Genomic DNA, 57,671 nt, shown 5'->3' with positions numbered 1-57,671 from the left:
GATCATGCGCGATAACCAGCAAGGCGGCGTCTTGAACAAAGTGCTGGAAATCGGCACTGGCTGCGGATATCAAGCGGCAGTGTTGTCGCTGGTGGCCAAGGAGGTGTATTCGATCGAACGTATCAAGCCGTTGCATGAGCTGGCGCGTAACAACTTGCGGCCGCTGCGGATTGCCAACGTCCGTTTGCATTACGGAGATGGTATGCTTGGGCTGCCGCAGGTAGCGCCTTTCGACGGTATCATTCTGGCGGCAGCGGGACTTGAAGTGCCGCAAGCGTTACTGGATCAGATGACGATCGGCGGCCGCTTGGTGGCGCCGGTCGGTTCCCGTCATCAAGTACTGCAGCTTATCCAGCGAATCAGTAAATTTGATTGGACCAGCACCACACTGGAAGACTGTCATTTTGTGCCTTTGCGTGCCGGTACAGTTTGAAGATTGCCGGCTGGTGCGGCAGCGGGTGAAAATATTGACGAATAAATTGACGAACAATCAGCGACTGGGTCGCCACACTAATTTTAATGTAATGAGAATGAAGAAAACTCGCTTTATAGCTTTAGGGGTAATGATCGGTACGCTGGCGGCATGTACCACTCCGCGTACTCCCGCTCCGGTCGTCGAGCGCCGTTCCGGCGGTAATGTCGCCACCACCGGCACGGCCACGCCTGATACGCCGCGTGCGGCCGACGGACGTGGTTCTTACACCGTCAAGCAAGGCGATACCTTGTACCGGATCGCGCTTGAATTCGGTCAGAGTTATCGTGACATTGTGGCTTGGAACAAGCTGGATAACGCCAATGACATCAAGGTGGGCCAGGTGCTGCGAGTACAGCCGCCGGATGGCAATTCCGGATCGGCTGGCGGCGCTCAGACAGGTAGTGTGGCGACGGGTTCCGGAGTCGAAGTAAGGTCGCTGACTGCTTCGCCATCGACGCCTGCGGGTGGTGGTGGCAATGTTGCCAACAAGAGCGGGCCGCGTGGCGACAAGAGGCCTTATTCCGATGCCGCGTTGGCGGAGTTACAAAAACCGGATGCTGTTTCATCCCCGGATATGCCGAAAACTGTGGCCGTGCCCGCTGTAGTGGCGCCGGCAGTTGCGGCTGCCGGTACGGCAACCCCGCCAGCGGCATCATCATCGGGCGATGAGGATAAGGTGGACTGGATGTGGCCGGCGGAAGGCAAGCAGGTTGGCGCTTTCGACCAGGGCAAAAAGGGTATCGATATTGCTGGCAAGTCAGGGCAATCTGTGGTGGCGGCTGCTGGCGGCAAGGTCATGTATGCAGGTAGCGGTATCCGTGGCTATGGTAATTTGGTTATCATCAAACATACTAATAACTTGTTGTCCGCTTACGCGCATAATAAGACCATTCTGGTGAAGGAAGGCCAGACGGTAAGCAAGGGCCAGAAAATTGCCGAGATGGGAAATTCGGACAGCGACGTGGTCAAGTTGCACTTCGAAATTCGCCAGCAAGGCAAGCCTGTCGATCCATCGAAATTCCTACCAAATCGCTAAATGAGCAAACGGCCGGCAGATCATCAAGACGAAGAGCATGAGGTCTCATCGGAGCAACTGGCCGATGATGGGCGTGATGACGACGATGTTGATACTGTCGCCGTGGAGCAGGATATCGACGACGAGGTAGTGGTCGACGGCGTTGTCGTCGTGGTTGATGGCGTCGAGGAGCTGAAGAAGGTTTTGGCGGCAGAGCTATCGACCGACACTACTCAGCACTATCTGAACCAGATTGGCACCCGGCCGTTGTTGACCGTAGCCGAAGAGGTTCATTTCGCTACTCTGGCGAAGCAGGGCAATTTCGAAGCCCGGCAGAAAATGATCGAGCACAACCTGCGGCTGGTGGTGTCGATTGCCAAACACTATATCAATCGAGGCGTGGCCTTGCTCGATCTGATCGAGGAGGGCAATCTCGGCCTGATGCGGGCTATCGACAAGTTCGAACCCGAGCGCGGTTTCCGTTTTTCTACCTACGCCACTTGGTGGATACGCCAAAGCATCGAGCGCGCCATCATGAACCAGGCGCGCACGGTACGCTTACCGGTGCACATGGTGCGCGAGCTGAATCAGATCCTGCGCGCCAAATATCATCTGGAAGCGCAGCATCACGACGGTAAGGATGCAAGTGCTGAAGATATCGCGCATCTGGTCGACCGGCCTGTGGAAGACGTGCAAGACGTGCTAGCGTTGTCGGAACACGCGGCTTCGCTGGATGCGCCGCTAGACCAGGATCCCCTGGCTAGTTTGATGGATCTGTTGCCTAGTGCGACCGAAGAAAACCCCGATTCCCGGGCTGAACAGCAGGAAACTTCAATTCTTGTGCGAGTCTGGCTGGAAAAGCTGACCGACAAGCAGCGCAATGTCATCATGCGTCGCTTTGGCCTGGATAATGACGACCCGTCTACCCTTGAAGAGCTGGCTGCGGAAATCGGCGTCACGCGCGAACGGGTGCGGCAGATTCAGCAAGAAGCCTTGCTTAAGTTAAAGCGCTTGCTGGGCGCCAAGGGCGTTGGCAAGGATTCCTTCCTTTGACGTAAGGTATTGTGGCCTAGGGCAGTTTTTTCTGGTTCCTGCTCCAGTCAGCTGATTGTCCCGATCATCCTGATCAGGCTGGGCGCTCATCTGATCGCGCTACGCTATTCCGAGCAACATATCCTTGCATGGCGCTATAATCTCCGGCTATTTTCTTTTCATCCCAAGTTGCCCGCGCCGGGCGGCACATGACTGCGTTTCTTATGCAACAAGACACTATCGATATCAAATCCCTCGACATGGATGCGCGTGGGATCGGCCATTTGCAAAATGAAGACGGTACGCAAGGCAAGGTAATCTTTGTCGAAGGCGCTTTGCCGGGCGAGCGCGTCAGCTTCCAGTCGTATCGAAAGAAAGCCAAGTGGGAAGCCGCCACCATGACTGCCTTGCATAAGGAGTCAGTGATGCGCGTCAAGCCGCAATGCGCTGTATTCGGCATTTGCGGCGGCTGCGCCATGCAGCATCTGGAGCCGTCAGCGCAGGTCGCCATCAAGCAGCGTGTTTTGGAAGACAACCTGTGGCATATCGGTAAGGTCAAGGCGGAATCTATGTTGCGGCCGATCTACGGACCGACCTGGGGTTATCGCTATCGTGCCCGTATTTCGGTGCGCAATGTGCCTAAAAAGGGTGGCGTGCTGGTCGGCTTTCATGAGCGGAAATCCTCCTTCATCACCGACATGAAGCAATGCGAAATACTTCCGGCGAATGTTTCGGCGATGCTGGTGCCGTTGCGCCAGCTGATTGCATCCCTGACCTTGATTGAAGATATTCCGCAGATTGAACTGGCGGTAGGCGAGGGCGCGCAAGGCAAGGTTACTGTGCTGGTGTTGCGCATCATGGCGCCCTTAGCTGGCGACGATGATGCCAAACTGAAGGCTTTCGCAGATCAATACAAGGTGCATTGGTGGCTGCAGACAGGCGGCCCAGACACTGCCTTACCGTTTTATCCGGCGCAGGATGAGCTGTACTATACCTTGCCCGAATTTGGCGTGCGGATGCCGTTCAAGCCGACCGATTTCACGCAGGTGAATCACCAGATCAACCGTGTGCTGGTGGCGCGCGCCTTGCGTTTGCTGGATGTGCAACCGCAAGACCGCGTGGCCGATCTGTTTTGCGGACTGGGAAATTTTACTTTGCCGCTGGCGACGCAGGCACGCGAAGTGGTAGGTATCGAAGGCAGCCAGGCTTTGATCAACCGTGCTGGCGAGAACGCCGCTGTGAATCAATTGGCCGGCAAGACAACGTTTTATTGCCGCAATTTGTTTGAGGCGACGGCCGAAGATTTCATCGCTTTGGGCAAGTTTGACCGCATGCTGATAGATCCACCGCGCGACGGCGCAGTTGCCGTGTGCGAGGCGATCGTTGGGTTGGCGGCCATCGACAAGAGCTTCATGCCACGGCGGATTGTCTACGTGTCATGCAATCCATCAACATTGGCGCGCGATGCCGGTTTGCTGATTGCGGGGGGCTATCGTCTGAGTCAGGCTGGCGTGGTGAACATGTTTCCGCATACCGCGCACGTGGAATCGATCGCGGTGTTCGATTTGGCTTGAATTTCCTGGTCATAAATAAAAACCGGCTCGAAGCCGGTTTTTTTATATCTATCTTAATGCGCTTAATTCCGGTTGCCGCCGAAAATTCCCAGCAGGGAGAGCAGATTGACGAAAATGTTGTAGACATCAAGGTACAGGCTCAACGTAGCTGAAATGTAGTTTGTTTCGCCGCCGTTGATGATGCGTTGCACGTCATACAGGATGTAAGCCGAGAAAATCGCAATTGCGATGACCGATACTGCCAAATAAAGCGCAGGGATTTGCAGGAAAACATTAGCCAGTGATGCTAGCAACAGAACGACTACGCCCGCAAACAGCCACTTCCCCATATTCGAGAAGTCACGCTTGCTGACGGTGGCGATACTTGCCATAACGACAAAAACACTGGCGGTGCCGCCGAAAGCCATCATGATCAGCGTTGCGCCATTGGAATATCCAACCAGCGTATGGCCGATCAGGCGTGACAGCATCAAGCCCATGAAGAATGTAAAGCCGAGCAGCAGCAGTACGCCCCAGCCGGTGTTCTTGGTCTTTTCAATTGCATAAAAGAAACCGAACGCCACGGCCATGAATGCCATGAAGCCGATCAGTGGACTGTTCCTGAAGAATGTGAAATCCATCTGGACCCCAAGCCAGGCGCCGGCAATCGTTGGCAGCATGGACAGCGCCAGCAGCCAGTAGGTATTGCGTAGCACGCGATGCTGCACGCTGAGCGCAGTACTGCCTGGTGAGTAGGTGGGTTGCAGATTTGGGTTCATTGAGGACTCCTTTGGAAATTGCAAAAGTATTAAACTGTTGCGATCATAGCACTTGCTAGCGACATCTTTACATCAGACAGCAAACCGGCAAAGTGGTTCTCTATGGGTTTTGAATCGCTTTTCTGGCGGTTTATACTGGTTTTATAGGACGAACACCTTGCGTTTTGGCTGGTTTTGACGATTCTATACGGGTGTTTCGTGTTAAAATCAAAGGTTGATTGAACTATTGGCCAGTCACTCATTTAATTCTTTTATAAAACACTTTAACCCTTTCTTTTTATTGGAGTTTTTCAGATGGCAATTGAACGCACCCTGTCGATTATCAAACCAGACGCAGTTGCAAAGAACGTAATCGGCCAAATCTACACCCGTTTTGAAAACGCTGGCTTGAAGATCGTTGCTGCCCGCATGACCCAGCTGTCGCGCGCAGAAGCAGAAGGCTTCTACGCTGTTCACAGCGAGCGTCCTTTCTTCAAGGATCTGGTTGATTTCATGATCTCCGGACCAGTCATGATCCAAGCCCTGGAAGGCGAGAACGCCGTATTGAAGCACCGCGACCTGATGGGCGCAACCGATCCTAAGAAAGCGGAAAAAGGCACTATCCGTGCTGATTTCGCTGACTCGATCGATGCGAACGCAGTGCACGGTTCGGACGCAGTTGAAGCCGGTAAAGTTGAAATCGCTTACTTCTTCCCAGCCCTGACTGCTTAATTGTTGTTGCAGGGTGAGCGCGGCTTGCTGCGCCGCCCTGAGTATTATTTAAAATTGGAAATGCCATGACTGCTCTCACCAACCTGCTGGATCTGGATCCCGCACAACTGACCGCCTATTGCGGCGAGTTGGGTGAGAAGCCGTTTCGCGCCAAACAATTACTGCGCTGGATACACCAATTCGGCGCACACGATTTCGATGCAATGACCGATCTGGCGAAGTCATTGCGTGACAAGCTGGCGACCCGGGCGATTATCGCTGCTCCTGCCGTGATCAGCGATCACACCTCTACCGATGGTACCCGCAAATGGTTGCTCGATGTCGGTCAGGGCAATGCAGTGGAGACGGTGTTTATCCCTGAAGAAAACCGCGGCACCCTGTGCATTTCGACGCAGGCCGGTTGTGCGGTGAATTGCCGTTTTTGCTCCACCGGCAAGCAAGGTTTCAGCCGCAATCTGACCGTTGGTGAAATCATCGGCCAGCTGTGGATGGCTGAATTCGAGCTGCGCAAATCCAAGGGTGTAGAACCCGGCCACAAAGGCGAGCGCCAGATCACCAACGTGGTGATGATGGGCATGGGTGAGCCTTTGCTGAACTATGAGCCGACGGTGACTGCGCTGAAGCTGATGCTGGACGATAACGCGTATGGCCTGTCGCGTCGCCGCGTGACGCTGTCGACCAGCGGCGTGGCACCGATGATCGACAAGTTGTCGCAAGACTGTGCGGTAGCGATGGCGGTGTCCTTGCACGCCTCCAACGATACCTTGCGCGATGGCTTGGTGCCGCTAAACAAAAAATATCCACTGCGCGATTTGATGGCTGCCTGCAAGCGCTATCTGGAGTTCGCGCCACGCGATTTCATTACCTTTGAATATTGCATGCTGGACGATGTCAATGATACCGATGCCCATGCGCGCGAATTGATCGCGCTGGTGCAAGGTCATGCCGGCGGTCCTGTAGTGCCGTGCAAATTCAATTTGATCCCGTTCAATCCATTCCCTGAGTCTGGTCTTAAGCGCTCGAACAATCCGCGTATCAAGGCCTTTGCCCAGATTCTAATGGACGCCGGCATCGTCACCACAGTGCGCAAGACGCGCGGCGACGATATCGATGCCGCTTGCGGTCAGCTGGCTGGTGAAGTGCAAGACCGCACACGTGTGCAAGAGCGCATGCAGAAAATGACCGAATATCAGCAGAAATTCGGAAAGAATTTTGGCCGCATCATCGAGGTGTCTGAGTGACAGATAAAGTGAGCAGCAAACTAGGTAAATGGAGTGGCCGTGTCGTGTTTGCTGCGACGGCCTTGTCGTTATTGGCTGGTTTGAGCGGTTGCGCCAATACGCCGCTCAGCAGTGACCAGGAAGTCGGCTCCAGCCGTGAATTGGCGACCAGCTCCGATCAGACCGACGCGCAGCGCCGCGCCGCTATCCGTTTGCAGCTGGCAGTCGGCTATTACGAGCGGCGTCAGTTGGAGGTCGCGCTAGACGAGATCAAGCAAGCGCTGGCTGCGTATCCTGAAATGGGGGATGCCTACAGCGTTCGTGGTTTGATCTATATGGATATGGGTGAGAACCGGCTGGCCGACGAAAATTTCCAGCGGGCGCTGCGTTTGGATCCAGCCAATCCGGATTTCGCCAATAATTATGGCTGGTTTTTATGTCAGAACGGCCGCGCCAAGGAATCGATAGTCCATTTTCAGACTGCCCTGAAAAGCCGAAACTATCAGTCGCCGGCAAAAGCCCTGACCAACGCTGGCGTTTGCAGTCTCAAGATGAATGATACGGCGGCGGCGGAGCGTTATCTGCTGCAAGCTTTCCAGTTTGACTCCAGCAACCCGCTGACTAATGCCAAGCTGGCGCAACTGGCGTATGACCGTAACGATTATGAGCGCGCCCGGTTTTATATCGGACTCGTATTAAAAGTAGATGTGCAAAATGCGGAAGCATTATGGACTGCAATCAAAGTGGAGCGAAAGTTGGGTGACACAGCTGCTGAAACAAGTTTGGTGACGCAATTACGCCGTCGTTTTGCCGACTCGCCGGAATTCGCAGCTTATCAGCGCGGAGCATTCAATGAGTGAGCCGGAACAGTTGCGGTCGGAAAGTGCCAATGAAGGCCACAATCCGGATAATCTTGCTGCGCAAACCCCTGCAAGCACCAGCCCGGGTACACTGGGTGCGCAACTAGCCGACAGGCGCGAGCAGCTTGGCTGGTCGGTGTCGGAGGTGGCCAGCCACTTGAAGCTGGCACCGCGCCAGATCGAGGCAATGGAAGCGGATAATTACGCAGCCTTGCCAACCATGGTCATGACGCGCGGTTTTATCCGTTCCTATGCAAAATTGCTGGGCCTGGATGTGACAGCCTCGCTGGCTGCCATTTCGCCTGCGGTTGCGGCGCAACCGGTCAGGGCTGCGACGCAAGGACAGTTGTCGACGCCTTTTTCGGAATCCCGTTTCAGCTTGATGGGACGTACTAAATTTGCCTATAAGTGGCTGGTGGTGCTGGCAGTGCTGCTGTTGCTGCTGGCGGTGGCAATACGGTTTGACGTGGTGCCGGGCGTGCAAAATGCACTGCACTCGTTGACAGAAAAAACTGCGGCGTCGGCTACTTCGGCGGCTAGCGACGAAGGTGGCGCGACTGCTTCTGCAAGTGCCGACGCCGCCGATAAAGAGGAGAATGCCGCGTTGACGGCAACACCGACGCCGGCTCCAGCCCCCGCTACGGCGGCAAATGGCGCGGCGGTATCCGAAGTGGGCGTGAACGCCGGGGCAACGCCAGTTGCGCCAACTGCCAGTCCGACTGCGGTCAGTGGTGGTGAATTGAGTCTGAACTTCCGGCAAGATTCATGGGTCGATGTCAAGCGCGCTGATAACACCGTGCTGATTTCGCGTCTGGTGAAAGCCGGTAGCACGGAAACGATCGACATGTCACAGCCGATCAGCATCATCATCGGTAATATTGCCGGCGTTGACGCGACATTGCGCGGCGCGCCGCTGGACTTGAAGGCCGGCTCCAAGACTAATGTCGCCAGACTGAACCTGAAGTAAGCTTGAAAGAGAGACGTTCATGAATCTACCGATCGGCTCAGGCCCCAGCGCGCGACGTCTTAGCCGCGGTGCGGTAATCAGTTACGGCGAACGCAAGATCATGGTTGGCGGCGGTGCACCGGTGGTGGTGCAGTCGATGACCAATACCGATACTGCAGACGCCATCGGGACCGCAATCCAGATCAAAGACCTGGCACGTGCAGGTTCCGAGCTGGTGCGAATCACGGTGAATAATCCGGAAGCGGCCGCAGCGGTGCCGGCGATTCGCGAGCAGCTGGATAAAATGGGCATAGATGTGCCGCTGGTGGGAGATTTCCACTACAACGGCCACACCTTGCTGAACGATTACCCGGAGTGCGCTCAGGCACTGTCGAAATACCGGATCAATCCGGGCAACGTCGGCAAGGGCGCCAAGCGTGATACCCAGTATGCGCAAATGATCGAGGTCGCCTGCAAGTATGACAAACCGGTGCGGATTGGCGTCAATTGGGGCAGTCTCGACCAAGCGCTGCTGGCGCGTATCATGGATGAGAATGCCGCACGTAGCCAGCCATGGCCGGCGCAAGCTGTCATGTATGAAGCGCTGGTGACCTCTGCGATCGAAAATGCCCAACGGGCTGAAGAGCTGGGACTCGCCGCCGACCGGATTATCCTATCGTGCAAGGTGTCCGGCGTGCAGGATTTGATCGCAGTGTATCGCGAACTCGCGCAGCGTTGCGATTATCCATTGCATCTGGGGTTGACCGAAGCCGGCATGGGCAGCAAAGGCATAGTTGCCTCCACTGCGGCCTTGTCGGTGCTGCTGCAGGAAGGTATTGGCGACACCATTCGCATTTCGCTAACACCGGAACCCGGTGGCGATCGTACGCGGGAAGTGATCGTCGGCCAGGAAATTCTGCAAACCATGGGCTTGCGTAAATTCGCGCCGATGGTGATTGCCTGTCCGGGTTGTGGCCGTACCACGTCGACAGTATTCCAGGATCTTGCGGACAAGATCCAGACCTATTTGCGCGACCAGATGCCGGTCTGGAAAAAAGCTTATCCCGGCGTCGAAGGTATGAACGTCGCCGTGATGGGGTGCATCGTGAATGGCCCTGGCGAGTCGAAGCATGCCAATATCGGCATCAGTTTGCCGGGCACCGGCGAATCGCCGGCGGCGCCAGTGTTCATCGATGGCGAGAAAAAGCTGACGCTGCGCGGCGAGCGCATCGCCGAAGAGTTTCAGGCGGTGGTGCTGGATTACGTAAAAAGCCATTACGGCCAGCAAGCAGCCTGATCCGAATAAAATTAGTCCCACTATTAATCTTCATTGGTGCGTTGAAAAGAATGTCAGAAAATAAGAAAGCCGGAAAAATCGTCGGCGTAAAAGGTATGAACGATATCCTGCCGGCCGATGCGGCCCTATGGGAATTGTTTGAAAACACGGTTGAGTCGGTGCTGAAGAGCTACGGTTTTCAAAAAATCCGTACGCCTATTGTCGAGCCGACCGCCTTGTTTGCGCGTGGCCTCGGTGCGGTTACCGATATCGTCGAAAAGGAAATGTATTCGTTCACCGATTCGATGAACGGCGACAATCTGACCCTGCGCCCGGAAAGCACCGCCGGCGTAGTGCGTGCAGCGATCGAGCATAACCTGACGTACGACGGTCCGAAACGACTCTGGTATAACGGTCCGATGTTCCGTCACGAGCGGCCGCAGCGCGGACGCTACCGCCAGTTCCACCAGGTGGGCGCCGAAGCCTTAGGCTTTACCGGTCCTGATATCGATGCTGAACTGATCATGATGTGCCAGCGGCTCTGGGATGACCTCGGCTTGCAAGACGTCAAGCTGCAACTGAATTCGATTGGGGATGCGGAAGAGCGCAACCGTCACCGCACCGATCTGATTGCTTATTTCGAACAACATCAGGATTTGCTCGATGCTGACGCTCAACGCCGTCTGCATACCAATCCGCTGCGTATCCTGGACACCAAGAATCCAGCCATGCAGGGGATGGTCAATGCTGCGCCGCAGCTGCTGTCCTACCTGGGTGCGGAGTCGCTGGCGCACTTCGAAGGCGTGCAAAAGATCCTGAATCACAACAATATTCCGTTCACCATCAATCCGCGCCTGGTGCGCGGCATGGATTACTACAACCGTACCGTATTTGAGTGGGTCACAGATCAGCTCGGTTCGCAAGGGACAGTTTGTGGCGGTGGCCGTTACGACCCGCTGGTGGAAATGTTCGGCGGCAAGCCGACGCCAGCCTGCGGTTTTGCGATGGGTGTCGAGAGGCTGCTGGAATTGATGCGCGCCAATGGCGAACAGGCCGAACGTAACGAATGTGACGTTTACCTGGTGCATCAGGGCGAAGCTGCGCAATTGCAATCGTTTGTGCTTGCGGAACGTTTGCGTAATGCCGGTTTGGATGTTGTGCTACATTGCGCTTCGTCAAATGCCGGTGGCAGCTTCAAGTCGCAGATGAAGCGGGCTGACGCCAGCGGTGCGGCATACGCCATCATCATCGGCGATGATGAGGTAGCCAATCATACTGCTACCGTCAAAACCCTGCGCGCCGATAGCGATGCCGGGCATGATCATGCGACCGATGGCGAAAAAGCTGGTTCTGGCAATCAAAGTGTCGTACCTTTCGATGCGGTAAGCGATTATCTGGTTGACCAGATCGTCGGCTCCGGTGATGACCATGGACACGATCATGGCGATCATGTGCATTATCACCACTGAAGTCTGTGCCGCGCTCATCATTATCATCAACACTAAAAACTAAAAATCATATGGCATTCGATCTCGACGAACAGGAACAACTGGCAACGCTTAAGGATTGGTGGAGCAAATACGGCAATCTGACCACTTGGGTACTGATTGTCGCCTTGGCAGCTTATGCTGGCTGGTCCGGCTGGAATTATTATCAGCGTAGCCAGGCAATCCAGGCGTCACAGCTCTACGACGAACAGCAAAAGGCGGTGACGGCGAAAGACAGCGCCAAGGTACAGCGTGCAGCTGCCGACATCCAGCAGAAATTCGGTCGTACCGCCTACGCCGCAATGGCAGCGATGTCTGCTGCTAAAGTTGCATTCGACGCCAATGATTTGAACGCCGCCAAGGAACAGCTGCAATGGGTTGTCGATCACGGCCAGGATGACGATTACAAGGCGCTGGCTAGAATTCGTCTGGCAGGCATTTTGCTGGATCAGAAGGCTTATGACGACGGTTTGAAAGTGCTGGCGGCTGACCTGCCGCCGCCTTTCGCTAGCGCTGCCGCCGATCGCAAAGGCGATATCCTGGTGGCGCAAAACAAGCTGGACGAGGCGCGCGCCGCTTACCAGTTGGCCTTGGACAAGATGGATAGCAAGAATCCTGGCAAACAACTGATCCAATTGAAACTGGATGCGATTGGCGGAGCTCCAGCCAAGGCCGCAGCCTGATAATCCAAGAACATCCGAAAAAGGAAGAATATGCGCGTTATGACTATGCGAATGACTATGCGAGCGGTGAAGGTAGCCTCTGTCTGTGCCGGCGCTCTGCTGGTATTGGGTGGCTGCTCCTTGTTCAAGGGCAAAGCGCCAAGTAACCCGCCGGCACCTTTGGTCGAGTTCACGCAAAGCCTCAAAGTGCATCCAGCCTGGACGCTGTCCTTGGGCAAGGCTGATATTTTCACATTCACGCCGGCGGTTAGCGGCGACAGCGTGTATGCAGCCGCGGCTGACGGCACCGTGGCCCGCGTCAATGCAGCTACCGGAACGGTTAACTGGAAGATCAGCGCAGGCACCCATTTGACCAGCGGCGTAGGCACTGACGGTACGACTGTCGCGGTCGCTGGCGAAAAAGGCGTATTGCTGGCGTTTGACGCAGAGGGCAAGAAGCGCTGGCAGGCACAGACTACGAGCGAAATCCTGTCGGCGCCGGCAGTTGGCCAGGGGCTGGTCATCGTCCGTAGCCAGGACAATCGTATCGCCGCATTCGATGCTGAAACCGGTGAGCGCCGCTGGACCGTGCTGCGCACCTTGCCGCCGTTGACCTTGCGGTCGGCGCCTGGCATCCTGATTGTTCCTCAGGCAACATTCTTGTCATTGCCAGGCGGTCGCTTGTCGGCATTGAACCTGACTAATGGTGGCCCATGGTGGGAGATGGCGATCGGCGATCCGCGCGGCACGACTGAGTTGGAGCGGGTGGCGGATGCTTCCGGCATGCCGGTTATCGTCGGTCGTGAAGTCTGCGCCGTAGCTTATCAAGGCCGGGTCGGCTGTTTCGACGCCGGTAGCGGCCAGGCGCACTGGGTCAAGCCGTTTTCCAGCGATGTCGGTGTCGGCAGCGATGGCAAAAATGTCTATGCAGCAGATGAGCGCGGCGCAGTATCCGCGTTCACTCTCGACGGCGGTGCGGTAGTATGGCAAAACAAGCAGTTGGCCAATCGTGTGCTGACTACTCCGGTAGTATTGGGCAATACAGTCGTGGTCGGCGATTTTGAAGGGTATATTCACTTCTTGTCGCGTGAAGACGGCGCACTGAAAGCACGGATTCGTGTAGATAGCAGCCCGGTCCTGCCGAATCCGGTAGTGGCTGGCTCTAATGTGATTTTTCAAACCAAAGCAGGAACATTGATCGCTATTGCGACAGAGTAAGATTTTAATGAAGCCAGTAATTGCACTTGTAGGACGTCCCAATGTCGGCAAATCGACCTTGTTTAATCGCCTGACGCGTTCACGCGATGCCTTGGTCGCCGATTTGCCCGGCTTGACGCGCGATCGCCACTACGGCGAGGGGCGGGTTGGTGAGCGGCCATTCCTGGTGATCGATACAGGCGGTTTCGAGCCGGTTGCCAAAGAAGGCATCATGCATGAAATGGCCAAGCAAACCAAGCAGGCGGTGGCTGAAGCCGACATCGTGATTTTCATCGTCGACGGCCGTCAGGGCCTGACTCCGCACGACAAGACCATCACCGACTTTTTGCGTAAATCGGGCCGCTCCGTGATGCTGGTGGTGAACAAGTCCGAAGGCATGAAATACACCTCGGTCACCGCTGAATTCTATGAGCTGGGCATGGGCGATCCTTACGTGATCTCTGCCGCCCACGGTGACGGCGTCGCCGATCTGGTGGAAGAATCGCTGAACCTGGCATTCGCGCAGCGTCCACCAGAAGAGGAAGAGCCTGAAAGCAAGGATCGCGGCATCAAGATCGCTATCGTCGGCCGCCCGAACGTCGGTAAGTCAACGTTGGTGAATACCTTGCTGGGTGAAGAGCGCGTGATTGCGTTCGATATGCCGGGCACTACTCGCGATTCGATCGAGATTCCATTCGAGCGTGAGGGCAAGAAATATACCCTGATCGACACCGCCGGTATTCGCCGTCGCGGCAAGGTGTTTGAGGCTATCGAGAAATTTTCGGTGGTCAAAACTTTGCAGTCGATTTCAGAAGCTAACGTGGTTTTGCTGCTGCTCGATGCGCAGCAGGATATCTCCGAACAGGACGCCCACATCGCAGGCTTCGTGCTGGAGTCTGGTCGTGCGCTGGTGGTTGGCGTCAACAAGTGGGACGGTCTCACTAGCGACCGTCGCGACGAAATCAAGATGGACATGGACCGTAAGCTGAACTTCCTGTCGTTCGCCAAATTCCATTTTATTTCGGCATTGAAATCGACCGGCATCACGCCGTTGATGAAATCCATCGATTCCGCTTATGCTGCAGCGATGTCCAACCTGACTACGCCAAAGCTGACGCGTGCCCTGATCGAAGCAGTAGAGCACCAGCAGCCGCGGCGTAAGGGTTCGATTCGGCCGAAGCTGCGTTATGCCCACCAGGGCGGTATGAATCCACCTATCGTCGTCATCCACGGCAATGCCTTGGAATCGATCGAAGATAACTATAAACGTTATCTGGAAAAACATTTCCGCGAAACTTTTTCACTGGTTGGGACTCCATTACGTATCGAATTCAGATCGAGTAGAAACCCTTACGCGCGCCAGGAAAAATAATTTTTTAAAAATACTTTTTTCTAAGCAGTAAATCTGAAAATCGTTTACATTCGTAAAACACCCACCGAGTCATTCACTTAGAATCGTTTTGGTTCTATATGCGTTTTTGCATTTTGACTTCTAATCACAACAACACAGTGGAGTAGCCATGAGTAATAAAGGGCAATTGTTACAAGACCCGTTTTTGAACGCCTTGCGCAAAGAACATGTTCCGGTTTCGATCTATCTGGTCAACGGCATCAAACTTCAAGGCCATATCGAATCCTTCGATCAATACGTCGTTTTACTGCGTAATACCGTTACCCAAATGGTATACAAACACGCCATCTCAACCGTAGTTCCTGCTCGCGCTGTCAATCTGAATCTTGAATCTGAAGCAGAGTAATTATTTGCTGCCCGCTTTATTTGACATCGGGGCAACCTCACGATTGTTCCTATGCGCGCAGCGCTAGTCGGTGTGGACTTCGGCAAAGGTGACTTTGCTGCGAGTCTGGAAGAGCTTTCCCTGTTGGCCAAGTCCGCAGGTGCGTTGCCGCTTGTCACCATTACAGGCAAGCGCAGCAGCCCGGACGCCGCCTTGTTTGTCGGCTCTGGCAAGGCTCAGGAAATCGCCGATGCCGTGTTTGATGATGAACTTGAAATCGTCATCTTCAATCACGCCTTGTCGCCGGCCCAACAACGTAATCTTGAGCGTGTACTCAAAGTCAGAGTGCTGGATCGTACCAGCCTCATCCTCGATATCTTTGCCCAAAGAGCCAAAAGCCATGAAGGTAAAGTGCAGGTTGAGCTTGCGCAATTGCAGCATCTGGCGACGCGTCTGATACGCGGCTGGACGCACTTGGAACGTCAAAAGGGGGGTATCGGGCTACGCGGCCCAGGTGAAACCCAGCTAGAAACTGACCGCCGCCTGCTCGGCGACCGCGTCAAGGCCTTGCGGGCCCGGCTTGACAAGTTGCATAAGCAGCATGCCACGCAAAGGCGTGCTCGCGGCCGTAGCGCAACGATTTCGATTTCGCTGGTGGGCTATACCAATGCAGGCAAGTCAACCTTGTTCAATGCTTTGGCCAAGGCTGGCGTGTATGCGGCGGATCAATTGTTCGCTACGCTAGATACCACATCCAGGCGTGTGTATCTGGGGGAGGCGGGGAGTGTGGTGATTTCCGATACGGTCGGTTTCATCCGTGAATTGCCGCATCAACTGGTGGCTGCATTTCGGGCTACCCTGGAAGAAACCATCCATGCTGATCTGCTATTGCATGTGGTTGATGCGGCAAGTCCGGCGCGCATGGAGCAAATCGAGCAAGTGAATCTTGTGCTGAAAGAAATTGGCGCCGATCACATTCCTCAGATACTGGTGTGGAACAAGATAGATGTAGCGGAGCTGGAGCCTTCGGTCGAGCGTGATGAGTATGATAAAATTCAGCGAGTTTTCATTAGCGCGCAAAAGGGTATCGGTCTGGATTTATTGCGTCAGGCCATTACAGAATTTGTGACTCAGAATCCTACCGCGCCAGCCTATTCAGTCATTCCTGCCGCGGATCTTGAGAGTAACCAGATATAACAGGTATGAAGTGTTTTTAAACAAATTCTTACATGTTTCCCAGTTGCAATTTCTAGTTTGGTTCTGTTAAAAGAAAGTTGTAGCAAATTCTCGAGTTCTCAAGGTCTCAAGTTTTATTAAGCGCCTCTAACGAGCATTCCAACCTATTTGTTTTATTTACTTAAAGATAACGATCGAATGCTTGGTACCTTATTCAAAAAGCTTGGCTTGAAATTTTCGCTGAACGACCCGCAATGGGGCCGTAATTCGCAAAATGACAACAAGCAAAACAATGATGGCAAAAAGCCAAATAACGGCCCTCCGGATCTGGATAAGCTGTGGCAAGACTTCAATCAGCGGCTGACTCGTCTGCTCGGTAATAAAAACGGCGGGGGCGGCGACTCCAATGGTGGCGGCTTCAATCCTGGTATGAAAGGTGCCGGTGTCGGCGTCGGTGCAATTGCCGTAGTAGTGGCGTTGCTGTGGCTGGCGAGCGGTTTCTTTACCGTGCAGGAAGGCCAGACCGGCGTTGTGATGACATTCGGCAAATACAGCCATTCGACCACGCCAGGTTTCAACTGGCGCTGGCCTTATCCGATTCAAAGCCACGAAATCGTCAACGTTTCGCAGGTGCGTACGGTGGAAATCGGCTATCGTGCCAGCGCTAAGAACAAGCAGCCTAAAGAAGCCCTGATGCTGACCGATGATGAAAACATCATCGATATCCAGTTCGCCGTGCAATATACGCTGAAGAGCGCATCCGACTGGGTTTTCAACGTGCGCGATCCGGAAGAAACCGTGCGCCAGGTTGCTGAAACCGCGATTCGCGAAGTGGTCGGCAAGAGCAAGATGGATTTCGTGCTGTATGAAGGCCGTGAAAAAGTGGCGCTCGATACACAGCAACTGATGCAGCAGATTCTGGATCGTTACAAGGTCGGCGTGCAAATCACCAACGTCACCATGCAAGGCGTACAGCCGCCTGAGCAAGTGCAGGCTGCATTCGACGATGCCGTTAAGGCTAGCCAGGACCGCGAGCGTCAGAAGAATGAAGGCCAGGCTTACGCTAACGACGTGATTCCGAAAGCCCGTGGCGCTGCATCGCGCTTGCTGCAGGAAGCGGAAGCCTATAGCGCGCGCGTAACAGCGAATGCCGAAGGTGATGCCTCGCGTTTCAAGCAGGTTCTGACCGAGTACCAGAAGGCTCCTGCCGTGACGAGAGACCGGATGTACCTGGATACCATGCAACAGATTTTTGCGAATACGACAAAAGTGATGGTTGATGCTAAAAGCGGGAGTAATTTATTGTATTTGCCATTGGATAAACTGATTTCACAGTCCGTTTCAGGCGCTGCAGCCGGTGCCGGTTCGGGCAACGCAAGCAGCAGTGCCACGCTGCCGTCGACTGTCATGAAAGACGGCGCCAGCACTGTAGAACAGCGGCCGCAGCCTGATGATCGTTCGCGCGATAGCCGCGACTCCCGCGATCGGGAGGGCAGATAATGAATCGTCTTATTACGTTGCTGATAGCTATTTTTGCTGCCCTCTGGCTCCTGTTTTCAACCATTTTTGTGGTTGATCAGCGCCAGTACGCGATCTTGTTTGCCTTTGGTGAGGTGAAGCAGGTAATCAGTGAGCCAGGCTTGCATTTCAAATTGCCGCCTCCGTTCCAGAATGTGTTGTTCCTGGATAAACGGATCCTGACGATTGATCCGCCTGACACCGACCGTTTCATCACCGCAGAAAAGATGAACATTCTGATCGATGCCTTCACCAAATGGCGAATTGTCGATCCGAAATTGTATTTCGTCAGCTTCGGTGGCGATGAAAAACGCGCGCAGGATCGTATGTCGCAAATCGTCAAGGCAGCGTTGAACGATGAAATCACCAAGCGCACGGTGCGTGAAGTGATCTCTGGCCAACGCGGCAAGGTAATGGATTCGATTCGCAGCAAGGTGGCGGAAGAAGCCAAGCAGATCGGCGTCGATATCATCGATGTACGCCTGAAGCGGGTTGACTATGTCGATCAGATCAACGCCTCGGTGTACGACCGCATGAAGTCGGAGCGTTTGCGGGTTGCCAATGAGTTGCGTTCCACCGGTTCTGCCGATTCTGAAAAGATCCGTGCGGATGCGGACAAGCAGCGTACGGTGATCCTGGCGGAAGCTTATCGCGATGCCGAGAAGATGCGCGGTGAGGGCGATGCCAAGGCTTCGCAGATTTATGCCCAGGCATTCGGTCAGAACCCGGAGTTCTACAAGTTCTATCGCAGCCTCGAAGCGTATCGCGCCAGCTTCAAGACGCGCCAGGACTTGATGGTGATCGATCCAAATTCGGAATTTTTTAAATATTTCCGTAGTCCGGCCGGTGGTGGAGCGGTAGCGCCGGCAAAAAAATAAACCTGCTGGTGCGAGGATGAAGTAGTCTCGGAATGGCGTCTCGCTTGAGGCGCCATTCCTTATTTTCGACAGCCGCAAGTTAATTCTTCGTCCATGAAAAGCACGAAAGAAACATAAAGGAAGTCTTGTGACTTTCTTTCGTGCTTTTCGTGTTTTTCATGGATAAATACGTAATATCAATGAATAATATCGAAGCACCGATCTTCGGATCCGCGAAAATCGCTGAAAAGTAACCTTCCAAAGACTCATTTTCCTATGCCAAATTGGCTTCTCCCTGAAAATATCGCCGATGTCCTGCCATCCGAGGCGCGCAAGATTGAAGATTTGCGCCGTCTGATACTGGATAATTTCCGTTTGTACGGCTATGAGCTAGTCATGCCGCCGATGCTGGAATATCTGGAATCCTTGCTAGCCGGCGCCGGCCTAGATACCGATCTGCGCACCTTCAAGCTGGTTGACCAGTTGTCGGGCCGCACCCTCGGCATTCGTGCTGACATGACCACTCAGGTAGCGCGTATCGACGCCCATTTGCTGAATCGCGAATCGGTGACCCGCTTGTGTTACGTCGGCAGCGTCTTGCATACCCGTCAGATTGGCTTGCATGCAACGCGCGAACCACTACAGATCGGCGCTGAAATCTATGGTCATCTCGGTCTCGAAGCTGATGCGGAAATCCAGGAGCTAGCCTTGGCGACCCTGGCTTTGGCTGGTATTTCGCAAGTACGCTTGGATTTGTGTCATGTCGGTATCTTGCGCACGATTATCGGCGGCGATGAAGCCGCCAAAGTGAATGAGATCGCTCTGGTAGCGTTGCTGGAAGCCAAGGATTTGCCCGGTTTGCGCACGATTAGCGTGAATTACAAGCCGGAAACCCGGGCTGCCTTGCTGGCATTGCCAGGTTTGTATGGCGACGCCAGCGTCCTGCAAGAAGCGCGGCAGAAGCTGCCTGCCTCGCCAGCTATCGCCAAAGCGCTTGACGAACTGGAAACCCTGGCCGAAGCTGCCGGGAAAGATTATGTAACCGTCGATTTAGCCGATTTACGCGGGTATCATTACGAAAGTGGTTTGATTTTCGCCGCCTACGTACCCGGTCTGCCGAACGCGATATTGCGCGGCGGACGCTATGACGTTGGCGCTGCATTCGGCCGTTCGCGGCCGGCGACCGGTTTCTCGATGGATTTGCGAGAGCTGGCAAGACTGATTCCGGTAGCAATCCGCAAGCGTGCGATTCATGCGCCTTGGGGAATTGAAGCAGGTTTGAAGGAAAAGATCGTTGAATTGCGCAAGGCTGGGGAAGTTGTGATCCAGAGTCTGCCCGGCCATGAAAACGATCAAGACGAATTCGATTGCGACCGTGCGGTTGTACTCGAAAATGGAAACTGGATTATCAAAAATTTGGACTAAGTGATGTTACAGAAAAGCACCGCAAAAAACGTCGTTGTGATTGGCACCCAATGGGGCGACGAAGGAAAAGGCAAGATCGTTGACTGGCTGACCGACCACGCACAAGCAGTTGTGCGTTTTCAAGGCGGCCATAACGCTGGCCATACATTGGTCATCGGCGGTCACAAGACGGCGTTGCAACTGATCCCGTCCGGCATCATGCGCCCGGGCGTCGCTTGCTACATCGGCAACGGCGTAGTGTTGTCGGTGCCTGATTTGCTGCGCGAGATCGATAAATTGCAGGCGGCCGGCGTTGAAGTCGCGTCGCGTCTGAAGATCTCGGAAGCTTGCCCGATCATTCTGCCTTACCACACTGCACTTGATGCGGCGCGGGAAGCGGCGCGCGGTGATGCCAAGATCGGCACCACCGGCAAGGGTATCGGCCCTGCCTATGAAGATAAGGTAGCCCGTCGCGCGATTCGCGTGGCCGACCTGCTCAACGAAGAGCGCTTTGCTGAAAAGCTGAAAGCTAATCTCGAATATCACAATTACGTGCTGACCAATTACCTGAAGGCGCCTGCTGTCGATTATCAGAAGACGCTGGACGATGCGCTGGCAACCGTAGAACGCCTGCGGCCTATGGTGGCCGATGTGTCGAGCGACTTGTATGCTGCCTATAACAACGGCGCCAGCCTGCTGTTCGAAGGTGCACAGGGTAGCCTGCTGGACGTCGATCACGGTACTTACCCGTTTGTCACGTCGAGTAACTGCGTGGCAGGCAATGCCGCCGCAGGCAGTGGTGTCGGCCCGAACATGCTGCACTACATCCTCGGCATCACCAAGGCTTACACCACGCGTGTCGGTTCTGGCCCGTTCCCATCCGAACTGCCAACCGACCAAGGCGTCGGTAAGCATTTGGCCAGTGTTGGCCACGAGTTCGGCACTGTGACCGGTCGTGCCCGTCGTTGCGGCTGGTTCGATGCAGCGCTGTTGAAGCGTTCGGTGCAGATCAATGGCGTCTCCGGCATGTGCCTGACCAAACTGGATGTGCTGGATGGCCTGGAAACGCTGAAACTGTGTACCGGCTACACGCTCAACGGCAAGACCGTGGATATTTTCCCGGTCGGCGCTGAAGAAGCCGCACTGTGCCAGCCAATCTATGAAGAAATGCCGGGCTGGAGCGAGTCGACAGTCGGCGCCAAATCCATGGATGCCTTGCCGGCGACTGCCCGTGCCTACATCAAACGAATCGAAGAACTGGTAGGCGTGCCTATCGATATGGTATCGACCGGTCCTGATCGTGAAGAAACCATCGTTTTGCGTCACCCATTTAAATAAAAACAATATGAATAAATCAGATGATCAGCACCTATGGGTCTCCTGGGATGAATATCACAGCGTAATCGAAAAACTGGTCCTCAATGTCCATGCTTCCGGCTGGCAGTTTGACCAGGTGCTTTGCCTGGCGCGCGGCGGCTTGCGCCCGGGCGACGTGTTTTCGCGTATTTTCGATGTGCCGCTGGCGATCCTGTCGACCAGCTCATACCGTGAAGAGGCCGGCACGGTGCGCAGCGAACTGGATATTGGCAAGCACATCACCATGAGCCGTGGCGCCTTGTCTGGCCGGGTCCTGGTAGTGGACGACCTGGTCGATTCCGGCGTCACGCTGGATAAGGTGTTGCACCACCTGAAGGAAAACTATGCACCGGTGACCGAGGTCAAGTCTGCGGTAATCTGGTGGAAAGCCTGCTCGTCGCTGAAGCCGGATTACTACGTCGATTACCTGCCGACCAATCCTTGGATTCACCAGCCATTCGAAGAGTACGATAGCCTGCGTCCGCACCAGCTTGAAGCCTGGAGCAGAAAAGGCGTATCGCGCTAAGCCAGTCTTGGATGTCAGGAATTGCCAGAACTGACAGAACTGTTTAAAAGCCTCGTTGAAATTCAACGGGGCTTTTTTTATGCTTGCTGCATAATCGTGATGCCCGGATAGCAAAGCGGCGTGACAATATAAGGGGATATATCTATGAGCAGCATTGGGAGCACTATTGGCAGTGGCGACAATAGCAACACTGCGGCGTTCAAGCAGCATCCACAAACCTGGCGTGCGGTTATTTCATCCTCCATCGGTAACGCGCTCGAATGGTTCGATGTCCTGATCTACAGCGCTATGGCGGTCACCATCGCCAAGTTGTTTTTTCCTACAGAAAATCAGACCGTTTCACTATTGATCACCTTTGCCACGTTCGGCGTGTCGTTTTTCATGCGTCCGCTGGGAGCGGTTGTGATTGGCGCTTATTCTGACCGCGCCGGCCGTAAAGCGGCATTGACGCTCTCCATTTTGCTGATGATGATCGGCACCTTGCTGATTGCGATCATGCCGACCTACGCGCAAATCGGGTTGCTGGCGCCGGCCGGCATCGTCGTGGCGCGCTTGCTGCAAGGTTTTTCCGCTGGTGGCGAGTTCGGCAGCTCGACCGCATTCCTGGTGGAACATGCGCCGCATCGGCGCGGCTTTTTCTCCAGCTGGCAGGTCGCCAGCCAAGGCATGAGCATTGTATTGGCGGCAGTCTTTGGCGCGATCCTGTCGTCGCAGCTCTCCACCGCTCAACTTGAGTCCTGGGGCTGGCGCTTGCCGTTCTTCTTTGGCATGCTGATCGGGCCAGCCGGTTACTATATCCGCCGCAACCTGGAAGAGTCGCCTGAATTTGCGCAAGCCGACGCCACCCGCACGCCATTGCGCGACATCATGCGCGACCAGAAGCTGCGTTTGCTGATCGGGGCCGGCAGCGTCATCATGGCGACTGTCTCGGTTTATCTGGTGGTCTACATGCCGACTTATGCAGTGAAGCAGCTGGGTATGACATCGACTGCGTCCTTTAGCGCTACCATCCTGGCGGGGGTGATCATGCTGCTGTTTTCGCCACTGGTGGGACAGCTTTCCGATAAATACGGCCGCACGCCGTTCATGTTGGGCAGCAGTGTGTTGTTCGTCTTGCTGACCTATCCGCTGTTTTCGTGGCTGTCCTTCAACCCCAGTTTTTTCAATCTGCTGCTGGTGCAGGGCGTGATCGGTTTGCTGATGACCATGTATTTCGCCTCAATGCCGGCGCTGCTGTCTGATATTTTCCCGGTCCAGACGCGTGGCACCGGCATGTCTCTGAGCTACAACATTGCAGTGATGATTTTCGGCGGTTTCGCCGGCATGACGATCACTTGGCTGATTGCGGTGACCGACAACAAGCTGGCTGTTACTTTCTATGTGATCGGCGGCGCTTTGCTGAGCGTGATCGCTACGCTCGCCGCACGTTACAAGCTGCGCATACGTTAAATGTTTTAGCGGATAGCGTGGCAGGCGAGGTGGCATGTCTGCCATGCAAAAAAAATTCGATTAAAAAAATAAACGAAAAATTGTTTCTAAATTGGCCGTTTCATGTCTACAATAAGAGAAAGCGAGATTGGAAGCACCATCATAAATAGAGATTAAATGGAGAAGAGACATGATTAATGTTGCGGTATTCGGCGCCGGTCGTATTGGCAAAATCCACGCGGGCAATCTGGTGCTGCAGCCAGGCGCCAACTTGAAATACGTCAGCGATGTGAATGTGCAGGCGGCGCAAGAACTGGCGACGCAGCATGGAGCACAAGTGACCGATATCGACAGCGCGCTGGCCGATCCGAGTATTGGCGCAGTGCTGATCGCCTCCAGCACAGATACCCATGCCGAACTTATCTTGCGCGCCGCCGCTGCCGGTAAAGCGATTTTTTGTGAAAAGCCGGTCGACCTTACGCTGGAGCGCGCCAAGGCCTGCGCCAGCGCGGTTGCCGCAGCCGGGGTGACTTGCATGATCGGCTTCCAGCGCCGTTTCGACCCGACTTTCGATGCCCTCAAGACGCGCCTTGCCGCCGGCGAGATAGGCGATCCGGAAATGCTGATCGTCACCAGCCGCGACCCAGGCGCGCCGCCGGTATCGTATATCAAGAGCTCGGGTGGCATTTTCAAGGACATGCTGATCCACGATTTCGATATTTTCCGCTGGATACTGGACGATGAAGCCGTCAGCATCTCGGCCACCGGCAGCTGCCTCACTGATCCCGCAATTGCCGACGCCGGCGATATCGATTGCGCTGCTGTCACCATCCGCAGCCGCCGAGGCCGCCTGTGCCAGATCAATACCAGCCGTCGCGCCGCATACGGTTACGATCAGCGCTTCGAAGTGTTGGGCAGCAAAGGCATGCTGCAAGCTGGAAATCACAAGCCGACCGAAGTGGTCGTCTCCAGCGGACTGAGTGTCAGCGGCGATAAGCCGGAGCATTTTTTCCTGGAGCGCTATCGCGCCGCCTATGCCCGCGAGATCGCCCATTTCTTTGATGCCGTGGTGAATAAAGTTGCGGTCCGCACTACGATACAAGATGGCGTCAAAGCGTTGGAACTGGCCGAGGCGGCAACGCTGTCCTGGCGTGAAAACCGCACAATCGAGTTGGCAAAATGAGCAACTCCTCACACCACGCACCCATATTGAAGGTTGGTATCGTCGGCCTGGGCAGGTTAGGGCGGCGTCATGCCGAAAACCTCATGTCGCGGGTTCCTGGCGCAACGCTGGTGGCTGCCTGCAGTCCGCTATCGAGCGAACTGGAATGGGCGCGCGACACATTGCAAGTGCCACATCTCTATGAGGATTACACCGCCTTGCTGGCGCATGACGGGCTAGATGCGGTGTTCCTCGTGACGCCGACCTCTTTGCATCCGCAGCAAATCATCCAGGCGCTGCAGGCCGGCAAGCACGTGTTTTGTGAAAAGCCCTTGTCGCTGGACCTGGAGGATTGCCGCCGCGTCAGCGCTGAAGCTGCTCGCCATCCGCAGTTGCAGGTGATGATCGGTTTTGTGCGGCGCTTCGACGCCAGTTATCAGGACGCATATAGAAAAATCCAGCACGGAGCGATCGGCTCGCCCTTCATGGTGTATTCGCAAACCTGTGACCAATATGATCCGGACGGCTTTTTCGTCAAATTCGCCGCGACCAGCGGCGGCATATTTCTCGATTGCAGCGTGCACGATATTGACCTTGCGCGCTGGTTGCTAGGCAATCCGCAGCCGGTCAGGGTCTATGCCAGCGGCACCCGGGCCATCCATCAAGATCTGGCGCAGTTCCAGGATGTGGACAACGGCGTCGCCATCTGTGAGTTCGAGAACGGCAAGATAGCGACCTTCTATGCTTCGCGCACTATGACGCATGGCCACGACACGATGACGGAAATTACCGGCACGGCAGGGCGCCTGACGGTGGGCAGCAATCCGCGCAAGAATCGCCTGGAAATTGCAGACGCGCATGGCGTCCGCAACGAGTGCGTGCCTAGTTTCTTCGAACGTTTTGAAGATGCTTTCCTGACTGAAGTCAGTGCTTTCGTTGAGGCGGTGCGGCAGCGGCGCAAACTTGAGTTGACCCTGGCCGACGCTACCGAGGCGACACGGATCGGCATCGCCTTGCGTGAATCCCTGTTGTCAAAGCAGCCGGTATTGCTGTAATTGCGATTGCTCCACTTCTTCTTGCTTCATGAGGTGAGAAGAAGTGGATAAAGTATTGAAAGTATTGTGTTTTGTTGCTTCTTATTCATCGTAGCCTTCAATTGCGCCAGTTTCTTCAACGTTAAGCTCCAACCGATAAGCCAGGGCAATAAACAATGCCTGGCATAGGCACATGGCATTGGTCAGCGAACGGAACGCAAACGCGCTGCCTTCTTTCACTGTCAACAGCACTGATGCATGTCTGGCCAACGGGCTCAATTGGCTATCTGTGATTACTAGCGACTTGGCTTGATGGTGGTGGGCCAGCCTGACGCAGGCCTGGGTTTCCTTGCCGTAAGGGGTGAAACTGATGGCGATCACCACATCATTCTTGCCGATGCTGCGGATCTGTTCGCGGATCATTCCACCCAGGCCGGACAGCATGTGTACCCGTTTATTTGTGTGTTGCAAGGCGTACACGATATAGCTGGCGATCGGGAAAGAACGGCGCACCCCGATCACATAGATATTTTCAGCCTTTTGCAACAGTTTGACCGCTGCATCGAATTGCACATCGTCCATGCCGTTCAATAATTCGTCCAGGCCGCTACGGCTGGCGGCGATGAATTCGCGCGCCATGGAACCGCCTGTGAGCGGCGTGGGCTTGGCGTCGATCAGCTTGCGGATTCGCTGCTGATAGTTTTGAGATGGAATCGCCTGCGCCGTATAGGCATCGCGAAAAACCGCCTGCATTTCGCTAAAGCCGCTGAAACCGAATTGTTTGGCAAAACGCACAATGGCGGACGGTTGTACCTCGCAATGCTCGGCAATGTCGCTGATCCGCTCCAGCATCAGGCTGCTGCGATGCTGTTCCACATAGGTGGCGATAATTTTCAATTGCCGCGAAAGCGTCGCGTACTGGTCGGCTATCTGCAGCATCAATTGATCGACAGTCGGAGTGTCTGCCATGGGGTACTTTCTTTATAGGTATCGTGAGGCAATTATAAAGATATTTCATCTTTTGCACGTAGCAAGTGAAAATAAAATTCTAAATTAAATTTAATTGAAAAAATTGTTGCATATTGAATCCGCTTGTTCTATTGTTTATTACCGATGAAGAAATCGGGTTCGGGTGATCGGGCAAAGATCGACCCAAAGAGCTGCAAATAAAACAACAGCGAAAACAACAATGGAGATGACTATGCAACGACTCAGAAGCAAGGGGCGGGTTAATATAACCAAGGCCCTGATGGTGGCGGCATTGGCGGTGGGCTTTGGCGCAATGAGCAGTAGTTACGCAGCGAATGAAAAATTTGTCCTGATCAGCCACGCACCCGATTCCGACTCCTGGTGGAACACCATCAAGAACGCCATCAAACAAGCCGGCGAAGATTTCAATGTCAGCGTCGATTACCGCAACCCGCCCAATGGCGACCTGGCCGACATGTCGCGCCTGGTTGAGCAAGCCGCGGCCCGTCATTACGATGGAGTCATCGTCAGCATTGCCGATTTCAGCGTGCTGAAAAAATCGGTGGAAAGCGTCACCGCCAAGAAAATCCCGCTAGTTACCATCAATTCCGGCACCCAGAAACAAAGTGAAGAGTTGGGCGCCATCATGCATGTCGGCCAACCGGAATACGATGCAGGCCATGGCGCCGGTGAAAAGGCCAAGGCGGCCGGCATCAAGTCTTTCCTGTGTGTGAATCACTATGCCACCAACCCGTCTTCTTTCGAGCGTTGCCGCGGTTTCGCCGACGCCATCGGCGTCGATTACAAAAAGGCTACGCTTGATGCCGGCCAAGATCCAACCGGCATCGAGAGCAAGGTCAGCGCTTATCTGCGTAACAACCCGGGTACCCAGGCAGTACTGGCGCTGGGACCGGATTCGGCTGCGCCAAGCTTGCGTGCGCTACAAAAGATGGGCTTGAAGGGCAAGACCTGGTTCGCCACTTTCGATCTTTCCGACGAAATCGCTAAGGGCATCAAGGATGGTTCGGTCCAGTTCGCGATTGACCAGCAGCCCTACCTGCAAGGCTATATCCCGGTTGCTGTACTGGCTATCATGGCGCAAGACAAAATCACCGACGTCGCCGCCATTCAGGCCAAGCTGAAAGCCAATCCGAAGTTCCAGGCGCGGCTGGCGGAATACGGCCTGGCGCCGATCTACGGGCCACGCCACATTAGTTCAGGCCCCGGTTACATTACCAAAGATAATCTCGATAAAGTGTTGAAATACGCTGGCCAATATCGCTAATCAATATCGCTAATCAATATCTCTTATTCATCGCGTTTGGTTGATTGATAGCATTTCCTTGCCTGATCACCCCGCCCGGCGCGGGTGGTCGGCAAGCCAAGATCCTTGGGGGGGCGGCTCTCCCGGGCGCAGTCGCGCCGGCTGAATTTCGCCTTGAGTTTCGCGTTACCCCATCAAAGCTGCCAGTCTGAGGTTTGACTACTGGCCAATACAAGCAGGAGATACAGTCATGAATTCAAGCAGTGCGCACGCTGACAAGCTAAGTGCCGATGGCAGCGGCCCGGCGCAGCAAAACGTTGCCCCGAAAGACGAGCGGGTCCGTAAGGAAGGTTCTTTGAAGCGCTTCCTGGGACGGCCCGAATTTGCTTCGCTGGCAGGCGCTATCCTGGTGTTTATCGTATTCGGCATCGCTGCCGGCGACTCTGGCATGTTTAACCTGGACGGCGTCATCAACTGGATGCAGGTCGCGGCCTATCTCGGCCTGATCTCGATCGGCGCCTGCGTGCTGATGATCGCCGGCGAATTCGATCTGTCGATTGGCTCCATGATCGGCTTCGCCGGCATGATGGTGGCGATTCCTACCGTCTATTTTCACTGGCCGTTCTGGCTGGCGGTAATGTTCGCCTTTGCCGGTTCGATGGCGCTGGGCTGGCTGAATGGTTATCTGGTGGTCAAGACCCGGTTGCCGTCCTTCATCGTCACGCTGGCATTCATGTTCATTTTGCGCGGCTTGACATTGGCGCTGTCGATCATGTTCGCCAACCGCACGATCGTCAGCGGCGTTGGCGATCTGGCGGCACAGGACTGGCTCGGCAGCTGGCTGTTTACAGGCAACCTCGGCAGCGGCCTGTTCCACTGGATGGCGGCCCAAGGCTGGATCGCTACTGCCGCCAACGGCCAGCCATTGGTGGGCGGTATTCCTAAGGTGATTGTCTGGTGGTTGGTGCTGGCGCTGGGCGCAAGCTTCGTCCTGGCGCGGACGCGGTTCGGCAACTGGATCTTTGCCGTCGGCGGCGACGCCAACGCCGCCAAGAACGTCGGCGTACCGGTCAAGCGCGTCAAGACCTCGCTGTTTGTATTCACGGCCTTTTGCGCTTGCCTGTTCGCCGTGCTGCAGGTCGCCGATGTCGGCTCCGCAGCGGCGGATCGCGGCTTGCAAAAGGAGTTTGAAGCCATCATTGCAGCGGTGATTGGCGGCGCCTTGCTGACAGGGGGCTACGGCTCGGTGATCGGCGCCTGCTTCGGCGCGCTGATTTTCGGTGTGGTGCAGATCGGGATTACCTACACCAATCTCAATTCTGACTGGTTCCGTGTGTTCCTCGGCGTGATGCTGCTGGTGGCCGTGCTGTTTAATAATTATGTCCGTCGCCGTGTGACGGAAGCGAGGTAATCATGGATGACACTATTCTTGCTCTGGAAAACGTCAGCAAATACTTTGGTTCGGTGATCGCTTTGCAAAATGTCACATTGCGCCTGAAAAAGGGCGAGGTGCATTGTCTGCTGGGTGATAACGGCGCCGGGAAATCAACCTTGATCAAGACGCTGGCCGGGGTGCACAAACCGTCGGAAGGCGAGTATCTGGTCGATGGCAAGCCGGTTTCTTTCAATTCTCCGAAGGAGGCGCTGGATGTCGGCGTCGCCACTGTCTACCAGGACTTGGCGCTGGTGCCTTTGCTGTCGGTGGCGCGTAATTTCTTCATGGGGCGCGAGCCGACCAAGAAGGTGTTCGGCATCACTGTCATGGATATCAACTACGCGGCGGAGACTGCGCGCGCCAAACTGGCCGAAATGGGCATCATGGTGCGCGACCCGCATCACGCTATCGGCACCATGTCTGGCGGCGAAAAGCAATGCCTGGCGATTGCCCGTGCGATTCACTTCGGTGCCAGGGTATTGATTCTCGATGAGCCGACTGCGGCGCTCGGCGTCAAGCAATCGTTCAATGTGCTGAAACTGATCCACAAGGCGCGCGAGCGCGGCATATCGGTGATCTTCATCACCCACAATGTGCATCACGCCTATCCGATCGGCGATTCCTTCACCTTGCTCAATCGCGGCAAGTCGATGGGGACGTTCACCAAAGACAATGTCACCAAGGATGAAGTGCTGGACATGATGGCTGGCGGTGCAGAAATGCAAACGCTGATGAACCAGTTAGAAGGCATTCAGGTTTAAAGGAAATACTCATGCTACAAACTAACAATATCTTTGCCGCAGGCCGCAAGCTTGACGTCATTTGCATCGGCCGTCTTGCGGTGGACCTGTATGCGCAGCAAATCGGCGCGCCGTTGGCCGATGTCACCAGCTTTGCCAAGTATCTGGGCGGCTCTTCAGCCAATATCGCGTTTGGCTGCGCCCGGCTTGGTTTGAAGTCGGCGATGCTGGCGCGGGTCGGCAATGAACACAATGGCCAGTTCCTGACTGCGGCGCTGGCGGCGGAAGGCTGTGACGTCAGCCAGATCAAGATCGATCCGGAGCGGCTGACTGCGCTGGTGATGCTGGGACTGAAGGATAAAGATACTTTCCCGCTGATTTTCTATCGTGATAATTGCGCCGACATGGCCTTGTCTGAAGATGACATCAGCGAGGCATTTATCGCCTCTAGCAAGGCGCTGCTGATTACCGGCACCCATTTCTCCACCGAACAGGTGCATCGTAGCTGCAACCTGGCGCTGGACTATGCGCGTCGTAACAATGTCCGCACGGTTCTGGATATCGATTACCGGCCAGTATTGTGGGGGTTGACGCAAAAGGGCGACGGCGAAACCCGCTTTATAGCCAATGGCAGCGTCACCGCACATCTGCAATCGATCCTGGCAAAGTTCGATCTGGTAGTTGGTACGGAAGAAGAGTTCATGATCGCCGGCGGTGGTAAGGACATTATCGCTTCGCTACAAGCTGTGCGCGCAATCACCCAGGCGACGTTGGTGGTTAAACGCGGGCCGTTGGGCTGCGCCGTGATCCATGGCACGATCCCGGCCTCGCTGGACGAAGGTTTCAATTACAAAGGCGTGCAAGTCGAGGTGTTGAACGTGCTTGGCGCCGGGGATGCCTTCCTTTCCGGATTTTTGAAAGGCTGGCTGAATAACGAAGATGACGAAAGCTGCTGCCGCTACGCCAATGCCTGCGGTGCGCTGGTGGTATCGCGCCATGCATGTGCGCCAGCCATGCCGACGCCGGTCGAGCTGGCTTATTTCCTGGAACACGCTGAGTGCATGCAAAGGCCTGATCAGGATGCGCATCTGCAGCGCTTGCACAGGGTCACTGTGCCGCGCAAGAACTGGGATGAAGTCAATGTGTTTGCATTTGACCATCGCAACCAGTTCTTTGAGCTGGCGCGCGAATCCGGTGTCAGCGAAGCGCGTTTGCCACAGCTTAAACAGCTGCTGGCGCAAGCCGTGGCAGCCACCGAACAAGCGCTGGGTTTGCAAGGGAAAATCGGCATATTGTCAGATGACCGTTATGGCCAGGATGCACTGAACGCCGCCACTGGACGCGGCTGGTGGGTCGGCCATGCCGTAGAGTTGCCGCTCTCTAATCCGCTCGAATTCGACTACGGCCGTTCGATAGGTTCGCATCTGCTGAGCTGGCCCAAGGAGCATGTGGTCAAGTGCCTGGTGCAGTTCCATCCGGACGACGCGGTTGAGAAGCGCCTGGAGCAGGAAGCGCAAATCCGCGCCTTGTATAACGCGGTGCAAGTCAGCGGGCATGAATTACTGCTGGAAATCATTCCACCAAAGGATTTGCCGAAAGCCGATGATACGGTGCTACGGGGCCTCAAGCGCTTGTACAACCTGGGCATTTATCCGGAATGGTGGAAGCTGGAGTCGATGTCGGAACAACAATGGGCCGCGGTTGACCGCTTGATTGCCGAACGCGATCCATATTGCCGTGGCGTGGTGCTGCTTGGACTGGCCGCACCGGTAGACGAACTGGCGGCGGGTTTTCGTGCTTCGCGCCATAGCACGACTTGCCGTGGGTTCATGGTCGGCCGCACGATTTTTCACGAGCCGTCAAAACTCTGGTTGCAAGGCCAGATTGACGACGCCACCTTGATTCAGCAGGCAAGAGCCACGTTTGAACAGCTGATCGGTGTCTGGCGTGCAAGCCGCGCTGAAAACCATCAGGAGCGCGCAGCATGAGTGCATCCGGGAAAACCATACGCCTGACCATGGCGCAAGCGCTGGTGCGTTATCTGGCTGCCTTGCGGGTGGATCCTCCGGAGGGAGAGGTTGCGCTGTTTGGCGGGGTCTTTTCTATTTTCGGCCATGGCAATGTGGCTGGATTGGGCGAGGCCCTGTATCAATATCGGGAGCAGTTGCCAACCTATCGGGCGCATAACGAACAAGCCATGGCGCATGCAGCGATTGCCTACGCCAAAACCCATATGCGGCGACGCATGATGGCGGTGACCAGTTCGATTGGGCCGGGCGCCACCAATCTGCTGACCGCGGCTGCGCTGGCGCATGTCAATCGCTTGCCGGTACTGCTGCTGCCGGGCGATATCTTTGTTTCGCGGCGGCCCGACCCGGTGTTGCAACAGGTAGAGAATTTCCAGGATGGCGGCGTGTCGGCCAATGATGCGTTCAAGCCGCTGTCCCGGTATTTCGACCGTATCTATTATCCGGAGCAGTTGCTGACCGCATTGCCGCGAGCGATACAGGTGCTGGCCGATGCTGCCCAATGCGGACCTGTGACCTTGGCTTTGCCGCAAGACGTGCAAACCATGGCCTATGATTATCCGGTGGCGTTCTTTGCGCCGCAAATCGTCAAATTCCGTGCCCAAGGGCCTGCGGTGGATGAGTTGCAAGCTGCTTTGGAATTGCTGAGGAGCGCAAAGCAACCTCTGATCGTCGCTGGCGGCGGCGTACTGTATGGCGAAGCGACCGAGGCCCTGCGTTGTTTCGCCGAAAAACATGCAGTGCCGGTGGCTGAAACTCAGGCGGGGAAAAGTGCCTTGGCCTGGCGTCATCCGCTGCAACTGGGGGCGCTTGGCGTGACCGGCTCGCCGGCAGCCAATGCGTTGGCTGCCAAGGCGGATGTGGTGATTGCGGTGGGAACCCGGCTGCAAGACTTTACGACCGGCTCGCATTCCCTATTCGGCCAAGCCAAACTGCTCAGCATCAATGTCAACGCAATTGACGCCATGAAGTGGCAAGCGACGCCGATGCTATCCGACGCCAAGCTGGGTTTGTCTGCTTTGTCGCAAGGCTTGCAAGACTGGCGCTCCAGCGCAGCTTGGCACACACTGGCGCTGGAGCAGGCCAATATCTGGCGGAGCACAGTCGACTGGATCACCAGCCAGCGCGAAGTCAGTGCCCCCGCGTTGCCCTATGACGGTGAGGTGATTGGCGCGGTACAGCGCTCCAGTATCGATTCGACCGTGCACGACATTGTGGTCTGCGCAGCGGGCACCTTGCCGGCCGAGCTGCATAAATTATGGCGCACCTCGACGCCGGGCGGTTATCACGTCGAATATGGTTATTCCTGCATGGGTTACGAGATTGCCGGAGGCCTTGGCGTCAAGCTGGCGCAGCCGGACCGCGATGTGATCGTGATGGTAGGCGATGGCAGCTACCTGATGATGAATTCGGAAATAGCCACTTCGGTCATGCTGGACCGCAAGCTGATCATCGTGGTGCTGGACAATCGCGGCTATGGCTGTATCAACCGTTTGCAGCAAGCCTGCGGTGGCGCGCCGTTCAACAATATGCTAGAAGATTGTCTGCAAGGACCGCTGGGCGCGCCCGCGATAGATTTTGCCGCCCACGCAAGATCGTTGGGCGCGCTGGCTGAAAACGTCAAGACGATCTCCCAGCTGGAGGCCGCCATGCAAAGGGCGCGTGCGGCGGATCGCACCTATCTGGTATGTATCGATACCGATCCGACGCGCACCACTGAAGAAGGCGGTTGCTGGTGGGAGGTCGCGGTGCCGGAAGTGTCGCAGCGTGAGCAGGTAAAGGCGGCGAGGGCAGAGTACGAGCAGGCCCGGCAACAGCAAAAAGTGTAGAAGTCAGCTTTTGAATCAGCGAGAGAACATGATGACAAAACCATTTAATGTAAAAATCGGCATCAACCCGATTTCCTGGATGAACGATGACTTGCCGTCACTGGGGGGCGAGACGCCGCTGGAAACCGCCTTATCGGAAGGTGCGCAGATCGGCTACCGGGGCTTCGAGCTGGGCAATAAATTTCCGAAAGAGCCTGCGGCGTTGGCCGCGGTATTGGGAAAATATAACCTGGACTGCGTCTCTGGCTGGTATTCCGGCCGGCTGGCTACCGGGACGTTGGAAGATGAAATTGCTGCCGTCGGTCCGCATCTGCGGTTGTTGGCTGAAAACGGCGCCAAGGTGATGGTCTACGGCGAAGTGGCCAACGCGATCCAGGGGCGGCCGGATCCGCTATACAAGCGCCCGCGCTTTCTCAACGATCAGGAATGGCGGCAATATGCCGACAAGCTGACTGCGTTTGCACGCTTTACCCTGTCGCATGGCGTGCGCTTGTCTTACCATCATCACATGGGGGCATATGTCGAGACGCCAGCCGATGTCGACCGTCTGATGGCGCTGACCGGCGACGAGGTCGGCTTGCTGTTCGATAGCGGCCACATCACGTTTGCCGGCGGCGATCCGCTGGCGGTGCTGGAAAAACACATCAAGCGCGTATCGCATGTGCATTGCAAGGATGTGCGGCCGGCAGTGGTCAGGATGGCGCGCAACGGCAATTGGAGTTTTTTGCAGGCCGTGATCAACGGCGCCTTTACGGTGCCGGGTGACGGCGCGATCAATTTCGGCGGCTTGCTGCGTTTGCTGTATCAACATGATTATGAAGGCTGGCTGGTGGTGGAAGCCGAGCAAGATCCTGCTGTGGCGCCCAGCTACCAATATGCCGACATGGGTTATCGGCATCTGGCCACCCTGGTGCGCGAGATTGAGGCCAGCGCTGACCTGCATCAGGAGGCAACATGAGATTGCTAGTCAAGGGACAGCCGCAAGGACGGGAAATTGTCAGCGTCACGCCACAATCGGCGAACTGGAATTTTGTTGGCTTTGCCGCCTACAGGCTGGCGGCGGAAGAGCGAATACGTTTTGACAGCGCTGAGCGCGAGGTGTGTATCGTGGTGTTGCGCGGAGTCGTCAGTGTGCAGGCGGGCGACGATGTCTGGAAGGAAATCGGCGAGCGCGACAGCGTGTTTGAAGAAATGTCACCTTATTCAGTTTATGTGCCGCACCATCATGCGGTCACCATCAGCGCGCATAAGGAAGCCGAAATTGCCCTCTGCAGCGCGCCGGGAAATGGCGACCTGAGCGGAAGGCTGATCGAGCCGGGCATGACCAGGCGTTCGATACGCGGGCAGGGTAGCAATACGCGTTATGTCTGCGATATCTTGCCGCAAACCGAACCGGCCGATCACTTGCTGGTGGTGGAGGTGGTGACGCCTGGTGGTCATTCGTCCAGCTATCCGCCACACAAGCACGATACCGATAACCTGCCGCAAGAGAGCTTCCTCGAAGAGACCTATTATCATCGCCTGAATCCGCCGCAAGGCTTTGCTTTCCAGCGCGTGTACACCGATGACCGTTCGCTGGACGAAGCAATGGCGGTGGAGAACCACGATGTCGTCATGGTGCCGCGGGGTTATCATCCAGTCGTGGCACCGCATGGCTATGACAACTACTACCTGAACGTAATGGCAGGTCCTAAGCGGGAGTGGTATTTCAAGAACGATCCGGCGCATGAGTGGATGCTGCAGCGCTGATTTCTTGTTTTATGATGGAATGCGACAGCAGAGCAAGGCTCGCGGCGATTAGATCAAATAATTCGACTCTGACCCCAATTATTCAATTGTTTTATTGCTGAACTCAAATAAAGTTGCAAACTTTGATTGACCAAAGCTATCGTGTTGCCTTATTATTCTGTCTTCGCGATTGCAGCAAGCCTTACTGGGCTTCGCATTACGGCCCACGTGGCGGAATTGGTAGACGCGCATGGTTCAGGTCCATGTGCCGCAAGGTGTGGGGGTTCGAGTCCCTCCGTGGGCACCAGGAAACTGGTGTGAGAAGTGTAGAGAAACCGCATAAACATCATTGTTTATGCGGTTTTTTTGTTTTCCGGAGCCGTTTCGTGCACTGGGTGAGGAAGCTGATACGCTGGAGCGCCGTGGCATGCATGCACCTCCTGCTGGAGCGATTGCTACGAGAACGCGAACAAGCGCAACCCTGAGCGTATTGGCATGACGAATCGGGGTGAGGCGACATAGCCCGGTATGGGGCCGCCCAAATCTATTACGTTGTAGTGGGAAAAACCACCAGCTGGTAGTTTTGCTCCTTGCAGCTGAACGGTTTCAGCGCCGTCATTTTCAAGCCCTGCACATGCGCTGCCAGCGAATGCGGATTGCGATCGTCGATAAATGCTGCGCCGAGATCGTAGTCCGCACAGGTATGCGCCTTCACGGCGGCAAACAGCTTTTGCAAAACCCCTTGGCCGCGCCATTGTTTGCCGATACACACCGGGCCATACACAAACACGCGTTGTTGCAGCAGCGTCTTGCCATCAAACTGCTGATTGGCAAAGGTAGCCAGCATGGCGTCTACCACTGGATGGCGCGGCTGCATTGCAAGCGGCACCATGCAAACAAAGCCCGCCAACTGGTCACCATCCATGGCCACCAGGATTCCCAGCGCCTGATTGATCGCAGCAAATTGCTGCTCATCCATGTCGGAGACCACAAAACCTTGCAGTTTTTCGGCATCGCTCAGTTGTCCCGGCGTATTTTCCAGTTGCAGCTTGACGATCTTGGGGTAATCACTGATAGCGGCTTGGCGTATTTGCATAAGATTACCCTTCAGATTGTCAGGCGCGGGCTGGCGCTGCCGGGCAGCCGCGCCAGTTTGACTCGGCCGGAATCGATTCGCCTTTCATTACCAGGGTCAAGGCGCCCAGTTTAGCGTTATCGCCCACTGTGGCGCCATACAGCACGAAGCTGCGCGGTCCCATGTAGACGCGGCTGCCGATAGTGACGTGGTCGATTTTCATGACCCGGTCTTCGAACAGATGGGTCTGCGGGCAAGCCTGGGCATTCAGTTCGCTGTAGTCGCCGATGCTGACGCAATCGAATTCGGTAATGTCGGTCGTGTTCATGTAGACCCCACGGCCGATACGGCAGCCAAGCAGGTTGAACGCCAACGGCAGCCATGGCGTACCGCGTAGATAATTCATGAAATTCGGTATCGCAATCCCTTCATACAGATTGGTGACGCCTTCCGACAGCCAGACGAATGGCGTCCACATCGGCACGCTGCGTTTTTTGTAGCGTCCCAGCAGCAGCCATTTGAGCCCTGCGATAAAGATAAAGGTGCCGATGCCGTAGGACAGGCCGGCAGTGGTCAGCAAAGAGATGACTTCGCCCCATTGGCCGGCGCCGGCCAGCGGCATCAGGTTCAGCACCACGGTATAGCCGACCGCGATCACGATCGCATGCGGCGAGACGATGCGGAAACCCTCGACCAGGGAGCGTCCCAGACGTCGTCTGCGGGAAGGACGGAATGTCAGGTGTTCCGGGAAACCGCTGGTTTCTTCGCGCGCCGGTAAGTTGATAGGCGGCGAACCGAGCCAGGTATCGCCCGGCTGCATCTTGCCGTTGTCCGGTACCCGCGAGTGGACGCCGATCAGAACGTTTTCCGGCAAGATGGTGCCATCGGGTACGTAAGCGCCGTTGCCGACAAAACTGCGGCGTGAAATCACGGTGGGTTTCATGGTGATCCAGCCGCCGTCGATCTGTTCGTCGCCCAGCAGGACGGCATCGGCGATAAATGTGTCGTCGCCAAGGGTCAGCATGTCCGGCACCACGCCGAGCGCGGTCGAGATCTCGGCGTGACGGCCGATTTTTGCGCCCAGCAGACGATACCAGAGCGGCGCGTACACTGTTGCATAGACGCCGTGCAACACACTCAGGCTCGATTCCTGGATCTGGTTGACCAGCCATTTGCTGCAGTACACATTGCTGCGTACCGGCCAGCTGCCGGCTCGCATGCGCGGCAGCAGGCTCCAGCGGATGCCGGCCGAGAGCAGGGCGGTGCAGACAATCAGGATAGCGGTCGCCGGAAACGCCAGCACAAAATATTTGGTCAACTGGAATGCCACCGTATTACTTTGCAGCCAAGGGTATTTATCGGTGTCGTCCAGCCAGTCGATCAGGATGAAGCTGGGGAAGACCGGCATGAAGAACAAGGTGGTGATCAACAGCGCGCCGAACAGGAAAAACGCCGATTCGCTCATTTGGCGACGCCGCGAAACCGGCGGCCGTGCTGGTTTAGTCACCGGATCAAAAGCACCGATGTCACGCGCCGGCGAACCGGTCCAGATGCGGTTGGCTGGGACTGCCTGGCCTTCGCTCAGGGCAGTCTGGCCTTCCAGATGGCCGAAGGCGCCGACCCGCGTATTGCCTTCCAATACCACGTAGGAGCCGACACAGCTTTCGCGTTCCAGCACGATGGTGCCGAGCAGCAGCTCGCCATGTTCGACCCGGGCGTTTTCGAAGTTGACGGCATTGCCGACACTGACGCCGTCTTCGATCACCAGCAAGTCGTGGGCTCGCAAGGTCATGGAGCCGATGATGACTTCCGCGCCGATCTTCGCGCCCAGAGCTCTCAGCCACCAGCTATATATTGACGAGCCGCTCAGCAGATAGGCCGGCGCTGCTTCAATCAGCCGGTCCGTCAGCCACCAGCGGTAGTAGGTCAGGCCCCAGAGCGGATAGCGGCCGGGTTTCAGGCGTCCTGCGATCAGCCATTTGGCGGCGATCGCGATACCGAATTCGAATAAGGTCGCCAGCAGGAAGACGCCGACCGAGACCACAATTGCAAGTGCGATGGAATCGCCCGGGTCGCCGGTGAAGAAGTGATAGGTAAAGAACGGCGCCAGCCATTGCATCATGCGCATCGCCACCAGCCATGGCACGGCAGCGGCCTGCGCCGCGCCACATATCCAGCGTTTCCAGTCCGACGGCGCGCTCCAGCTGGTATCGACGCCGATGCTGGCGGCCGGCGGCTCCGCCAGCACCTGGGCGATACGGCCAATGGTGCGGTTCATGTAGATGTCGCGCACCGTCACATGGGCGAAAGCCGGATCGGCGCGCAAGGCGGAGGCGAGTTTGGCTGCGAACAACGAATGGCCGCCGAGGTCGTTAAAGAAATCGGCGCTGCGTTGGATCGGCTGGCCCGGGAATAATTTGTTCAATGCCGCGAACAACGCTACTTCAGCAGGCGTTTCTGCATTATCCGAACCGACGCCTGCGCTTCCTGCAAGCGGTGCCGCCAAAGGCCGTGCTTTAAGTGCCTTGCGGTCGATCTTGCCAGATGTCAGGCGCGGCATTTCCGTCATGGGTTCAAAGAAGCCGGGGACCATGTAGGGCGGCAAGCGTTCGCCGAGGGCAGTGCGCAAGGCCGCTGGCGCTACTTCAGCGCCGCTTTCCGGCACGATGAATGCGATCAGCTGGTCGATGCCGTCTTCCTGGCGCAGCACCACAGCTACGGTGCCGACGCCGGGCTGGCGTGCCAGGACTTCCTCGATTTCGCCCAGTTCGACCCGGAAGCCGCGAATCTTTACCTGGTCGTCAGTGCGGCCCAGGCACTGGACCCGGCCATCGGTTTCGATCCGCGCCAGGTCGCCGGTGCGGTACAAACGGCGATCATGGGCGCCGCTTGACCACGGGTTGGGCAGGAATTTTTCTGCAGTCAGCTCGGGGCGCCCCAGATAGCCTTCAGCGACGCCGGGGCCGGTGATGCACAATTCGCCGACTTCACCGCGCGGCAGCAGGATCAAGCCTTTTTCTACGGCAGGATTGATGACCAGCAGGCCGTAATTGGGCAAGGGCCGGCCAATCGTCACCGGTTCGTTGGCGCGTAGTTCTGCCAGGCTGGCCGATACGGTGGCTTCGGTCGGGCCGTAGGTGTTGAAGATATGCCGGCCCGCTTCAGGTTTGGCCCACCGGCTGACCAGCGATTCCGGGCACATTTCACCGCCCAGATTAATAATGCGCAAGCTCGGTACATCCTGATTGAACAGGGCCAGTAAGGTCGGCACTGCATGCAATACGGTGACGCCGTTGGCGCTCAGCGCCAGTGGCAGGGCTTCAGGGTCTGACGCCACTTCCTTCGGTGCGATCCAGAGCGTCGCACCCACCAGATAGCTGATCCAGATTTCTTCGAACGACATGTCGAAGGCAACCGAAAACCCCTGGTAGACACGATCGCGGTCGCTGACGCCGAGCACTGAATTCTCACTGCGCAAGAAATGGCAGATGGCGCCTTGGGTAATGGCGATGCCTTTCGGCTTGCCGGTGGAGCCCGAGGTATAGATCACATAAGCCGGATCGCTGCGCTGTACATTTTGACGGCGCAATAACGGCGCGGCGGATGGCGTCAGCAGCAGCTCGGCGGTCCATACGCTGCAACTGAGATTTTCCAGGCGCGGTGCAAACTGTTCGCAACTGACGATTCCCGGCGAATTGGCGTCTTCCAGGCAGACGGCGATACGCTCGACCGGCGTATCGGCATCCAGCGGCAGCCAGGCGGCGCCGGCTTTGGCGATGCCGGCTTGCATGACCAGCAGATCGATGCCGCGCGGTAACCACAGTCCGACGATCTGGCCGGGGAGGACGCCGGCGCCGATCAGAGCGGAAGCCACAAGGTTCGCGCGTTGGTCGAGTTCTTGATAGGTCAGCTTGCGTTCGCCGAATATAAGGGCGGTCTGCTGCGGCAGGCGTGCGGCAGTTGCCTCCAGCAGATCGGCCAGTACTTCATCGCGTATCAGTTCGGCTTGCGCAGCCCCATGCAAGATGTCGGGGTGGGTAGAAAAACTGTTGGCGGCCACACTATCGACGAGTAAAGACTGGGTCATGGGGAAATCAGGGGAAAGATGGCAAACCGCTGATGGTAGCACGGAGCATATAGGTAACGTTCAGACAATTTTGCGCTAGCCGGCAGGTTTTTTCCAGCCACGGTTTGTACCTGTTTTGTAGCCGTTTTTGGCGGCCGGTACATAAGGACACTGCAGGACACCTCAGGACACCCGGCTCATGTTTGACGCATTTCACGATAGCGCAGGATGAACTTGCTAAAAGGAAACTATTGGTCGTATGATGAGGTATTCGTACCAAGGTTTCAAGTAGTTTCTTTTTTTGCACTACCTCCAATTCCGCTAAAGCTTTCTGACGGTGTAACTGTTACAGCGAGGTCTTGTGATGCAGCGATTGAAGAAATTTTTGACGTTGGATGGCGGCTTGCGCTGGATTAAGGTGATTTTGCCTTTTCTGGCCATCGTCGCCCTGATGGTGGGATTACTGGCGTTCAGCATGAATATCCTGTCTTCCGTGCGGGCTTTTGTCGGCGGCGAGAGCCTCTGGTCGAAGGCGCAGAAGGAAGCGGTATTCCATCTGAATCAATATGCCGTCACGCAGAGCGACGCCGATTACCAGAAAGTCCTGAAGGCGCTTGCGGTGCCGATGGGCGATCAGCGTGCCCGCGATGAACTGGATAAGCCAAATCCGGACATGGAGGTGGTGCGTCAGGGTTTCCTGGCGGGTGGTAATCATCCCGACGATATCGACGGCATCATCAGCCTGTACCGCAATTTCAAGAATTTCAGCCTGCTCGCCGAACCGGTGGCGAATTGGAAGATTGGCGACGGCTTGATCCAGCAGTTGAGCCTTGAGGCCAGCCGCTTGCACACGGCGATTGCCGCCGGTAATCCTGATCCGGTGGCGATGATCGCCAGTATTGCCCGGATCCGCGAGATAGATGCCCGTTTGACGCCGTTGGAATTGCGCTTTTCCGCCAGCTTGGGTGAGTCTTCGCGCAGCGTCCAGCGTTTGCTGTTGTTTGCAACGCTGGCGATTGCTATTGCGTTGATGATTTTTGGCAGCTGGATTTCCCGTTTCATCTTGATCAAGAGCGATCAGTTTAAGGAGGCGTTGAAGATTAGCGAGGAACGATTGCAGTTGGCCATGCTGGGTAGCAACGACGGTTTGTGGGACTGGGATATCCAGGCCGACAATATTTACTATTCGCCGCGCCTGAAGGAATTGCTGGGCTACACCCTGGAAGACGACGAGCCGACGCCGTTGCAATTCCTTAACTGTATCTACCCCTCGGACCTGGACGCGGTGCGCGCCAAGCTGACTTCGCATTTGCACGATAACTCACCGTGCGACATTGAATTCCGTGTGGTCACCAAATCGGGAGAGTTGCGGTGGGTACGCTCTTGCGCGCAGTCCACCAGCAATTCAGCCGGCAAGCCGGTGCGCATGGCCGGTTCATTTACCGACATTACCGCTCGCAAGCGGTCCGAAGAGCAGTTATATGCAGCCAAGGAACGCGCCCAGGTGACGCTGGAGTCGATTGGCGAAGCCGTGATCACGCTGAGCACCGACGGCCTGGTCGAATATCTGAACCCCACTGCGGAAATACTCACCCGGTGGACGTTGGCGTCGGCGCGCGGCCTGCCGCTGGAAAAAATCCTGAATGTGGTGGGGGAAGCATCCGGTAACAGGGTGCCGGACTTGATTCACCAGATTCTCGATAACAGCATGCCGGTTGATAACGCTTCCAATCTGTTACTGGTCTGCGACGACGGCAGCGAGGTTGCTGTCAATCTGTCGGCCGAGCCTATCCGCAACCTGAGCGGCGAGACCATCGGCACCGTGCTGGTACTGCATGACGTCAGCAAGGACAGGGAATATGCGGCGCAACTTTCCTACCAAGCTAGCCACGATGAACTTACAGGCCTGATCAACCGGCGCGAGTTCGAGCGGCGCTTGACCGTGGCGATGATTACCTCGCGCGACCAGCAGCGCCAGCACGCGGTGCTGTATCTGGATCTCGATCAGTTCAAGGTGGTCAACGACACGTGCGGCCATGCCGCCGGCGACGAGCTCATCCGACAGGTAAGCGTGTTGCTGAAGCAGCGTTTGCGCGATACCGACACCATCGCTCGCCTGGGCGGCGACGAATTCGGCGTGCTGCTGGAAAATTGCCCGGTTGAGCATTCGCTACGAATTGCTGAGGGATTGCGGCAAACGGTCGCCGATTTTCAGTTTGTCTGGTCTAACAAACCGTTCTCTATCGGCGTCAGCATCGGCTTGATCAACATGGCCGGGGAAATGCATACTCTGGGCCAGATCATGAGTGCGGTCGATGCTGCCTGTTACCTGGCCAAGGAAAAGGGCCGCAACCGGGTGCATGAGTACCGCCTGGACGACAGCGAGCTGTCGATACGGCATGGAGAGATGGAATGGATCACCCGTATCAACGAAGCCCTCACTCATGAACGATTCTGCCTGTTCTCGCAAGAAATCGTGGCCTTGGGCCAAAAAACCAGCCACGGTGTGCATTTTGAGATCTTGCTGCGGATGCTGGACAAGGATGACAACCTGGTGTTGCCGATGGTCTTCATTCCTGCCGCAGAACGTTATAACCTGATGCCAGCCATCGACCGCTGGGTAGTCGCCACCGTGTTCGCCACCCTCGCCAAGATGAAAAAACAAGGGCGGGGGCTGGATATACAAACTTGCGCCATCAATCTTTCAGGCACCAGCATAGGCGACAATAACTTCCTGCATTTCGTGCAGGAGCAGCAAGTGAAATTTGGCATCACACCTGAAATCATCTGCTTTGAAATTACCGAAACTAGCGCCATTGCCAATTTTGCCAAGGCCGCGCACTTTATCCAGGAACTGAGAAGCATGGGTTATCGCTTTGCACTGGATGACTTTGGCGCCGGCATGTCGTCGTTTGCCTACCTGAAAAACCTGCCTGTCGACTTCATCAAGATCGACGGCGGTTTCGTAAAAGACATGCTGAACAGTCCGACCGACTATGCGATGGTGGAGGCGATCAACAAGATCGGCCATCTGATGGGCAAGCAAACGATTGCCGAATTTGCCGTCAATGAGCGGATTATCGGTACGCTGACCGAAATCGGCGTCGATTTTGCCCAAGGTTACGGCATCGGCCGGCCCGAGGCCTTTGGCCTCGGTGCCGATAAGAGTCTGCTCAACACCGGTTGGTAGCAGAGAGTGAGATTCAGGCCAGAGCCGCTTTCAGCATGTTGCGAAACGTACGTGGCGTGCATTTGTTGATGACTACCTGCGGGGTGCCATGCCAATCGGCGAAACGTTGCAGAGTTGCGGCCAGTTCGGTGGCGAGCCTTTGGGTCTGGCGCGTATCGGCTTCCAGGTACAGCGCCTTGACCTCGAAGATGCCTTCGCTGCGATGGGCTTTGGCATCAAGCCGCCCGGCTAGCGCGCCGCGATGCAGGATCGGCAGCGTGAAATAACCGTAGCTGCGCTTGGCCGCGGGTGTATAGCACTCCAGCCGGTAATCGAAATTAAACAGTTCCAGCGCGCGCTTGCGGTCCCATACCAGCGGATCGAAAGGCGAGAGCAGGCTGGTGGTGGTTGGCTTCAGCTGGCCCGCAGCGGCGGCCAGGGCTAATTCCCGATGCGCCGGATGTATATAAACCGGCTGCTGCCAGCCTTCCACGCTAGCCCGAAGCAAGCTGCCATCTGCCACCAGGGTTTCCGGATCCGGGTTAGGACGGCTCTTGGCGGTGCGGAAATAATCCCCCATCCAGTTGGCTTTGGCCAAGCCCAGTGCTTGCACGGCCTTGAGCAGCAGAGTGCGCTGGGTATCGTCGTTGGAGGGCATGCGGGCATCGTCCCAGTCCGGCAAGATACGTTCGGCCAGGTCGTAAATCCGATGAAAGTTGTGGCGCTTGGCGATCATCAGCCTGCCGGCGGTGAACAAGACTTCGAGCGAACGCTTCTCCGGTTTCCATTCCCACCAGCCGCCGCCTTTGCCGTCGGTGCGCTTGAAATCCGCCGAGCGCACCGGCCCGTTGTCGCGGATGTGTTCCAGCAGCTTCTCAATAGTGGCGCGATGTTCATGCATCCATTTGGCCGAATACTTCCAGCCCATGGAGCCGGGATCGATCATGCGGTGCCGGAACAGGCCGTAATCCTCTATCGGCAGGAAACTGGCTTCATGCGCCCAGTATTCGAACAATTGACGTTCTTCCAGCAACTCTTCCAGCCAGCTCTGCGGATAACTGCCGAGCCGGCTCCACAGCACTAGGTAAGGACTGCGCGCCACCACATGGATAGTGTCGATTTGCAAGACGCCCATCTGGCGAATGGTAGCCAGAACGTCCTGTTTGACGGCTTTCCTGCGCGGAGGATTCAGCAAGCCTTGCGCCGCCAGTTGCAGGGCGCGCGCCGCCGGTAACGAGAGCTGGATGGCGTCCATGTCGCTTTAGATAGCGATGCTACGTAAGTCGAGGCGGTCACCTTGGCGTGGCGGGCACCAGTAATAGCCGCCGGTGACCGGCCGCGAAAAACTGAACAGCGCATCGACGATGTCGTCCTCATGGCCTAGCATGCGGCGCAGGACGTTTTCAAAGCGGTCACTGGACTCGCCGAAAGCGATGAATTCAGTGCCTTGCTTGATACCGTTATCCCAAGGCATGGAGTGCCGCACCATGTAAGCCTCGGGCGTAAAGCTTTCTTGCGCGGTACGCTTGACGTGCGCCGATTCAGGGGCGTCCTCGATTTCCTCGTTGTCGCTGATCTGGCGACCGATCGTGGCGTCGCGCTGCGCCGCAGGGAAAGTGCGGAAGCGCTGCAAATCGTGAATCCAGCGTTGTACCGCAACATAGCTTGAACCTTGGCGGCCCACGCCTTCCGCCACCAATGCCGCAGCTACCGCGGCGCTATCCTGTGGATTTTCAGTGCCGTCTTCATAGCCGGTCAGGTCGCGGTTGTCGCGATAGCGGAACGTGTCCAGCGCATCGTCCAGCACCAGCGCATCAGCCAGTAAGGCCGTCAGTTGCGCGGTGCGCTCGAACAGTGTGCTGCGCTCATCGCCGCGCAACAAAATCCACAAAGCTTGCTGGCTCGACGGCGCATTGCAACCGTTGCCTTCCAGCGCCGGGAACACGCGCAGGCCGGAGACATGTTGGTCTAACGCCTCGATCAAAGGCAGTCCCAGGCCGACAATGCCCCAGTCCGCCTCGAATGCATCGCGCAGCCGCGCCAGCGCCATGCGCGGATCGGCGCCTGTAAGGCGAAATGTGAGCGAACGGCCGAGAGGCGGAAGTGGCTGAAGAATTCCTGGTTGGGCTAGAGCTGCAGTTACTGGCATTGCTTGTCCTTGAACGAGGGAGGAAGAAAGAGGGTTGATATTAGCGGATTTTGGCAGTTGGTTAGCAGCTGCCTCCAAAAGAATAGCGGACTAGCCCGTAGCGAGCCTGGCCTGCCGCTTGCGCAAACCGGCGATGATGTCGCGCCCCAAGAAGTAGTCGGTCAGCCGGTTTTTTTGATGCGGCAACAATTGGCTGGCGGCGATCAGGTCGGGCCAGGTTTGCATGGCTTTTTTGCAGACATCGGAAATCACCTGGCGCAGCGGCGGCTCCAGCATGCCGCTGCGATTGGCGAACGAACGCAGGGTTTGCGGCGACAAAAAGGAGCGCCTGGCCTGGCCTTCCGCAAACTTGAGCGCATGGCCGCTGCCGTTCAGATAGACGCTGTACGCCACTACATCGTAGGCCGGAGAGAATTCGATCTGGCCGTCCGCCAGATAGCGGATACCAAAATTTTTCAGGTGGGCATCATAGTTGCCGATCAGCTCATTGACCGTAATGCGGCGTAGCAATTCATGGCATGCCGCTTCCCCCAGGCCAGGTACCGCCTGCATGACCAGCGCCATGTCGGCATAGGTTGCACCGGTATATTTTTTATCCGGATCGACGCCGAGAATCTGGCAAAAATCCTCTACATGCAAGCGTCCCGGCTGGTCGCGGTCGAAGCGCTGGACGGCAAGAAATTGCTGGCTTTCTTCTGCCGCATAGGGGTGTTCTGCCATGATCGCCGCCAATGGCTGCAGGCTGGCTTCGCACACGGTCACGCCAGCGGCTTGCGCCAGCTGCAGCGACAAATGTTCGACTTCGGGCAGGTGATCGTATTGCGTGGTCGGCAGTTTGCCGATGATGTGGGCATCTTTATGACGGGTCCGGCTGACATAGCGGCCGCCCTCGCGGATCAGGGCCAGCTTTGGCTGCATGCCGGAAATCGAGACGCCATCGACCAGCGGCGCTGCGATGACGCTTTCTTCGATTGCTTCCTTGTCTTGTGTCACCAACTGCGTCATGGTGGCGCGGGTTAGTTTGGTCGGGATGGTGCGCACTGCGCCTGGCAGGTCGCGGCCGCAAGCCGCCAGCAGTTCAAAGTGATTGTCTTCCGCACAATGCCGCTCCAGTGCGATTTGCTTGCGCAAGACGCCTTCCGGTAGCAGATTCTGGAAAAATGCAGGTAAGCGCATTTGTCCCGGCGAGTTGAATATGGCCGCCAGCGGATTAAGCAGCAGCGCCATATCCTGTTGCGGCGTGGCTGCGCGCATCGACAGTGACAACGTGGGACGTTGCGGGTCTTGGGCGTAAGCCGGATCAACCTGGAAACGCACCATGTCGCCATATTGGAAAAGGACGCCAACCTGACGTTCAGCGATAAAAATATCCAGGGCGCTCAGGTTCATTACTTGCTCCCTTGTCGCGCCAGTGCGGCTGCGACCAGGCTTTGGATCTCGTCTTCAACCGGCGGTTTGGCGGCAATCGATGCAGCCATGTTTTTTGGCAGCAGCATCACCTCCAGCCCCAACTGATCGGCAATGGTCATCAAGGTACTGAGGCGGGGATCGCTTCTCCCCGAAAGAACGCCGCGAATAGTGACGGCCGTCAGGCCGCTTTCACGGGTCATGCTAACCACAGACAGCGCTAGCCTGTCTTTAGCCTGCCGCAGAATGGAGGAGAGCTCGCCGAGGGTTTTCATAAGGGTTTGTAAACTATCTTTTAATTGATTATAGATAGTATAGTATCTTTTTATGAAAAGGATAGTTTTGTATCTTTTTTATAATAAAAGATAGTTATATATCTTTTTATTGGGCGTATTCTGTAAGCATACTCGTATAGGGACTGCGCTGCTAAAACGCCTTGCCACAAACCGCGTGGCAAAAACCGCGTGGCAAAAACCGACTAAGCATGTCCGAAAACCTTCGTTTTGCAAAACGGCCGAATCGTTTAACTTGGGCAACAGAGCCTCAATAGCTTTAACAGCTTTGTAAAGGCCATTTTAATCATTCAATCACCGAGGGATCATATGACTGCCAATATTCTGAAACGCTTGCCAGTTCTGGCGGTTGCTACCGTCGTTGCCGTCTTAACCGGCCAAGCCTGGGCGGAGCCCCAGGAAGTGAATATCGCCTATCAAACAGTGGTTGAACCGGCTAAAGTCGCACAAGCCGATGGTGTCTATGAGAAGGCCAGCGGCTGGAAAATCAACTGGAAGAAATTCGATAGCGGCGCTGACGTGATCACCGCCGTAGCATCCGGCGATATCCAGGTCGGCTATGTCGGCAGCAGTCCGTTGGCGGCCGCAGCGACGCGTGAATTGCCGATTGAAACCATCCTGGTTGCGGCCCAGATCGGCCAGGCCGAAGCATTGGTGGTGCGCAATGGCAGCGGCATCGCCACCGCGCAGGACCTGATCGGTAAAAAGATTGCGGTGCCATTCGTGTCGACTACGCACTACAGTCTGCTGGCGGCGCTCAAACACTGGGGCATTCCGGCTTCCAAGGTGCAAATCCTGAACCTGCGGCCACAGGAAATCGCCGCCGCATGGCAGCGTGGCGATATCGACGCCGCCTATGTATGGGACCCGGCGCTCGGCAAGGTCAAGGAGAGCGGCAAAGTTCTGACAAATTCGGCCGAAGTCGCAAAATGGGGCGCGCCGACCTTCGATGCATGGATCGTTCGCAAGGACTTTGCACAGCAGCATCCTGATTTCGTGACTGCATTCGTCAAAGTGACCGGTAAAGCCTATGCCGACTATCGCGCCCATGGTGCAGAGTGGAAAGCCGGCTCTCCGCAATTTGAAAAAATATCACGCCTGACCGCCGCCAAGCAGAGCGATATCGCCGAACTGCTGGCTGGCAGCGGTTTTCCGACGCTAACCGAGCAGCAACAACTGCTCAGCGGTCCCACAGTCAAGGCGCTGGCCGCCACTTCCAGCTTTCTGCAAGAGCAGAAAAAAGTCGAACGTGTGCTGCCGGACTACCAGCCCTATGTGAACCCGGCGTTCGCCAAACAGGCTGCGTTGCAATAATAAGGAAGCGACATGATCCGTTTGCAATCGGTCAGCGTAACTTATCCGACAACCGCGCGGCCGGTGGAAGTGCTGCGTGATTTATCGCTTGATTTGCATGATGGCCGCTTCACTGTGGTGATCGGCGAATCCGGTTGCGGTAAAACCACGTTGCTTAATTTGATAGCAGGCTTTCTCAAGCCGACCTCCGGCAGCGCCAGCATCGACAACCGGCCGATTGCCGGTCCAGGCGCCGAGCGCGGCGTGGTATTCCAGAGCGATACTTTGCTGCCCTGGCAAACGGTACAGGAAAACGTTGCCTTCGGATTGCGCCTGGCCGGGCAGTCGCCGCAACAGCGCCAGGCCAGAGCACGTGAGTACCTGGCGCTAACCGGGCTGCAAGATTATGCCGATGCCGCCATCTGGGAGCTTTCCGGCGGTATGCGCCAGCGCGTCAGCCTGGCGCGCGCGTTGGCGGTTGATCCGCGTTTCCTGTTGCTGGATGAGCCGCTGGGCGCATTAGACGCATTGACCCGCGAGCAGATGCAAGAGCACCTGCTGCAGGTCTGGAAAGCCAGCGGCAAAGGTATTTTCATGATTACCCATAGCGTCGAAGAAGCCTTGTTTCTGGCGACTGATCTGGTCTTGCTGCGGGCGCGTCCGGGGCGGGTGGGGAGTGTGCGTAGCTTGGAATTCGGCGCGCGCTTTGTCGCTGGCGAATCGGCGCGCAGCATCAAGTCCGATCCGGAGTTTGTCGGCTTGCGCGAAGAAATCCTGAATCAGCTTCTGCATCCACAAGCCGACGTTGTAGTCGAAGGAGCATTGTCATGAGCGAGTTATCCGTTACCCTGGCCCCTCTGGAGTTGCCGCATGATCCGGTAGCGCAACTGCTGGCGCCGTATCCGGCCGCCTGGCAAGCCCGCAGCGGAAATGGCAAGCTTGACCCTGTCGTCAGCAAGCCCAAGGCAGGGTTTGTCCTGTCGGATCGCGGCATCACGCTGTTGACCGTGTTGGGTTTGCTGGGCTTGTGGTGGCTGGTCAGCGAGCTGGCGCTGGTGCCGCCGCTATTCTTGCCGTCGCCGTTGGGGGTATTGCAGAAATTCGAGGCGGTGGCGCTCGACGGATTTGTCGACGCCACCTTATGGCAGCACGCCGCGACCAGCGTCGCCCGGGTCTTTGCGGCGCTGTTGCTGGCGATTCTGAGTGCGGTACCGGTCGGTATCCTGATTGGATTGAGCCGTCGTGCGCGGGCGGTATGCGATCCGCTGATCGAGTTTTACCGGCCGATTCCGCCGCTGGCATACCTGCCGCTGATCGTGATCTGGTTTGGCATCGGCGAGCTGTCCAAAGTATTGTTGATCTACCTGGCGATCTTTGCGCCGCTGGCGATAGCGACTTTGCACGGTGTGCGCCGCGTCGATAAAAACCGCCTGCGGGCGGCGCAGACCCTGGGCGCCACACGCTGGCAACTGATTCGTTTCGTGATCTTGCCATCAGCCGTGCCCGATGTCTTGACCGGGATCCGGATCGGCCTGGGCGTCGGCTGGTCAACCCTGGTGGCGGCAGAGTTGATCGCCGCGACCCGCGGCCTGGGATTCATGATCCAGTCTGCGGCGCAATTCCTGGTGACCGATGTGGTCATCATGGGCATCCTGGTGATTGCCTTGATTGCATCGCTATTCGAGTATGGGCTGCGCTGGCTGCAGCGCAAATATGTGCCGTGGGAAGGGCGCGCGTAGACCGCAATGGCGCAAGGCAATCGGGCCTGCGGTTTTCCCTTAGAGGCTGTTGCAAACACAGATGGCTAGGCGCTCCGACGAAGACAGTAGAAGACAGTACGAGTAGTACGGTCAGGAGGGTGTAGCAGGGATTTCAGGCGACACTGTCGTTTGCCTGCGGAACGCCCCGGGCTTGCAAGCCCGGACGCGCCCTGCAAGGGCAACAACGCTAGGTGTGTTTGCAACGGCCTCTTAGTTCGGGCTGGCGGTCGGACGGACCAGAATCTCGCTGATATCCACGTCCTCAGGCTGTTCGATGGCAAACAACACTGTGCGTGCGACAGCCTCGGCGGAAATCGCTACCTTGCGGAAAATTTCCATCCTTAGCTTGGCATCGGGATCGCTAATGCTGTCCGCCAGCTCCGATTCTGTCACGCCGGGTGAAATGATGGTCACACGGATATTGTCGACTTCCTGGCGCAAGCCTTCCGAGATCGCCCGCACCGCAAATTTGGTCGCGCAATACACCGCAGCGCTGGGCGATACGCGATGACCGCCGGTCGACGCCAGGTTGATAATCTGGCCATTGCCTTGGGCCTGCATCACCGGCAGGCAGGCGGCAATTCCGTATAGCACGCCCTTGATGTTGACATCCACCATGCGGTCCCATTCATCGACTTTGAGCTGGTCTAGCATCGACAGCGGCATGACGCCGGCATTATTGACAATCACGTCAACCTGGCCGAAACGGCTTTTGGCCAGCGCCACGATATCCTCCAGCTGGCTGCGTCGGGTGACATCCAAGGCCTGGTAAATCGCCGTGCCGCCGGTAGCACGGATTGACGCCGCCAATGTTTCCAGGCGGTCGGTGCGGCGCGCACCCAGCACCACGCGGGCGCCGTTTGCCGCCAGCACGCGGGCTGTGGCCTCGCCGATACCGCTGCTGGCGCCGGTGATGATGACAACTTTATCTTTGATTCCAGACATGACAACTCCTTGAATGAGATCCCGGGCAAGAGGCGCCAGGCATGTTTGCCACTGTAGGCCGTGGCGACCAGGCGCGGATAGCCGGATCCCCGCAACTTCTTGCACAATCCTCCAAACCTGCATTCTGACGGCTCCAGTTTCGAACGAAAAATAGTAGACTCGGTTAAACGTTGCGAAAGGCAGAAAATGACCGAGTCAATAGCTATGCAGGACACCACACGTGGGCAGGGGCAGGAAGTCTCGCAGCAGCAGATCGAGCTTGCGCGGCTGATTGCGCAATACACCGCCACCGATGGCGTGCACCAGACGGCGATCGCCCCCCTCAATGTGGTGCGCTTGTCGCAGCCGACCTTGCCTAACCATGCCTTGCACAAGCCAGCCTTGTGTATCATTGCTCAAGGCCAGAAGCGCGTGCTGCTGGCAGATGAGGTGTATCTCTACAATTGCGCGCAATATCTGGTGGTGTCGGTCGATTTGCCGGTGATGGGACATGTGACGCAAGCTACGCCGGAGTTGCCTTACCTGTGCATACGGCTGGATCTGGATCCGCGAGATATCGGGGAAATGATCATGGCGGGAGAGCTGGGCATAAGGAAGCCTGAACCGCCGGCGCGTGGCATGTTCGTCAGCAAGGCCAATTCCAGCTTGCTGGATGCGGTGCTGCGCATGATGCGCCTGTTGGCCGAGCCGCAAGACATTCCCGTACTGGCGCCGCTGGCGATGCGAGAAATCTTGTATCGCTTGTTGCAGGACGAGCAGGGCGGCATGTTGCAGCAGATTGCGATGAACGACAGCCAGGCGCAGCAGGTGGTCAAGGCCATCGAACTGATCAAGCGTGACTACCGGCTGCCACTGCGTATCGAAAGCCTGGCGCGGGAGGCGAACATGAGTTCGTCCTCGCTGCACCATCATTTCAAGGCAGTCACGGCGATGACGCCTTTGCAATACCAGAAGCAATTGCGGTTGCAAGAGGCGCGTCGGCTGTTGTTCAGCGAGGTTGGCGACGCCGCCACTGCCGGCCATCTGGTCGGTTATGAAAGCCCGTCGCAGTTCAGCCGTGAATACAATCGTATGTTTGGCGCACCACCGGCGCGCGATGTAGCACGGTTACGCAGCGTCGGCCAGGCGCAAGTCAGTCCGGCGTAGTACGCTGGTTATTTCATCTGAGACGGGACGCCGTGACGGCCTTTGCGGCGAGAGACGCTTTCCTGAATCGCAGCAACAATCAGGATCACTGTGGTCAGGCCGGAAATCATCAGCTGGTCGGTAAGGTAGGCGAACGGTATTAGGATCGCCAGCGCCGCCAGGGCGATCATGTGGGAAAACGGGAACCAGCGATAGACCACTGTCTTGTAGATGCCATTGCCGAGCAGATAAACCATGGGACCGCCGATCAGCACCGCCAGCGACTTGGTGTCGATATGGCCGGCGGGATGTGCGATTGCAAGTTCGTTGCCGACAGCCGTGATGATCACGCCGGCGACGATGATCACGTGGGTGTAGTGGAAATAGGCGCCGATTCGTCCCGGATCGCTGGAAGTGACGATGGCTTCGGTGCCGGCTTGGCTGCTGGTGTCGAAGTAGATCCACCACATCGCCAGGCTGCCGAGGAAGGCTACCAGGAAGGCGATCAGGGTTGGCATATCCCAATTGGCCATATGCCCAATGGTGGCGCCGGTGACCAGGATCGATTCGCCCAGCGCCACGATCACGAACAACTGGCAGCGTTCCGCCATGTGGCCGCCTTCGATTGTCCAGTCTTGCGTCATGGAGCGGCCCATGCCGGGTAGCCACAGGCCGATCATCGGCGACAGGTATTCGCAGGCCACCGCCATGATCCAGAACAGCAGTCGGTATTCGCCGTCGGACAAGCCGCCGGCAATCCAGAAGCATCCCGAAATGCAGAGCCAGCCCAGCATGCGCTGGAAGTTCTTGCTGAGCGCATGCTGGCGGCCCAGGTGCAGTACTACAAACAACGTGCGGCCGATTTGCATGGTGGCGTAGCAAACCGCAAAAATCATACCGCGTTCGCCGAAGGCATCCGGCAATACCGCCGACATCACCAGGCTGACCAGCATGATGGCAAACAGCAGCAAGCGGATTGGCAGCGTCTCGGGATCGAACCAGTTGGTCACCCAGCAGGTGTATTGCCAGACCAGCCAGACGGCAAACCACAGCACCAGGGTTTGCAGGGCGCCTAGCGGAGTGAGGTTTTCCAGCAGGTGATGGGATAGCTGCGTGACGGCAAAGACATACACCAGGTCAAAGAACAGTTCGGCCGACAATACCTTGGCTTCATGGCCGTCGCGCGCTCGCAATAAATTGGCTTTGCCCCAGATGCCCATCGTTATTTCCCTTATTGTCAAACGCCAGTGCCAGACACTGGGACCAGTTATGGTCATTCACAATAAGGGAAGGTTCTGCCACGTGTCAATTGCGGTGGCGCGCCCGCTATCAAGCCTCCGAGGTGGCTGGTTGTGCACTGCGCGTGGTCTGCCAATGGGAATGTTCCGGCTTGCGCAAGGTTGTCTGGTGATTGAAAAACGGCTGTTCGCCGAACAGGGGCGCGGGACTTTTTTGTACTTCAATCAGGCAGGCAAACAGGGCATGGCCGTCTATCGTCATCGGCGGCGCCATGCGTTGCGTAACGAAGCCGCCTCTGCGCAACCAGCGCTCCATGCCTATCGGTGAGACTGTGACCAGGCGCTTGGCGCCGAGCCGGGCAGCACAGGCGATCGCGGCCTGCAGCAGCTTGACGGCGATCGATGACGATACCTGGTCGAGAACCGTATCGCTCTTCTTGTTGAAATCCATGGCGGCGAAACGCGATAATTCCCAGATGTCGGGGGTGCATGGCGGCGTAGCGCCTTTCAGCAGTTGCGGAAATACTTCTCCTAGCAGATACGGCTGGCTGGTCGGCAGCAGGCGGCCGCAGCCTATTACTTCGCAGTCCTCGTCAAGCGCCACCACATAGATGGTGCCCGCATGATCAAACTGGTCCAGTTCGATGCCTTCTTTCGTATCCAGATTCCAACCCAGGGTTTCCACGAACACTTTGTGGCGATAACTGCATACCTTAGAAAATAGATCATTTGGTAGCTCGGAAGCGCTCCCGGTAATGACTTTCATCACTGATGTCCTTGATAAATGTGTATGAATTAATTTTCAGGCGTATGAGGGGGGAAACGTAACTGTAAAGGTTTACAGGTGCACAGACAGGCGCGACCTGTGCATATCGACAGGCGAAAAAAATCCGGCCAGGCCGGATTGGGGTGAAACGGGCTCCCGATGCAACTATAGGATGCCGAGCATGGCGGCCTTGATGGCCGCTGCTGTCTTGTTGGTCGCGTTAAGTTTTTTCAAGGTGTTCGAAATATGAAAATTCACCGTGCGATCAGAGATATGCATGATTTCGCTCACCTCGCTCGAGGTTTTGCCATCTGCCGTCCAGCGCAGTACTTCAATTTCCCGCGTAGTCAGCTGGGTGTCGGCTTCCGGCATGTGTTTCTCGATCAGCAGCGACGACAGGCCTTCATGGGCAACATCGACCAGCCATGACAGGCGGTGCGAGATTTCACGCAGCTCCTTGCGCGATACATGGTCGTCCGAGCGCGACAGGTTGAGCAGGCCGCAAATTCCCTTGGCATCATGGCGGGATTGCGCCCAGCCTGCATGCAAGCCGTGCGAACGAGCGTCTTCCCAGAATGACCGGTTGCTGGCAATGTTCTGGTCGGACCAGATCATCGGCAAGGAGGAGTGCCGGCCATGGTGGACGGTAGGGTCGACCTTTTCATACAGCTCTTGGTTGTAGCGCTGTCGCCAGCTTGACGGATAGTTGTTCAGACTGACCACCTTGGGCTGGGCCACGGGCCAGGGCAGACGCATATCGTAAGCACAGAAATCGAAGCCCAGTTGCTTGACGACTCCTGATAGCGAGTTAAAAAGGATGGGCGCGGTTTTTGCGCTCAACAGCGACTGCATTTGTTGCTCTTGCCAATCATGCATACCTGCACTCCCGTAAAAAATGTGCGTTTTTCATGGAAGGAAAGTCTTTTCTCATGCTGCAGGACGGCCAGCTTTTATCAGGAAAGGACAATTGCTTTCTTGATTCGCCGAACCCTGCAACATCACATCAGCTAGCATTTGGATGCCTTTTTTGGCTTCAGTTGCGTGACACGGGCCTCGGATTTCCGCGTCCGCAAAAAAGTTTCCAAGTAGAAATTTAACACACAATGAGTTATTGTGGACATATATGAAAAAGAGTGCACATTCAAAAATAATTGCCGATATGACCATTTGTCCGGGTTAACTGGATTGCCGCTATCCGCCAGCGCCCGAACTTAAATGAAGCGCATCTTGAAATTCTTGCCCTTGATATTACCATTGCTTAACTTGGAAAATGCCTGTTTGGCAATGCGGCGATCCAGTGCAACATAGGTGACAAACTCAAAGACGCTGATTTTGCCTACCTGCTCCTTGCTCAGGCCGACGTCCCCGGTCAGGGCGCCAAGCAGATCGCCCGGGCGCAACTTGTCTTTTTTGCCGCCCATGATGCACAAGGTCAGCATCGGTGCAGTCAATGGCTCACCGTAGGCCGGCTCCAGGTCAGTCAGATCGAACCAGTTGACAGGTCCTTGCTGGTAGTCCTCGATCAGCTTGACCCATTTCTTTTCATTCGGCGCACACAGGCTCAGCGCCAAGCCGCGATCCTGGCCACGGCCGGTACGGCCGATGCGATGGATGTGGACCTCAGTGTCCTTGGAAACGTCGACATTGATCACTGCGCCCAAGGTCTGGATATCCAGCCCGCGGGCAGCGACGTCGGTCGCCACCAGCACCGAACAGCTCTGGTTGGCGAAACGCACCAGGATTTCGTCGCGCTCACGTTGTTCCAGTTCGCCGTACAACGCCAGTGCGCTGAAACCTTGCGCGCGCAACTCATCGGCCAGCTCGCGGCAATGGATCTTGGTGTTGCAAAAGGCAATCGTCGAGACCGGCTTGTAATGGTTCAGCAGTTGCGCCACGGCGGCGTTGCGGCCTTCGTAGGAAACTTCGTAAAAGCGCTGCTCGATACGGCCTTCATCATGCTGCGCTTCAACTTTGACTTCTACCGCATCGCGCAGGAATTCAGCGCTGGCCTTGCGGATATCGTCAGGATACGTTGCCGAAAAGAGCAGGGTCTGGCGGCGTGCCGGGCAGGCGCTGACGATGCCGGAGATTTCTTCGTAGAAGCCCATGTCGACCATGCGGTCAGCTTCATCCAGCACCAGCGTTTGCACCGTGCCCAGGTTAATGCTGCCGCGGCCGATATGGTCACGGATACGGCCCGGGGTGCCGACGATGATGTGTGCGCCGTGTTCCAGCGAGCCGATCTGCGGTCCCATCGGGGTGCCGCCGCACAAAGTAAGGACCTTGACGTTGTCGGCAAAGCGCGCCAGCCTGCGCAGCTCTTTGGCGACTTGGTCGGCCAGCTCGCGCGTCGGGCACAGCACCAGCGCCTGGATCGCGAAGTAACTGGGATTGAGTTTATGCAAGATACCGATGCCGAAAGCCGCAGTCTTGCCGCTGCCGGTCTTGGCCTGGGCGATCAGGTCGCGCCGCTCCAGGATCACCGGCAGGCTTTGCGCCTGGATCGCGGTCATCTCATGGTAGCCAAGGCTATCCAGGTTGCTGAGTAGCGCCGGCGCCAGCGGGAGATTGTTGAAAGAAGTGGTTTTCATGTAGGTCGCCAGCTTAAAAGGGACGCAAGTCTAACAGGTGGGCTGGCATACGGCCAGTGTGGAGGATGTTGTTGTCAAAAAGCTATTTCTCATAAAGCTCCAGCGGCAAGCCGTCGGGATCGGCAAAAAACGTAAAACGCTTGCCGGTAAATTCGTCGGTCCGGATGTCTTCTACTGTAATCTCGTGGCTGCGCAATTCTTTTGCCGCAGCGTCAACATCGGGCACTCGGAACGCCAGATGCCGCAAGCCGCAAGCTTCTGGCCGGCTGACGCGTGGCGGCGGCGAGGGGAAGGAGAACAGTTCGATCTGGACCCCGTCCGGCGTGCACAAGTCGAGTTTGTAGGAATCGCGCTGTTCGCGATAGGTTTCGGCGACGATGGCCAAGCCTAGC

At 56.4% G+C, this 57,671-nt stretch carries 49 protein-coding genes and 1 tRNA gene (2 of these 50 only partly in view); 36 read left to right on the top strand and 14 right to left on the bottom strand.

The features are described 5' to 3' along the window. The 4 genes from LT85_RS13450 to rlmD form a co-directional block, all read left to right on the top strand. Positions 1–433, top strand: the end of a protein-coding gene (locus LT85_RS13450; protein WP_038489536.1) for a protein-L-isoaspartate(D-aspartate) O-methyltransferase. The gene continues 473 nt to the left of window position 1, outside the view; 433 of the gene's 906 nt are visible here — the last part of the coding sequence; the start codon falls outside the window, past its left edge; the stop codon is at positions 431–433. Positions 434–530: 97 nt separating this feature from the next. Continuing rightward, the gene (locus LT85_RS13445) at positions 531–1,511 is read left to right on the top strand and encodes a peptidoglycan DD-metalloendopeptidase family protein (protein WP_038489534.1); all 981 of its coding nucleotides are present in this window, start codon (positions 531–533) and stop codon (positions 1,509–1,511) included. Beyond that, positions 1,512–2,543, top strand: a complete 1,032-nt coding sequence (rpoS, locus tag LT85_RS13440) for an RNA polymerase sigma factor RpoS (protein ID WP_156117522.1) — start codon at positions 1,512–1,514, stop codon at positions 2,541–2,543. 203 nt (positions 2,544–2,746) lie between these two features. After that, the gene (rlmD, locus tag LT85_RS13435) at positions 2,747–4,096 is read left to right on the top strand and encodes a 23S rRNA (uracil(1939)-C(5))-methyltransferase RlmD (RefSeq protein ID WP_038489531.1); all 1,350 of its coding nucleotides are present in this window, start codon (positions 2,747–2,749) and stop codon (positions 4,094–4,096) included. Positions 4,097–4,158: 62 nt separating this feature from the next. Here the strand turns inward: rlmD and LT85_RS13430 are convergent, their stop codons facing one another. Further along, positions 4,159–4,854, bottom strand: a complete 696-nt coding sequence (locus tag LT85_RS13430; protein WP_038489528.1) for a Bax inhibitor-1/YccA family protein — start codon at positions 4,852–4,854, stop codon at positions 4,159–4,161. A gap of 294 nt (positions 4,855–5,148) precedes the next feature. Between LT85_RS13430 and ndk the strand changes: the two genes are divergently transcribed. The 19 genes from ndk to LT85_RS13335 all read left to right on the top strand — a co-directional run bounded on the left by ndk (position 5,149) and on the right by LT85_RS13335 (position 25,431). After that, positions 5,149–5,565: a nucleoside-diphosphate kinase gene (gene ndk / locus LT85_RS13425; protein WP_038489525.1), complete on the top strand. Its 417-nt coding sequence runs from the start codon at positions 5,149–5,151 to the stop codon at positions 5,563–5,565. A 65-nt stretch (positions 5,566–5,630) separates the two neighbouring features. Further along, a complete protein-coding gene (gene rlmN / locus LT85_RS13420; protein WP_038489522.1) occupies positions 5,631–6,806 on the top strand; it encodes a 23S rRNA (adenine(2503)-C(2))-methyltransferase RlmN in 1,176 nt (391 codons plus the stop codon). An 8-nt stretch (positions 6,807–6,814) separates the two neighbouring features. Then, positions 6,815–7,645 carry a type IV pilus biogenesis/stability protein PilW gene (gene pilW, locus LT85_RS13415; protein WP_038496151.1) on the top strand — a complete coding sequence of 277 codons (831 nt, stop codon included), beginning with the start codon at positions 6,815–6,817 and terminating at the stop codon, positions 7,643–7,645. After that, a complete protein-coding gene (locus tag LT85_RS13410; protein ID WP_052135159.1) occupies positions 7,638–8,612 on the top strand; it encodes a helix-turn-helix domain-containing protein in 975 nt (324 codons plus the stop codon). Before pilW ends, LT85_RS13410 begins: the two co-directional genes overlap by 8 nt. A gap of 19 nt (positions 8,613–8,631) precedes the next feature. Then, a complete protein-coding gene (gene ispG, locus LT85_RS13405; RefSeq protein ID WP_038489519.1) occupies positions 8,632–9,888 on the top strand; it encodes a flavodoxin-dependent (E)-4-hydroxy-3-methylbut-2-enyl-diphosphate synthase in 1,257 nt (418 codons plus the stop codon). A 50-nt stretch (positions 9,889–9,938) separates the two neighbouring features. Continuing rightward, positions 9,939–11,336 carry a histidine--tRNA ligase gene (hisS, locus tag LT85_RS13400; RefSeq protein WP_038489516.1) on the top strand — a complete coding sequence of 466 codons (1,398 nt, stop codon included), beginning with the start codon at positions 9,939–9,941 and terminating at the stop codon, positions 11,334–11,336. Positions 11,337–11,386: 50 nt separating this feature from the next. Beyond that, positions 11,387–12,037 (top strand): YfgM family protein, encoded by a 651-nt coding sequence (locus LT85_RS13395; RefSeq protein WP_038489514.1) that lies wholly within the window; start codon positions 11,387–11,389, stop codon positions 12,035–12,037. Between the two features lie 51 nt (positions 12,038–12,088). Next, entirely contained in the window at positions 12,089–13,234 is a 1,146-nt protein-coding gene (gene bamB / locus LT85_RS13390; RefSeq protein WP_052135158.1) for an outer membrane protein assembly factor BamB, read from the top strand. Between the two features lie 7 nt (positions 13,235–13,241). Next, positions 13,242–14,585, top strand: coding sequence for a ribosome biogenesis GTPase Der (gene der / locus LT85_RS13385; protein WP_038489511.1), 1,344 nt, complete (start codon positions 13,242–13,244; stop codon positions 14,583–14,585). 148 nt (positions 14,586–14,733) lie between these two features. Then, positions 14,734–14,970, top strand: coding sequence for an RNA chaperone Hfq (hfq, locus tag LT85_RS13380; protein ID WP_019141241.1), 237 nt, complete (start codon positions 14,734–14,736; stop codon positions 14,968–14,970). Between the two features lie 51 nt (positions 14,971–15,021). Then, on the top strand, positions 15,022–16,146 hold the full coding sequence (hflX, locus tag LT85_RS13375) for a GTPase HflX (protein WP_038489507.1): 1,125 nt from the start codon (positions 15,022–15,024) through the stop codon (positions 16,144–16,146). Between the two features lie 177 nt (positions 16,147–16,323). Next, on the top strand, positions 16,324–17,625 hold the full coding sequence (hflK, locus tag LT85_RS13370) for an FtsH protease activity modulator HflK (RefSeq protein WP_038489504.1): 1,302 nt from the start codon (positions 16,324–16,326) through the stop codon (positions 17,623–17,625). Beyond that, positions 17,625–18,521 (top strand): protease modulator HflC, encoded by an 897-nt coding sequence (hflC, locus tag LT85_RS13365; RefSeq protein WP_038489501.1) that lies wholly within the window; start codon positions 17,625–17,627, stop codon positions 18,519–18,521. Before hflK ends, hflC begins: the two co-directional genes overlap by 1 nt. Positions 18,522–18,776: 255 nt before the next feature. Further along, on the top strand, positions 18,777–19,925 hold the full coding sequence (locus LT85_RS13360) for an ATP phosphoribosyltransferase regulatory subunit (RefSeq protein ID WP_038489498.1): 1,149 nt from the start codon (positions 18,777–18,779) through the stop codon (positions 19,923–19,925). Between the two features lie 3 nt (positions 19,926–19,928). Then, positions 19,929–21,242, top strand: a complete 1,314-nt coding sequence (locus tag LT85_RS13355) for an adenylosuccinate synthase (RefSeq protein WP_038489497.1) — start codon at positions 19,929–19,931, stop codon at positions 21,240–21,242. A 7-nt stretch (positions 21,243–21,249) separates the two neighbouring features. Beyond that, positions 21,250–21,786, top strand: a complete 537-nt coding sequence (locus LT85_RS13350; protein WP_038489494.1) for a phosphoribosyltransferase — start codon at positions 21,250–21,252, stop codon at positions 21,784–21,786. Between the two features lie 144 nt (positions 21,787–21,930). After that, a complete protein-coding gene (locus LT85_RS13345) occupies positions 21,931–23,235 on the top strand; it encodes an MFS transporter (protein ID WP_081992366.1) in 1,305 nt (434 codons plus the stop codon). Positions 23,236–23,404: 169 nt separating this feature from the next. After that, complete coding sequence (gene iolG, locus LT85_RS13340; RefSeq protein ID WP_038489491.1) at positions 23,405–24,397, top strand: inositol 2-dehydrogenase; 993 nt, start codon at positions 23,405–23,407, stop codon at positions 24,395–24,397. Further along, a complete protein-coding gene (locus LT85_RS13335; RefSeq protein ID WP_038489487.1) occupies positions 24,394–25,431 on the top strand; it encodes a Gfo/Idh/MocA family oxidoreductase in 1,038 nt (345 codons plus the stop codon). The genes iolG and LT85_RS13335 overlap by 4 nt, the downstream gene beginning before the upstream one ends. Positions 25,432–25,512: 81 nt before the next feature. Here the strand turns inward: LT85_RS13335 and LT85_RS13330 are convergent, their stop codons facing one another. Next, complete coding sequence (locus LT85_RS13330; RefSeq protein ID WP_038489484.1) at positions 25,513–26,379, bottom strand: MurR/RpiR family transcriptional regulator; 867 nt, start codon at positions 26,377–26,379, stop codon at positions 25,513–25,515. 232 nt (positions 26,380–26,611) lie between these two features. Here LT85_RS13330 and LT85_RS13325 point away from each other — a divergent pair, with 232 nt between their 5' ends. The 8 genes from LT85_RS13325 (at position 26,612) to LT85_RS13290 (ending at position 35,709) form a co-directional block, all read left to right on the top strand. Then, the gene (locus LT85_RS13325; protein WP_172656981.1) at positions 26,612–27,664 is read left to right on the top strand and encodes a sugar ABC transporter substrate-binding protein; all 1,053 of its coding nucleotides are present in this window, start codon (positions 26,612–26,614) and stop codon (positions 27,662–27,664) included. Between the two features lie 229 nt (positions 27,665–27,893). Next, positions 27,894–29,054: an ABC transporter permease gene (locus tag LT85_RS13320; RefSeq protein ID WP_038489481.1), complete on the top strand. Its 1,161-nt coding sequence runs from the start codon at positions 27,894–27,896 to the stop codon at positions 29,052–29,054. Between the two features lie 2 nt (positions 29,055–29,056). Continuing rightward, complete coding sequence (locus LT85_RS13315; RefSeq protein ID WP_038489478.1) at positions 29,057–29,839, top strand: ATP-binding cassette domain-containing protein; 783 nt, start codon at positions 29,057–29,059, stop codon at positions 29,837–29,839. Between the two features lie 11 nt (positions 29,840–29,850). Continuing rightward, a complete protein-coding gene (locus LT85_RS13310) occupies positions 29,851–31,806 on the top strand; it encodes a bifunctional 5-dehydro-2-deoxygluconokinase/5-dehydro-2-deoxyphosphogluconate aldolase (RefSeq protein WP_038489477.1) in 1,956 nt (651 codons plus the stop codon). Continuing rightward, entirely contained in the window at positions 31,803–33,674 is a 1,872-nt protein-coding gene (gene iolD / locus LT85_RS13305) for a 3D-(3,5/4)-trihydroxycyclohexane-1,2-dione acylhydrolase (decyclizing) (protein WP_038489474.1), read from the top strand. Before LT85_RS13310 ends, iolD begins: the two co-directional genes overlap by 4 nt. Before the next feature lie 31 nt (positions 33,675–33,705). Next, on the top strand, positions 33,706–34,632 hold the full coding sequence (iolE, locus tag LT85_RS13300; RefSeq protein ID WP_038496141.1) for a myo-inosose-2 dehydratase: 927 nt from the start codon (positions 33,706–33,708) through the stop codon (positions 34,630–34,632). Further along, positions 34,629–35,423 carry a 5-deoxy-glucuronate isomerase gene (iolB, locus tag LT85_RS13295; protein WP_038489472.1) on the top strand — a complete coding sequence of 265 codons (795 nt, stop codon included), beginning with the start codon at positions 34,629–34,631 and terminating at the stop codon, positions 35,421–35,423. The genes iolE and iolB overlap by 4 nt, the downstream gene beginning before the upstream one ends. 201 nt (positions 35,424–35,624) lie before the next feature. After that, a tRNA-Leu gene (locus LT85_RS13290) sits at positions 35,625–35,709 on the top strand. A gap of 240 nt (positions 35,710–35,949) precedes the next feature. On the opposite strand, the gene LT85_RS13285 is transcribed toward LT85_RS13290, so the two are convergent. Then, positions 35,950–36,498, bottom strand: a complete 549-nt coding sequence (locus tag LT85_RS13285) for a GNAT family N-acetyltransferase (RefSeq protein WP_038489470.1) — start codon at positions 36,496–36,498, stop codon at positions 35,950–35,952. 19 nt (positions 36,499–36,517) lie between these two features. Then, on the bottom strand, positions 36,518–40,564 hold the full coding sequence (locus LT85_RS13280; RefSeq protein WP_052135156.1) for a Pls/PosA family non-ribosomal peptide synthetase: 4,047 nt from the start codon (positions 40,562–40,564) through the stop codon (positions 36,518–36,520). A gap of 352 nt (positions 40,565–40,916) precedes the next feature. Here LT85_RS13280 and LT85_RS13275 point away from each other — a divergent pair, with 352 nt between their 5' ends. Further along, a complete protein-coding gene (locus tag LT85_RS13275; protein WP_172656980.1) occupies positions 40,917–43,733 on the top strand; it encodes an EAL domain-containing protein in 2,817 nt (938 codons plus the stop codon). A gap of 13 nt (positions 43,734–43,746) precedes the next feature. Here the strand turns inward: LT85_RS13275 and LT85_RS13270 are convergent, their stop codons facing one another. From LT85_RS13270 to LT85_RS26605, 4 genes are all read right to left on the bottom strand, one after another. Next, positions 43,747–44,967: a winged helix-turn-helix domain-containing protein gene (locus LT85_RS13270; protein WP_038489468.1), complete on the bottom strand. Its 1,221-nt coding sequence runs from the start codon at positions 44,965–44,967 to the stop codon at positions 43,747–43,749. Positions 44,968–44,973: 6 nt separating this feature from the next. Continuing rightward, positions 44,974–45,861, bottom strand: a complete 888-nt coding sequence (locus tag LT85_RS13265; RefSeq protein WP_038489465.1) for a Dyp-type peroxidase — start codon at positions 45,859–45,861, stop codon at positions 44,974–44,976. Between the two features lie 90 nt (positions 45,862–45,951). Further along, positions 45,952–47,250 carry a type II toxin-antitoxin system HipA family toxin gene (locus LT85_RS13260; RefSeq protein ID WP_038489462.1) on the bottom strand — a complete coding sequence of 433 codons (1,299 nt, stop codon included), beginning with the start codon at positions 47,248–47,250 and terminating at the stop codon, positions 45,952–45,954. Further along, positions 47,250–47,543 carry a helix-turn-helix domain-containing protein gene (locus LT85_RS26605; protein WP_156117520.1) on the bottom strand — a complete coding sequence of 98 codons (294 nt, stop codon included), beginning with the start codon at positions 47,541–47,543 and terminating at the stop codon, positions 47,250–47,252. Before LT85_RS26605 ends, LT85_RS13260 begins: the two co-directional genes overlap by 1 nt. A 327-nt stretch (positions 47,544–47,870) precedes the next feature. Between LT85_RS26605 and tauA the strand changes: the two genes are divergently transcribed. The 3 genes from tauA to tauC are packed head-to-tail and all read left to right on the top strand — an operon-like array spanning position 47,871 to position 50,593. After that, the gene (gene tauA / locus LT85_RS13255) at positions 47,871–48,875 is read left to right on the top strand and encodes a taurine ABC transporter substrate-binding protein (protein WP_038489459.1); all 1,005 of its coding nucleotides are present in this window, start codon (positions 47,871–47,873) and stop codon (positions 48,873–48,875) included. A 12-nt stretch (positions 48,876–48,887) separates the two neighbouring features. Beyond that, positions 48,888–49,685, top strand: coding sequence for a taurine ABC transporter ATP-binding protein (locus LT85_RS13250; protein WP_038489457.1), 798 nt, complete (start codon positions 48,888–48,890; stop codon positions 49,683–49,685). Then, positions 49,682–50,593, top strand: coding sequence for a taurine ABC transporter permease TauC (tauC, locus tag LT85_RS13245; protein ID WP_038489454.1), 912 nt, complete (start codon positions 49,682–49,684; stop codon positions 50,591–50,593). Before LT85_RS13250 ends, tauC begins: the two co-directional genes overlap by 4 nt. A gap of 231 nt (positions 50,594–50,824) precedes the next feature. Here the strand turns inward: tauC and LT85_RS13240 are convergent, their stop codons facing one another. Beyond that, positions 50,825–51,559: an SDR family oxidoreductase gene (locus LT85_RS13240; protein ID WP_038489451.1), complete on the bottom strand. Its 735-nt coding sequence runs from the start codon at positions 51,557–51,559 to the stop codon at positions 50,825–50,827. A gap of 186 nt (positions 51,560–51,745) precedes the next feature. Between LT85_RS13240 and LT85_RS13235 the strand changes: the two genes are divergently transcribed. Then, positions 51,746–52,705, top strand: a complete 960-nt coding sequence (locus LT85_RS13235) for an AraC family transcriptional regulator (RefSeq protein WP_038489448.1) — start codon at positions 51,746–51,748, stop codon at positions 52,703–52,705. 8 nt (positions 52,706–52,713) lie between these two features. Here LT85_RS13235 and LT85_RS13230 read toward each other — a convergent pair whose 3' ends face one another. The 5 genes from LT85_RS13230 to gloA2 form a co-directional block, all read right to left on the bottom strand. Next, positions 52,714–53,904: a low temperature requirement protein A gene (locus LT85_RS13230; RefSeq protein ID WP_038489445.1), complete on the bottom strand. Its 1,191-nt coding sequence runs from the start codon at positions 53,902–53,904 to the stop codon at positions 52,714–52,716. Positions 53,905–54,013: 109 nt separating this feature from the next. Then, positions 54,014–54,688, bottom strand: coding sequence for an acyl-homoserine-lactone synthase (locus LT85_RS13225; protein ID WP_081992364.1), 675 nt, complete (start codon positions 54,686–54,688; stop codon positions 54,014–54,016). 165 nt (positions 54,689–54,853) lie between these two features. Further along, positions 54,854–55,564, bottom strand: a complete 711-nt coding sequence (locus tag LT85_RS13220; protein WP_038489442.1) for an autoinducer binding domain-containing protein — start codon at positions 55,562–55,564, stop codon at positions 54,854–54,856. Positions 55,565–55,899: 335 nt separating this feature from the next. Continuing rightward, complete coding sequence (gene dbpA / locus LT85_RS13210; RefSeq protein ID WP_038489436.1) at positions 55,900–57,279, bottom strand: ATP-dependent RNA helicase DbpA; 1,380 nt, start codon at positions 57,277–57,279, stop codon at positions 55,900–55,902. A gap of 82 nt (positions 57,280–57,361) precedes the next feature. After that, on the bottom strand, positions 57,362–57,671 hold the 3' portion of the coding sequence (gene gloA2, locus LT85_RS13205; protein ID WP_172656979.1) for an SMU1112c/YaeR family gloxylase I-like metalloprotein. 77 nt of this gene lie beyond the right edge of the window; the window shows 310 of its 387 coding nt (coding positions 78–387); the start codon falls outside the window, past its right edge; the stop codon is at positions 57,362–57,364.

The organism is Collimonas arenae (assembly GCF_000786695.1).
Lineage (GTDB): Bacteria > Pseudomonadota > Gammaproteobacteria > Burkholderiales > Burkholderiaceae_D > Collimonas > Collimonas arenae_A.
The sequence above is the reverse complement of the archived record's forward strand: the minus strand, read 5'-3'. Positions and strand labels throughout refer to the sequence as shown.

Excerpts from the sequence above, each read along its gene's own strand:
- hflK (WP_038489504.1), top strand. The coding sequence starts at position 16,324 with ATGCTTGGTACCTTATTCAAAAAGCTTGGCTTGAAATTTTCGCTGAAC.
- rlmN (WP_038489522.1), top strand. The coding sequence starts at position 5,631 with ATGACTGCTCTCACCAACCTGCTGGATCTGGATCCCGCACAACTGACC.
- LT85_RS13410 (WP_052135159.1), top strand. The coding sequence starts at position 7,638 with ATGAGTGAGCCGGAACAGTTGCGGTCGGAAAGTGCCAATGAAGGCCAC.
- LT85_RS13280 (WP_052135156.1), bottom strand. The coding sequence starts at position 40,564 with ATGACCCAGTCTTTACTCGTCGATAGTGTGGCCGCCAACAGTTTTTCT.
- LT85_RS13395 (WP_038489514.1), top strand. The coding sequence starts at position 11,387 with ATGGCATTCGATCTCGACGAACAGGAACAACTGGCAACGCTTAAGGAT.
- hflC (WP_038489501.1), top strand. The coding sequence starts at position 17,625 with ATGAATCGTCTTATTACGTTGCTGATAGCTATTTTTGCTGCCCTCTGG.
- LT85_RS13230 (WP_038489445.1), bottom strand. The coding sequence starts at position 53,904 with ATGGGCATCTGGGGCAAAGCCAATTTATTGCGAGCGCGCGACGGCCAT.
- LT85_RS13335 (WP_038489487.1), top strand. The coding sequence starts at position 24,394 with ATGAGCAACTCCTCACACCACGCACCCATATTGAAGGTTGGTATCGTC.
- LT85_RS13225 (WP_081992364.1), bottom strand. The coding sequence starts at position 54,688 with ATGAAAGTCATTACCGGGAGCGCTTCCGAGCTACCAAATGATCTATTT.
- LT85_RS13345 (WP_081992366.1), top strand. The coding sequence starts at position 21,931 with ATGAGCAGCATTGGGAGCACTATTGGCAGTGGCGACAATAGCAACACT.
- LT85_RS13350 (WP_038489494.1), top strand. The coding sequence starts at position 21,250 with ATGAATAAATCAGATGATCAGCACCTATGGGTCTCCTGGGATGAATAT.
- tauC (WP_038489454.1), top strand. The coding sequence starts at position 49,682 with ATGAGCGAGTTATCCGTTACCCTGGCCCCTCTGGAGTTGCCGCATGAT.
- dbpA (WP_038489436.1), bottom strand. The coding sequence starts at position 57,279 with ATGAAAACCACTTCTTTCAACAATCTCCCGCTGGCGCCGGCGCTACTC.
- LT85_RS13325 (WP_172656981.1), top strand. The coding sequence starts at position 26,612 with ATGCAACGACTCAGAAGCAAGGGGCGGGTTAATATAACCAAGGCCCTG.
- LT85_RS26605 (WP_156117520.1), bottom strand. The coding sequence starts at position 47,543 with ATGAAAACCCTCGGCGAGCTCTCCTCCATTCTGCGGCAGGCTAAAGAC.
- LT85_RS13360 (WP_038489498.1), top strand. The coding sequence starts at position 18,777 with ATGCCAAATTGGCTTCTCCCTGAAAATATCGCCGATGTCCTGCCATCC.
- hflX (WP_038489507.1), top strand. The coding sequence starts at position 15,022 with ATGCGCGCAGCGCTAGTCGGTGTGGACTTCGGCAAAGGTGACTTTGCT.
- LT85_RS13270 (WP_038489468.1), bottom strand. The coding sequence starts at position 44,967 with ATGGACGCCATCCAGCTCTCGTTACCGGCGGCGCGCGCCCTGCAACTG.
- LT85_RS13220 (WP_038489442.1), bottom strand. The coding sequence starts at position 55,564 with ATGCATGATTGGCAAGAGCAACAAATGCAGTCGCTGTTGAGCGCAAAA.
- rpoS (WP_156117522.1), top strand. The coding sequence starts at position 1,512 with ATGAGCAAACGGCCGGCAGATCATCAAGACGAAGAGCATGAGGTCTCA.
- iolD (WP_038489474.1), top strand. The coding sequence starts at position 31,803 with ATGAGTGCATCCGGGAAAACCATACGCCTGACCATGGCGCAAGCGCTG.
- hfq (WP_019141241.1), top strand. The coding sequence starts at position 14,734 with ATGAGTAATAAAGGGCAATTGTTACAAGACCCGTTTTTGAACGCCTTG.
- iolG (WP_038489491.1), top strand. The coding sequence starts at position 23,405 with ATGATTAATGTTGCGGTATTCGGCGCCGGTCGTATTGGCAAAATCCAC.
- LT85_RS13285 (WP_038489470.1), bottom strand. The coding sequence starts at position 36,498 with ATGCAAATACGCCAAGCCGCTATCAGTGATTACCCCAAGATCGTCAAG.
- LT85_RS13310 (WP_038489477.1), top strand. The coding sequence starts at position 29,851 with ATGCTACAAACTAACAATATCTTTGCCGCAGGCCGCAAGCTTGACGTC.
- LT85_RS13260 (WP_038489462.1), bottom strand. The coding sequence starts at position 47,250 with ATGAACCTGAGCGCCCTGGATATTTTTATCGCTGAACGTCAGGTTGGC.
- hisS (WP_038489516.1), top strand. The coding sequence starts at position 9,939 with ATGTCAGAAAATAAGAAAGCCGGAAAAATCGTCGGCGTAAAAGGTATG.
- LT85_RS13240 (WP_038489451.1), bottom strand. The coding sequence starts at position 51,559 with ATGTCTGGAATCAAAGATAAAGTTGTCATCATCACCGGCGCCAGCAGC.
- iolE (WP_038496141.1), top strand. The coding sequence starts at position 33,706 with ATGACAAAACCATTTAATGTAAAAATCGGCATCAACCCGATTTCCTGG.
- rlmD (WP_038489531.1), top strand. The coding sequence starts at position 2,747 with ATGCAACAAGACACTATCGATATCAAATCCCTCGACATGGATGCGCGT.
- LT85_RS13355 (WP_038489497.1), top strand. The coding sequence starts at position 19,929 with ATGTTACAGAAAAGCACCGCAAAAAACGTCGTTGTGATTGGCACCCAA.
- ispG (WP_038489519.1), top strand. The coding sequence starts at position 8,632 with ATGAATCTACCGATCGGCTCAGGCCCCAGCGCGCGACGTCTTAGCCGC.
- LT85_RS13330 (WP_038489484.1), bottom strand. The coding sequence starts at position 26,379 with ATGGCAGACACTCCGACTGTCGATCAATTGATGCTGCAGATAGCCGAC.
- LT85_RS13250 (WP_038489457.1), top strand. The coding sequence starts at position 48,888 with ATGATCCGTTTGCAATCGGTCAGCGTAACTTATCCGACAACCGCGCGG.
- der (WP_038489511.1), top strand. The coding sequence starts at position 13,242 with ATGAAGCCAGTAATTGCACTTGTAGGACGTCCCAATGTCGGCAAATCG.
- LT85_RS13445 (WP_038489534.1), top strand. The coding sequence starts at position 531 with ATGAAGAAAACTCGCTTTATAGCTTTAGGGGTAATGATCGGTACGCTG.
- LT85_RS13430 (WP_038489528.1), bottom strand. The coding sequence starts at position 4,854 with ATGAACCCAAATCTGCAACCCACCTACTCACCAGGCAGTACTGCGCTC.
- tauA (WP_038489459.1), top strand. The coding sequence starts at position 47,871 with ATGACTGCCAATATTCTGAAACGCTTGCCAGTTCTGGCGGTTGCTACC.
- bamB (WP_052135158.1), top strand. The coding sequence starts at position 12,089 with ATGACTATGCGAGCGGTGAAGGTAGCCTCTGTCTGTGCCGGCGCTCTG.
- LT85_RS13235 (WP_038489448.1), top strand. The coding sequence starts at position 51,746 with ATGACCGAGTCAATAGCTATGCAGGACACCACACGTGGGCAGGGGCAG.
- LT85_RS13320 (WP_038489481.1), top strand. The coding sequence starts at position 27,894 with ATGAATTCAAGCAGTGCGCACGCTGACAAGCTAAGTGCCGATGGCAGC.
- LT85_RS13315 (WP_038489478.1), top strand. The coding sequence starts at position 29,057 with ATGGATGACACTATTCTTGCTCTGGAAAACGTCAGCAAATACTTTGGT.
- iolB (WP_038489472.1), top strand. The coding sequence starts at position 34,629 with ATGAGATTGCTAGTCAAGGGACAGCCGCAAGGACGGGAAATTGTCAGC.
- LT85_RS13265 (WP_038489465.1), bottom strand. The coding sequence starts at position 45,861 with ATGCCAGTAACTGCAGCTCTAGCCCAACCAGGAATTCTTCAGCCACTT.
- ndk (WP_038489525.1), top strand. The coding sequence starts at position 5,149 with ATGGCAATTGAACGCACCCTGTCGATTATCAAACCAGACGCAGTTGCA.